Raw genomic sequence first — 54,460 nt, forward strand, 5'->3', positions numbered from 1 at the left:
CTCTTCACGGCCGTATTCCGGCCTGCCGGAGCTGACCTATCCCCTCCATGACAAGGACATCCTGGTCACCGCCTGCGGCCGCATCTGCATGATGAGGAAGAAGATCAACGTCTCGACCGTGCTCGCCGGTCAGAGGCTCGGAATAAAGGAGGTCGACGACGGCATTTGGCTCGTAAGCTTCATGCACTATGATCTGGGATATATCGACCTGGAACAGAGAACCTTGCAGACCATCGACAACCCGTTCGGCACGAGGTTGTCACCCATGTCTTAGGTACATTCTGTTACCCATGTCTCCGGGTCGTACCGTGAGATATTGGCGATCCCGACAGGATTCGAACCTGTGACCATCGGCTTAGAAGGCCGGTGCTCTATCCAGCTGAGCTACGGGACCGCTGGCCGGCCGCATGACCGGCGGATTGTGCCGGCAGGGCCGGTATGGGATCAATGCGTCCAGGGCGTCCTGCGGTCATAGCGGAAATTCTCCGCATAGGAAATCTGGCGGCGCTTGATTTCCTTCGGCTCCTCGACGCGGAAAGCCAGGCCTTCCTTCTCGGCATAGGCGACCGCCTCTTCTCTTGTGTCGAAGGTCAGCCTGATCTGGCTTCGCATGTCGCCGGACGTGGTGTAGCCCATCAGCGGATCGATCTTCTTGCGCTGCTCCGGATCGAATTCCAGCACCCAATGGCCGGTCTTGGCCTTGCCGGACTGCATCGCGGTTTTGGCTGGGCTGAAAATGCGGGCTGACATGACCACCTCATTGCTGGTTGCAAGCGCACGACCCCGACACCAGATTACTGTTCTCTGGCCATGCACTAGCCCGTCATTACTGCGCAATGCCGCCGGCAGCAAGGCCGATGGCTTTTTACGCTTGCTTTGGTGGGCTGAAATCACTAGGCAACAGACCGTTCGGAGTGTAGCGCAGCCTGGTAGCGCATCTGGTTTGGGACCAGAGGGTCGGGAGTTCGAATCTCTCCACTCCGACCATTCCTCACAGCGAATCTCATCGGCAGCGCAAGCGGATCACGCTCGAGCGGACGGACAGCACGAGCCTGCGCTGCCCGTCCGATACCCAAGCCGTCAGCCCTGGATGAAGGCCAGCAGATCCGGATTGATGATCTCCGGATGGGTGGTGCACATGCCGTGCGGCAGGCCCTTGTAGACCTTGAGCGTGCCATGCTTCACCAGCTTGATCGCAAGCAGCGCGGAATCGGCGATCGGCACGATCTGGTCGTCGTCGCCGTGCATAATGAGCACGGGCACGTCGAGCTTCCTTAGATCGTCGGTGAAGTCGGTCTCGGAAAAGGCCTTGATGCAGTCGTAATGGGCCTTGGCCCCACCCATCATGCCCTGGCGCCACCAATTGTCGACGGCGCCTTGCGAGACCTTGGCGCCCTCGCGGTTGAAGCCATAAAACGGGCCGGCCGGCACATCCCTGTAGAACTGGGCGCGGTTAGCGGCCAGGGCGGCGCGAAAGCCGTCGAAGACTTCGATCGGCAAGCCGCCGGGGTTGCTGTCGGTCTTGACCATAATCGGCGGCACGGCGCCGATCAGCACCGCCTTGGCAACACGGCCGCCGCCGCCATAAAGCGCGACGTAACGCGCCACCTCGCCGCCACCGGTCGAGTGGCCGATGTGGATCGCATCCCTGAGATCGAGATGCGCCGCCAGCGCCGCCACATCGGCGGCGTAGGTGTCCATCTCATTGCCGGTCGCGGTCTGCGACGAGCGGCCGTGGCCGCGGCGGTCATGTGCGATGACGCGGTAGCCCTTTTCGAGGAAGAACAGCATCTGGTTGTCCCAGTCGTCTGAGCTCAGCGGCCAGCCGTGATGGAACACGATCGGCTGGCCCTTGCCCCAATCCTTGTAGAAAATCTCGGTGCCGTCATGGGTGGTGAATGTGCTCATCGTCCTACTCCTTGATGGAAAAGTTGGGGGTAACAGGGAAGCTTTTAGCCCCCTCAGCTGGAAAAATTATAACAGTGCGGTCAGGGTGAGCATTGGCAAAACGGACATTCAACGTGGCAAAACTGACAAATGACGGCTGCGCGTGATCTGATCGAAATCGGCCTCGTCTTGTATCCCGGCGTGCAGGAAGCAGCCGTGCTCGGCCTGACCGATCTTTTCATGCTGGCAAACCGGCTGGCTGTCGAGCGGTCGCCGGACGCGGCGAGGCTTCGCGTCAGTCATTGGCAATTGGAGGACGCGGGCCACACCGTAGTCCGCAGCTTCGACAGCGAGCCCGGCGCCGACAATGAACCAGCCATGGTTATCCTCCCGCCGACGTTGGGGGATCCGATCGCTCGGGAAGCAGCCGCGCCCTATGCCGGCTGGCTCAGGGATCGCCACACGGCAGGCGCGACGCTCGGTTCGGTCTGCGCCGGCGCCTTCGTGCTTGCCGAGACCGGCTTGTTGTCCGGTCGCGCCGCGACGACGCACTGGGCTTATCGCGACGCGCTGGCGCTACGCTTCCCAGACATCCTGCTCGACGCCGACAGACTGGTCATCGACGATGGCGATATCATTACCGCCGGCGGCTACATGGCCTGGACCGATCTCGGCCTGAAGCTGGTGGACAGGGTGCTCGGGTCAGCCGTCATGATGGACACGGCGCGTTTCATGCTGGTCGATCCACCGGGCCGCCAGCAACGTTTTTACAGCCCGTTTGCGCCGCGATTGACCCATGACGACGAAGCGATCCTCAAGGTGCAGCACTGGCTGCAGGCGAACGGCGCGCGCGACGTGACGCTTGGCGCCATGGCCGAGCATGCGGGGCTGGAGGAGCGGACCTTTCTGCGACGCTTCCGCAACGCCACTGGCCTGAGGCCGACCGAATATTGTCAGCACCTGCGGGTCGGCAAGGCGCGCGAGATGCTGGAAACCACGATGCGATCGATCGACCAGATCGCCTGGGAGGTCGGCTATGACGATCCCGGCTCCTTCCGCAAGGTATTCGCCAGGATAACCGGGCTGGTGCCCGGCGATTATCGCCGGCGCTTTGGCGTGGAACGAGCCGCGATTGCAGGAGGTGAAAGTTGAGACCTGGCCGCCGCAATGGCGCTACCAGATGCATCTGACGGCAAGCTCGCCGGGCGAGAACCCCAACCACTCCATCCCGACGAGCCTACTACCTGATTTGATACGCAATCAGGACCGGGATTAGCCGGCAAGCTCTTTCTTGCAAGACAGATGCCAGCCTTTTTTCCCAAAATGGGACGGCGGCTGAACTGGAATCCTCTAAATCTCGAACTCGCCCTGCCCTTCATCCATGGCGCTGACGGTCTCGGCTGCTAGGGCGCGGGTGATCGGCGTCTTGCGCTCGAGCGCGGTGCGGTCGAGCCGTTCGACCACCCGCATTGCGGTGGCCAGCGAGCGTTCGATGCGGCGCACCAAATATTGCACGACATGCGGCTCGACCTCGACCTGGCGATCGGCGAACAGCTTTGTGATGACGCCGGCCAGCAAGAGGTCGTCGGGCTCGTGGATCTCGACGGTAGCCGCCGCCTTCAGCCGCGATGCCAGGTCGGGCAGCCGGACGCCCCAGGCAGAGGGAAAGCGGCGCGCCGTCAACAGTAAGGTCGAGCCGGCGCCGCGCACCGCATTGATCAGGTGGAACAGACCGTGCTCGTCGACCGGGCCGGCATCGACATCGTCGATCAGGGCCGGATGCGCACCAAGATTTTCGATGCGCTCGCCGATGCGGCCGGCCTCCACTTTGACCGCGTCGGCGCGGGTCTGCCAGATCGAGGCCAGATGGGTTTTTCCGGAGCCGGCCGGCCCGGCCAGCACGACAACCGGCGACGGCCAGTCCGGCCAGCGGTCGACAAGCGCCGCCGCCTGGCTGTTGGTGCTGGAAACGACGAGCTCGTCGCGCGAATAGCCGGTGCCGTGGCCTAGATCGAGCGGCAATTGGCGCGGCGGATCGATCTTGTCCGGCATCTGGCTCAACCGCGCGCGCCCCCGCGGCGGCGCACCTGCAGCGGCGGCACCGGCTCGTCGGCATGGCCCTTGTAGAGCGGCGATTCGAGATAGCGCGCGATGGCGAAGCGCACCAGAACGGCAACGGCGGCGGAAGCCGGAACGGCGATCAGCAGGCCGACGAAGCCGAACAGCGCGCCGAAGGCAAACAGCGCGAACATCAGCCACACCGGATGCAGACCGACGCTTTTGCCGACCAACCGCGGCTGCAGGATATTGCCCTCGATGAACTGGCCGACGAAGAACACGCCGGCCACCGCCGCGATCATGGTCCAGTCCGGCCAGAACTGGACGAAGGCGACGCCGACGGCCAGCACCAGGCCGGTCAGCGAGCCGACATAGGGGATGAACGAGATCAGCCCGGCAAACAGGCCGATGAGGATGCCGAAATTCAGGCCCGTCAACGTCAGGCCGGTGGCATACATGGCGCCCAGCACCAGGCACAGCGTGCCCTGTCCGCGCACGAAGCCGGCGGTTGCCGTGTTGATATCCCTGGCGATCGCCCTGACGGTCTTGACATAGTCGCGCGGCACCCAGCTGTCGACGATTGCCACCATGCGGTCCCAGTCGAGCAGCATGTAGAAGGCGACGACCGGCGTCACCACGAACAGGCTGACGACCGAGACCAGCGCAACGCCGGAGCTCCAGATCGAGGTGAAGACGGTGGTCAGGAGGCCGAAGCCGGAGGTCAGCAGCGAGTTCAAGCCTTCACGCAGGCCATTGGCGTCGACGCCGAATTTCTCTTCCAGCCATTTCGGGTCGAAGCTGGTGATCAGGCTCTGCAGCCGGGTCAGGTAGTCCGGCAGCTTGCTGGCGAAATCAGCCATCTGCGAGGCGAGCACCGGAACCAGGATGACGACGGCCAGCACCAGGACGACGATAAAAGCGACGAGGATGACCACCGTCGCCATCAGCCTGGACAGGCCGAGACGCTCCAGCCGGTCGGCGACAGGGTCGAGGAAATAGGCGAGCACCATGCCGGCAACGAAGGGCAGAAGGATGCCGCTGAAGACGTAAAGGAAGACGGCGAGGATGATGGCGCTGACCAGCCAGAAGCGGATCTGCCGGCGAAACGACGCCGATGCCGCAGCCTCCGCTGCCGCGGCTTCGGCCTCGGCGTCGATGGACCGTTCGTCAGGTGCCCGATGTTCAGGTGCCGGGTGTGGAGCCTTCGCCATAGCCGCTCATATGCCTCAGCCAAGCCACGAGATAGGCCGCGGCCGAAGCCACGGTCAAGACCCCGGACAGCAATATGAGGGCCGGCCTCAGCGGATCGAGACGGATGTCAAAGGCGAGTTCGCCCAACACCACTGCCGCCAGCACGATCTGGATCGCGGTGTTGGCCTTCGACACCAGGAGCGGCTTCATCTCAACCGGATGCGCCATGACGGTGGATAAAAGCACGGCGCAGACGATCAGTGCGTCGCGCGATACCATGGTAACGACCAGCCACAGCGGCAGTTCGCCACTGAAGCCCAGGACCACGAAAACCGAAACCAGCAGCAGCTTGTCGGCCATCGGATCGAGATAGGCGCCGAGCCTGGAAAACTGATTGAAGTGGCGGGCGATGAAGCCGTCGACGCCGTCGGAAATGCCGGCAATGAGGAAGCCGGCAAACGCCCAGTCCCAGCGTTCCTGCAGCATGGCCAGCACCACTGCCGGCACCAGCACGAAGCGCATGATCGTGATCATGTTGGGGATGGTCAAACGCATATCCCGTCGCTCTTGTTTGTCGATACATGATGGAGATGGAGGGTTACGGCAAGTGAGAAGCGACACAGAAGCTGCCAATCACCCCTCGAGGGCGCCAGCAATGAAATAGGTCAAGACAGATGTCGATTTCGGGGAGGCTCATTCGTCTCACGATGGGAAGCCGAAGAATTCGCCCAGACCTTCCTGGACCGCGAGCAAGGAAACGGACGCGATGACAATCACTATCACAGCTTTTGAACGATCGCCCGATGGCGGCAAGGGACTGGCGCGCGATACGCGCGTTCGCTGGGCGCTCGAAGAAGTGGGGCAGCCGTATGAGGTTCGTCTTGTTTCCTTTGCAGAAATGAAGGCGCCTGGCCATCTGGCCATCCATCCCTTCGGCCAGATCCCCACCTATGAGGAAGGTTCTCTCTCGCTGTTCGAAACCGGCTCGATCGTCTTTCACCTTGCTGAGCAGCATACGGGATTGCTGCCGAAGGATCGCAATGCCCGCGCGCGTGCGATCACGTGGATGTTTGCCGCACTTAACACCGTCGAGCCGCCGATCCTCGAATTAACGACGGCAAGAATATTCGAACGTGACAAGCCTTGGAGCGAGGAGCGCTTGCCGTTGGTAAAGGACCGTGTTCGGGCTCGGCTGGACAAACTCTCGGCCCACTTAGGCGTCGCCGACTGGCTCGATGATACGTTCAGCGCGGGCGATTTATTGATGGTGTCAGTGCTGCTGCGACTAAGAATGTCCGGCATTTTGGACGAATATCAAAACTTGGCTGCCTATGTAGCGCGCGGGGAAGCACGGCCGGCTTATATCCGGGCTTTCACCGCGCAATTTGCGATCAACGCCCCATCAACCAGCATTACCTCATAAAGCTGAGCCGACAGCAGGGCTTTCTCATTGATCTGGAACCCGGTTGGGGGTTTGACCTGGATGCGCAATGGTGCCGATCGGCAGGTCGGCGGGACAGCGCCCCCTCTGGCCTGCCGGCCATCTCCCCCTCAAGTGGGGAGATCGGCAGTTTCAGCGCCGTTATCCTTGCGGACCGAAACCGTTCATGCGAAGAGCCCGAGAAAGCAGGGAAAGAGTATGAGCAAGCGCAAGAACGGGCTCACCTATGCCGAAGCGGGCGTCGACATCGACGCCGGCAATCTCATGGTCGAGAAGATCAAGCCGCTGGTGCGCGCCACCCGCCGGCCGGGCGCCGATAGCGAGATCGGCGGCTTCGGCGGCCTGTTCGATCTCAAGGCAGCCGGCTTTACCGATCCGGTGCTGGTCGCCGCCAATGACGGCGTCGGCACCAAGCTGAAGATTGCCATCGATGCCGGCAAGCATGACACGATCGGTATCGACCTCGTCGCCATGTGCGTCAACGACATCGTCGTGCAGGGCGCCGAACCGCTGTTCTTCCTCGACTATTTTGCCACCGGCAAGCTCGATCCCGACCAGGGCGCTGCGATCGTCGGCGGCATTGCCGCCGGCTGCCGGCAGGCCGGTTGCGCGCTGATCGGTGGCGAGACGGCGGAAATGCCCGGCATGTATCACGACAAGGACTACGACCTTGCCGGCTTTGCAGTCGGTGCCGGCGAACGCGGCCAGTTGCTGCCGACCGACGACATCGTCGAGGGCGACGTGCTGCTCGGCCTTGCCTCGTCGGGCCTGCATTCGAACGGCTTCTCGCTGGTCCGCCGCATCGTCGCCGTAAGCGGCCTTGGCTGGGGCGATCCGGCGCCGTTCAATGACGAGGCGACGCTGGCCGAGGCGCTGCTCGAGCCGACGCGCATCTACGTCAAGTCGATCCTCAAGGCGATCCGCAACACGCATGGCATCAAGGCGCTGGCCCATATCACCGGCGGCGGCTTTCCCGAAAACATCCCGCGCGTTCTGCCCAAGGATTTTTCGGCCGAGCTCGATCTCGGCGCCATCGAGGTGCCGCCGGTGTTTTCGTGGCTGGCCAAGACCGGCGGGGTCGCGCCGGAAGAGATGATGCGCACCTTCAATTGCGGCATCGGCATGATCCTGGTCGTCGCCTCCGGCCAGGCGGCGCAGGTCGCCGCCGTTCTGCAGGAGGCCGGCGAGACGGTGACGCCGATCGGCCAGATCGTGCCGCGCCGCGATGCCGGCGTCATCTATCGGGGCTCGATCGGCCTATGACCAGAAAACGCACCGTAGTGCTTATTTCGGGGCGCGGCTCCAACATGACGGCGCTGATCGCGGCGGCGAGCAACCCGGCCTATCCGGCCGAAATCGTCGGCGTCATCTCCGATCGCGCCAATGCCGCCGGCCTCGGCATCGCCGCGGCGCGCGGCATCGCCACCAGGGTGATTTCGCGCTCGGACCATGCCGGCAAGGAAGCGCATGACGGGGCGATCGACGCGGCCCTTGTCTCTTTTGGCGCCGAGATCGTCGCGCTGGCCGGCTATATGCGCATTCTCGGCGCGCGTTTCGTCGAGAAGTGGCAGGGCCGCATGGTCAATATCCACCCTGCCCTGCTGCCTGCCTTCAAGGGGCTGGATACACATGCGCGGGCGCTCCGCGCAGGCATGCGCATCCATGGCTGCACAGTGCATTTCGTCACGCTCGACATGGATGATGGGCCGATCATCGCCCAGGCCGCGGTGCCGGTGATGGTCGGCGACAATGAGGATACGCTGGCCGCGCGCGTGCTCAAGGCCGAGCACCAACTCTATCCGCTGGCGCTAGGGCTGGTCGCCGAAGGCAAGGCGCGGATGGAAGGCGGCCGCACGGTGTTTTCGCGCTTCGCCGACGATGCCGACAACGCCGCGTCGGTGGTGATCGCGCCCGACCCGCTGCGCGAGGAGACCGACCTCGAGCACCTGGCGCGGATCACCCCGTAAGAGTCAGCGTGACGCTTTCCCCGTAACTTGGGGGAGATGGTCAAGAGCGTCCGCGTCGTGCATGGCGCACGCGACGTTTCGGCCTTATTTTGAATCAATGAAGCAACTGCTACTCCTCCGCCACGCCAAGTCGAGTTGGGACGATCCCGACCTCATCGACTTCGACCGGCCGCTGTCCGCGCGCGGGCTGAAGGCAGCGCCGCTGGTCGGACGCGAACTGGCCCGGCGCGGCTGGCTGCCGGAGCTGGCGCTGGTATCGCCGGCGCTGCGCACCCGCGACACGTGGCGGCTGCTCTCGGCGGAATTGCCGGCGAAGGTGCAGGTCAAATTTGCCCAGGCGCTCTACGAGGCAGCGGCGGCGGACATCCTCGCCAAGGTGCGGCAAGTAAAGGCGGGAACCGGAACGCTGCTGCTGCTCGGCCACAATCCCGGGTTGGATGAGTTCGCGCGCGGTCTTGCCGGGGCTGGATCGGATGAAGCGGCGCTGAAAAAACTGGCGGATAAATTCCCGACCGCGGCCCTGGCTCGGTTTGACGTCGATGGCGATTGGGCCGGTCTCACCTTCGGCGGCGCCCGGCTGACGCACTGCATCTGGCCGAAGGATCTTCGCTAGGGATTGCCTGGCAGGCCGGGGGATCGCCGACCTTCGGCCAAACCCGCTTCGCACCAAACAAGAGCGGCGGGCCAAGCCCGCCGCTCTTTGTGCTCCGGGGCCGTGATAATCAGCGGCCCCAGATGCCTTGGCCGGATTTAGGCGCCACCGACTCGGAAGTCGTCTTGGCACCAGCATGCTCGGAAGTAACCGGCTTGCGGATCGAGCCGGTAAACGTGTTGTCGACGTTGGCAGCAGGAGCGGCCGGCTGGTTGACGTTGTCCGAGCCATAGTGGTCGCTGCCGGCAAAAGCAGTGCCGGTGGCAACAAGGATGGCGGCGACGGTAAGAGCGATCTTGGTCATTTCGGGTACTCCGGTAGTCTTTGTTCTGTCCGTCAAGTGGCGTGCCTTGGGAGGAATTCGCGTCGCTCGGACCACCCCGAGATGGGTCGGCAGGCCTGTCGTTTCCAATCACGAAAATTTTGTACGGGTGCGCCAAATTGGCCGCTTGAAATTCGACATGCGGCTCCTTTCGCCACACGGTTCTTCTTTATTGTCAATTGGTTACGCGGTCATTGGTGATTTTCTTGGCGAACATTCTGGGAGCCGGCGTTCACCCTTTCCTGTACGCTCCGTCAACAGAACCGAACCGTTCGGTTCGAGTTCTTTACGTTTGACTGATCAGCGCTTCAGAGCCTCAATCGACATGTCTACCGACGGGTCAGTGCGCGCCATGAAAATCACGCCGCCAGCTCAGCGCCAGCGGCGTCATGCTTGGGCCGCGCGCTGGCCAGAAGCACGACGGGGCAATTGCAGGCGGCCAAAACAGCGCCTGCGGTTTCGCCGAAGAACAGGTCCCCACCCGGACGTTGGGTGACGCCCATCACGACGATGGCCGCGCCTTTGGCCGCCTCCCGGGTAATCGCCTTGTCGGGTGTGACGCGGGTATGGAACGCTGTGTCGATATGTAGGCCGTAGCGGCCCGCCAAATCGGCGATGTCTTTCAGCACGGCCTCTTCGCGGCTATGCGACACCGATGTCGACGTGCGGCCCTTGGCCGCCTTTTGCGAAACATAGAGAACCTTGATCCGTGCCCGGTTTGGACGGGCCAGCGCCAACGCCAAGTCGGCGGCGCGACGCGCCACCTGGGTACCGTTGACGGGGACGAGAATGCTGGTTCCGGCCTTCAGCGTCGGCATCTTTTCGCCAGCATTGCCGCCGTTCAGGACCAGGCAAAGCGGGCCGTCAAATCCTGCGGCAATGTCGTTGAGGGCCGGCGCGAAGGCGCCATCGGCGGTCAGCACATTGTCAAGGCCGACCAGCAACAGACCGTATCCCTTGCGGGCCTCTTCGGCGATCGTCTCACCTGTGGCCTCCAATTCGGTGCGGGCCGTCAGGTGGACTTTGTCGACAAGCGTATCTTCGATCCGTTTCACCGCCTGAGCGCTTTTTTTTGCGCCCTTCTTGATTTCCTGCAGGGCGCGCTCCTGTCCCTTGCTGTCGGTCGGCCTGTCAACTCGGCCGTCTTTCGGCTGAAGCAAGGTGGTGGGCAGGCGAAGCAAGGTGGTGGGCATGCCGCTGCCTCCACCGATCAGTCCGGCGAGATAGGCAGTGAACTTGCCGATCCTGCTGTCATCGACCAGCACCAGCAGCCGCTCCAGCCTGGAAATGAAGCCGTATTCGTCCAACGCCTCGCGCTCGACACGCTGCTGCTCGTCATGCCCAACCGGCAGCCGGCCGAGCGCCCAGCGCAGCATCGGCGGCATGGCCAAGGTGGTGATCACGGCCATGGTGACGATCATGGTGAAGAGGTTGTGCGACAGGATGTTCATCGACAGGCCGATGCTGGCGACGATCACCTCGGTCGAGCCGCGCGCGTTCATTGCACTGCCGACGGCGATTGCTTCCTTGAACGACATGGTGGCGAGCTTGGCGCCGATGAATGCGCCGCCAAACTTGCCGATGCTGGCGATGACCACAAGTGCGCCCGTCAGCATGGCAAGCGTCGGGTCGGCGAGCACTGTGAGATCGGCGGAAAGCCCCGCCATGCCGAAGAAGATCGGCATGAACAGCGCGGTGATGACGCCGCGCAGCTGGCCTTCGATATGGCTGGAGAGGATAGGCGATTCCCCGACAAGGATGCCGGCGACGAACGCCCCCAGCACCGTATGGACGCCTATCATGTTGGTGATCAGCGCCATGACGCCCATGATGATAAGGATCATGGTGATCACCGCAAACTCGCTGCGGAATTGATCGTTGGTCCAGCGGATCAAGGTGAAGACAAGACGGCGGCCAATGGTGAAGGAGAACACCATGAACAGTGCCACGGCGGCGATGGTGGTCACCAGCGGTACGAGCTGCAGCCTGCCATTGGTGGCGATGCCGAAGGTTACGGCGATGACCAGCCAGCCGATCGTGTCCTCGATGATCGCCGAGGAAATAATCACCTGTCCGAGGTTGCGACGCATGAAGTTCATCTCGCGCACCACCATGGCGACGATCTTGACCGACGAGATCGACAGCGCGGTGCCCAGGAACAGCCCGGCAACGGTGCGTTGCGTCGGGTTGGGCAGCAATGCGTCCGGCAGGAACTGCGCCAGCGCGAAACCGCAGATGAAGGGCACCACGACGCCGGTAGCCGAAATGGAAAAACAGGCCGCGCCAACCCGGCGTACCAGCCGCAGGTCCGTCTCCATGCCGGTCAGCAAAAGCAGCATCAGGATGCCGAGCTGCGAGACGGCGTCGATCATGCCCTTTTGCGCGGGATCGGTGGGAAAGATCAGGTGCTGGGCCGACGGCCATAGCCAGCCGAACAGCGAAGGACCGAGCAGGATGCCGCCGATCAGTTGGCCCATGATTGCCGGCTGGCCATAGCGCTGCAACACTTCGCCCAGGCCGCGCCCGACAAGCAGCAGAAGCACGATCTCGGCGACGAAAGCGCCTTCGCCCGAACCACCCATGCCGGAGGCCTTGGTCCCGGCAACAAGCGTCTCCGCTGCCCCGGCCGCGCCTGCGGGGACGAAAGCGCAAACCAGCAGCGCCAGGCTGGAACGTGTCGGAGCCTGCCAACCCATGAAACCCCCATCGCCCAAATGCACGTGTCCAACAACGCGCGACAGGGCGTTGCGTTGCTAGACGTGAACGTCACCGAACGAGAGTTCGCCGTCGTCGCTCTCCGTCAGAAAGGCTGTCACCAGCAGGCCCGCATAGAGGAGGGCGACCAGCACGACGATGGCGCCACCAGGAACTGGACCCAGCGCAGCACTGGCGACGGCCTCACGCATCGACCCGACGAAGCCGATGCGGACGCCTTCGGTCAGAAGACTGGGGGTCGACAGTTTGAGGATCCAGGCCAGCAGCAGAATCAGCAGCATGTAGATGTAATTGCGACGCAGGCGGCGCGCCAAAGCCACGCGTTGCGAAATCAAGAATTTCGGGGCGCGCAGGCTCTCGCCGACGATCAACAGCCAATCGGACGCGAAGTCCGGCTGCGGCGAGAATATCTGCGCGAAATAGTGCCGTTCGAACTGGCGCACGCGAGCCCGATAGAAGTCGAAGAAGCGATATCGGCGGGCCTCTATCCACAGCAGCAGCAGGACAAGCAGCATGGCAAACAGCAGCACGCCATGGTGAGCGCTGGCTGTCGAAAGCGAAACGGAGAGCATCGCCGCGACGACGGTTATCGCCCAGTTGCTCGTCCGGTCCAGGCGGTCGCGCCACCCAGCCATGCGCGCAATCTCGGCGCGATGAAAGTGGGACATCGTGGTTACGAGTTCGCCGGACGACAGTGTCCTTCCGATGGGATCCGGCGCCGGCAACACTTCCGCCATGACAATGCCTCCACCCGCCACGCGAAAACGGCCGGATGGAGATATCGTTCCGACGCTCAACCCGCCGGGCGCAGCCAGACCTTGTTGTCGTGGAAGGCGGCGCCGCCATAGGGCGCCGGCGCATCGGCGCCGGTGAGCACGTTGATGCCCTCGCCGCGCTCATGGGCGCTGTTCGGCCAGATGCCTTCGGCGACGACCACGCCACGCTTGATGCCGTCGAACAGTTTTGCGTGCAGCACCACTTCGCCACGCTGGTTGCCGACTTCGACACGGCCGCCGTCGGCGACGCCGTGTGCCGCCGCATCATCGGGATGCAGGAGCAACTCCGGCCGGCGCTCTTTCGCCTGCGACACCGGCGTTTCGGCAAAGGTCGAATTGAGGAAATTGCGCGCCGGCGAGGTCGTCAGCCGGAACGGATGCGCCTCGTCGGCGACCTCGATCAGGTCGACATGATCGGGAAATTCCGGCAACTGCTCCACAGGCCCGAACAGGCCCATGCTTTTCGGCGGCCGGTTGGGCGCCGCCTGCCCCGTCCAGTCGGCGCGAAAATGGAATTTCTTGTCGGCATGGCCGAAGCCGTCCAGGAAATGCGCGGCCGCGAAATCCGGCTGCAGGTCGAGCCATTTTTCGTCCTTGAGGCTCGAAAAGCTGCCCAGCCCGCGCTTGCCCAGAATGATATCGATATGCTGCTGCTCGGTCATGCCGAAGCCTGGGCGATCGGCGACACCGAGCCTTTTGCCAAGCTCCTCGATGACGAAATGGTTGGTGCGCGGGCCTTCCGGCGGGTCGATCAGCTTCGGCCCGAGCGTGATGTGCTGGTTGCCGCCACCCTTGTAGACGTCGTCATGCTCGAGAAACATCGTCGCCGGCAGCACGACATCGGCGAGCTTTGCCGTGTCGGTCATGAACTGCTCGTGCACGCAGGAAAACAGATCGTCGCGCAAAAAACCCTGCTTCACCAGCCGCTGCTCGGGCGCGACATTCACCGGATTGGTGTTCTGGATCAGCAGCGCCGTCACCGGCGGACCGCCATAGAGCGCATCCCTGGCGCCGGTCAGCACCGGGCCGATGCGCGAATGGTCGAGATGGCGGATCGAGGGATCGCGCATCTTGGTGCCTTCCAGCAGCTCCTGGTTGAGCTTGAAGATACCGGAATTGGAATGGAAGGCGCCGCCGCCCTCATACTGCCAGCAGCCGGTGACCGCCGCGATCGAGGCCGCGGCATGCATGTTGACCGAACCGTTGCGCTGCCGCGAAAAACCGTAGCCGAGGCGGAAATAGGTCTTCTTCGTCGTGCCGACGAGACGGGCGAAGGCTTCGATCTCGGCGACCGAAAGCCCGGTGATGTCAGCGGCCCATTGCGGCGTCCTTGTCTGAAGATGCGCTTCCAGACCGTGCGGATCGTCGGTGTATTTTTCCAGATAGGCGCGGTCGGCCATGCCGTCACGAAACAGCACGTGCATCACCGCGCAGGCCAGCGCGCCGTCGGTGCCGGGCTTCAGCACCAGGCCGAGATCGGCCTGCTTCATCGTTGCATTTTCGTAGACGTCGATGACGACGATCTTGGCTGCGCGTTCCTTGCGCGCCTTGATGGCGTGGGTCATGACGTTGACCTGCGTGACCACGGCGTTGGTGCCCCAGATCACCACGCAGTCGGATTTGCCCATCTCGCGCGGGTCGGGACCGCGCAGCGCGCCGGCGCCCATCATCCAGCCGGTCCAGGCCAGATTGGTGCAGATCGAACCGAAGAAGCCGGAATATTTTTTCGCATGGCGCAGCCGTTCGATGCCGTCGCGCTGCACCAGCCCCATCGTGCCGGCATAGTAGTACGGCCAGACCGTCTCCGACCCGTACTTCGCCTCGGCGGCAATGAACTTCTCGGCGACAAGGTCGAGCGCTGCCTCCCAGCTCGCGTCCTTCCAGGCGCCGTCGCCCTTGGCGCCGGCCCGCACCAGCGGCTTCAGCAGGCGGTCGGGATGATGGACGCGATCGGCGTAACGGGCGACCTTGGCGCAGATGACGCCGGCCGTATAGCTGTTGGCCTTGGCGCCATGGACGCGGCCGATGCGCCTGGCGTCGAGCAGCTCGACCTCGAGCGCGCAGGTCGACGGGCAATCATGGGGACAGGCCGAGTGGCCGATTTTGAGCTTGGCGTGCTGATTCATGGGCGCAAACTAGCCGGTTGTGATAGTGGCGTGTAGGGCCAGTTACACGCCATCAATGCGCTTGAGCAAGGCGTTGTAGGCGCCGCATTTCGGGCAATGTATGTGGCGCTCGACATGCGATGATCCGGCTCCGGCGTCGATGACCAGCAGATTGCCGTCTCCACACTCAGGGCATTTTACGACAACTTCGGAATTGACGGCCAAAACCTTGGCAGCTTCGATCCATGCCGACATTCTCCTACTCCGCCGTGCCTTCCTCATACTCCGCCGACATCGACAGCCATTTTTCCTCATGGCCGGCCAGCTGTTGCGCGAGTTGTGAGCGCTCCTTGGCCAGCCTTGTCGCGGTCGAGGGGTCCTTTTCGTAGACGGCCGGGTTGGCGAGTTCATCCTCGATCAGGTCGATGCGCTTGCGGAGGCGGTCCATCAGCGCTTCGGTGGCGCGGATTTCCTTGGCCAGCGGCTCGAAGGCGGCGCGGCGCGCGGCTGCATCGCGGCGGCGGTCGGCCTTCGACGCTTTGTCCGCCTCGCGCTTGCCGCGGCGGTCGCCGGAGACGCCGGTGACCAGCGTCTTGTAATCCTCGAGATCGCCGTCATACGGATTGACCGCGCCGTCCTTGACCAGCCACAGCCGGTCGGCGGTCGCTTCGAGCAGATGGCGGTCGTGCGAGATCAGTATGACGGCGCCGGGAAAATCGTTCAGCGCATGGATCAGCGATTCACGGCTGTCGATGTCGAGATGGTTGGTCGGTTCGTCGAGGATGAAAAGGTTCGGCCCCTCGAAGGCCGACAGGCCCATCAGGAGCCGCGCCTTTTCGCCGCCGGACAGATCCTTGGCGGCGGTGTTCATCTTTTCGGTGGTCAGGCCGAACTGGGCGACGCGGCCGCGCACCTTGGATTCCGGCGCATCCGGCATCAGCCGGCGGACATGCTCATAGGCGTTTTCGTCGGGCCTGAGATCGTCGAGCTGGTGCTGGGCGAAGATTGCCACCTTCAGCCCGGGCGCCACCGTCATGCTGCCGGTCTCCGGCTTCAGCCGGCCAGCCAAAAGCTTGGCGAAGGTCGACTTGCCGTTGCCGTTGGCGCCGAGCAGCGCGATGCGATCGTCGGCATCGATGCGCAGCGTCATCTTCTTCAGGATCGGCTCGCCCTCGGTGTAGCCGACGTTGACGTTGTTGAGCGCAATGATCGGCGAAGCCACCGTCTTCACCGGCTCCGGAAAAGAGAACGGCCGCACCGTGTCGTTCACGATCGCGGCGATTGGCTTCATCTTCTCCAGCGCCTTGATGCGCGACTGCGCCTGCCTCGCCTTCGATGCCTTGGCGCGGAAGCGCTCGACGAAGGATTCCATGTGCTTGCGCGCGGCTTCCTGCTTGACGCGGCCCTTCTCCTGCAATTCGCGCTGCTCGGTGTATTGGCGCTCGAACTGGTCGTAGCCGCCGCGCCAGAAGCTCAGCTTCTTCTGGTCGAGATGGACGATCGAATTGACGGCGCGGTTGAGCAGGTCGCGATCGTGCGAAATCAGCAGCACGGTATGCGGGTATTTCGACACGTAATTTTCCAGCCAGAGCGTGCCTTCGAGGTCGAGATAATTGGTGGGCTCGTCGAGCAGCAGCAGATCGGGCTCGGCAAACAGCACCGCGGCCAGCGCTACGCGCATGCGCCAGCCGCCGGAGAAGGACGAGGCCGGGCGCCGCTGCGCGGCATCGTCGAAGCCGAGGCCGGCGAGAATAGTGGCCGCGCGTGACTCGGCCGAGTGCGCATCGATATCGGCCAGCCGCATGTGGATGTCGGCGATGCGGTGCGGGTCGGTCGCCGTCTTTTCCTCTTCGAGCAGGGCACTCCGTTCGAGGTCGGCCTTGAGCACGATCTCGATCAGCGGCTCCTCGGTGCCCGGCGCTTCCTGCGCGACCTGGCCGATGCGCGTGTTTTTGGGCAGGCTGACCGAGCCGGTCTCGGAGGCGAGGTCGCCGGTGATCGCCTTGAACAGGGTCGTCTTGCCGGTGCCGTTGCGGCCGACAAGGCCAGCCTTGCTGCCGGCCGGCAAGGTCAGTGAGGCATGGTCGAGAAGCAGGCGTCCGGCCATGCGGAGCGAAAGGTCGTTGATGATCAGCATGGCCGGGCTTTTGCACGGGACAACCATGCTTCGCAAGGCCTTGAGCCCCGGTTCCCCGCAAAGGTGCGAAAACCGGCAAGCAGGTGACGTCGACCCCGCGCACCACAACGTCCCGCAAAACGCAAAAAGAACCCGCTATCCTGAGGGGGGACAAGGAGAGCGGGCTCTTTCGTGAACGGCGGCCTTGGGAGCGTCCGATCGACATCCAAACACGCAGCAGCTTGGTTTGTTCCATGGGAAGAACGAACTATGTGATGAACAAACGCTGCTGTGGCCCGCAGGTTTGTCCACAGGGGCGTGCCGTCTGTACGCTATCGACCATGACGCTGCGGAAAGACTCGGCTATCCTTGGATGTGCGGCGGGCCTGATCTCCGCCTGGCCGGCGCCATCAGCTTCCTCCCAAGCGGCGCCGGCCACCTTCCTTGACCGGCGCCGACGCCATCTGAGGCGGTCATTGTTTCGGCGGCGTGCCGGGCTGATCGCCGCCGGTCGTCGATTTCGGCACCGGATTCTTGTCGACCTGCGGGTTCTGATCGACCGTGTCGCCAGGGGCCTTGGTCGGCTGGATATTGTTGTCGCAACCCGCAACAGTCAGAGCTGCCATAAGCAGCAGGATTGAGCGCTTTTTCATCGCAGTCTCCTCTCGCCCGACAACGAGGCGTCGGCGATTTGGTTGCGCGGCCGGTGTCGTTCCCGCATTCGCCAAGGGGCCTGGGAACAAAATGCCGCGTCTCCGGTTGCTGCACAATCAATGGAGGAAGGCATGATCCGTCTGCTCATCGCCGGGGCAATCGTCTATGTCGCCTATCGCGTCGCCAGGAAAGTGATCGATGAGGTGCCCGACGATTTCGATCCGCTGCTGCTGCCGCCGCCGCAGGACGATCGCGAGGCGCTGCGGCGGCAATCGGCAAGGATGGGCGTCGAGCCCGAGCGTTAGTCGACAGGCCTGCCCGCAAGGCTTCTTCGCTCACGGGCCCTATTCCGGCTCCGCAAACCGTTGCGAACAAAGCAGAAACGATGCTTGATGGGCGATGAACCTCGCCGCCCGTGATTCGTCCTTCCAGCCGGCCTATCTGGCGAAGCTCAACGCCGAGCAGCGGCTTGCCGTCGAACATGGCGACGGCAAGATCGCCGGACCGTTGCTGGTGATTGCCGGCGCCGGCTCCGGCAAGACCAACACGCTGGCGCACCGGGTCGCGCATCTGATCGTCAGGGGTGCCGACCCGCGCCGCATTCTTTTGATGACATTTTCGCGCCGTGCTGCGGCGGAAATGGCCAAGCGGGTCGAGCGCATCGCCGGCGAGGTGCTGGGGCGCGATGCCTCGGTGATCACCGATGCGCTGAGCTGGGCTGGCACGTTCCACGGCATCGGCGCCAGGCTGCTGCGCGATTATGCGCTGGAGATCGGTCTCGATCCGGCCTTCACCATCCACGATCGCGAGGATTCCGCCGACCTGATGAACCTCGTCCGCCACGAGCTTGGGTTTTCGAAGACCGAAGCCCGCTTCCCGACCAAGGGCACCTGCCTGGCGATCTATTCGCGCGCCGTCAACGCACAGGCGCCGCTCGGCGAGGTGCTGGGTTCGGTGTTCCCGTGGTGCGCCGGCTGGGCCGAACAGCTGAAGCAATTGTTCGCCCGATATGTCGAGGCCAAGCAGGCGCAGAACGTGCTCGATTACGATGACCTGCTGCTCTACTGGGCGCAGATGGCCGGCGAGCCGGAAATCGCCGCGCATCTGGGTGCACGTTTCGACCATGTGCTGGTCGATGAATACCAGGACACCAACCGGCTGCAGGCCTCGATCCTGACGGCCCTCAAGCCCGACGGATCGGGGCTGACGGTGGTCGGCGACGACGCGCAGTCGATCTATTCGTTCCGCGCCGCGGAAGTGCGCAATATCCTGGATTTTCCGAAGCAGTTCGCGCAGCCGGCCGAGGTCGTCATGCTGGAGCGCAACTACCGCTCGACCGAGACGATCCTGGCGGCGGCCAATGCGGTGATCGGCGAAGCGTCGGAGCGTTTCACCAAAAATCTCTGGACCGAGCGCAAATCTGCGGAAAAGCCGAAGCTGGTGAGTGTGCGCGACGAGACCGAGCAGGCGAGCTATGTCTGCCAGGCGATACTCACCGAACGCGAGGCCGGCACCGTTCTCAAAGCACAGGCGGTGCTGTTTCGCGCCTCGCACCATAGCGGCCCGCTGGAGATCGAGCTGACGCGCCGCAACATCCCCTTCGTCAAGTTCGGCGGGCTGAAATTCCTCGATGCCGCCCACGTCAAGGATATGCTGGCCGTGCTGCGCTTTGCCGAAAACCCGCGCGACCGCGTCGCCGGCTTTCGCGTGCTGCAACTTCTGCCGGGCATCGGCCCTTCGGCCGCCAATGCGATCGTCGAGACCATGGCAAATTCGCTCGACGAGACGATGGGGCTTGCCCGCTATCGGCCGCCGCAGCGTGCCGCCGACGACTGGCCGGGCTTTGTCGCGCTCTATAGCGGCCTGCGTGCCGGCGCGCAAAAATGGCCGGCCGACATCGAACAGGTCAGGCTCTGGTACGAGCCGCATCTGGAACGTATCCACGAGGATGCAACGATGCGCCGGGCCGATCTCCTGCAGCTCGAGCAGATCGCTTCCGGCTATGCGTCGCGCGAGCGCTTCCTCACCGAGCTGACACTCGATCCGCCGGACGCGACCAGCGACGAGGCCGGCCCGCCGCACCGCGACGAGGATTATCTGATCCTGTCGACGATCCATTCGGCCAAGGGCCAGGAGTGGAAGAACGTCTTCGTGCTCAACACCGTCGACGGCTGCATCCCGATCGATCTCGGCGTCGGCAGCAAGGAGGACGTCGACGAGGAGCGGCGGCTGCTCTACGTGGCGATGACGCGGGCCAAGGACAGCCTGCACCTGGTCATGCCGCATCGCTTTTTCGTCCACGGCCAGGCGGCGCGCGGCGACCGCCACGTCTATGCCTCGCGCACGCGCTTCATCCCGCGCTCGATCCTCGGCGCCTTCGAGCAGGTGGCATGGGCCAGCGTCCAGGCCAGAGACGATCCGCGCCGCCAGCCGCAGGTGCGTGTCGACCTCGGCGCCCGCATGCGCGGCATGTGGAAATAGGCACCCGCCTCGACGCCGGCGCTGCTCGCCCGGCGACCGCTCCCAGAGCCGGCGAAAAAACAATCCCGGCAACATGGAACCTCGCGCCGTGATCCGCGTTTCTGCCCGACCCCCAGACCGGAGAACGGCGTCCGCCGTGACCTCCGCCCATTCGAGAGGCCAGAATGCACGACAGGACGTTTTCGACCCCGGTCGCCCTAACTGTTGGCGCCGGCTACAAGCGTACGATCGCTTCGTTCTCCGAGATGCACGAATTCCTGACCGAGTTCCCGCCTTCGCGCCGCCGGCTGAGCTATGGCGCCGCGGTAAAGGCCTGCGAGGCGGCACGTGCCGGCGAGATCTCGGCCGAAGCGGCACGCGACGCCCTGATCACCTTTGCCGTAACGGCAGGCATCCTCTGGCCGGCCGCCCAGCCGGCGGTCTCGGTCAAGCCGGTCGCCCGGGGCCTCGGCGGCTACGCCGCCTGACCGAAACGACCATCAATGGACCGTCATCGGGCCGCCGCCCGGCGGGTCGCCCGCTGCTGCGGGTTCGAAACTGACCTGATCGCGGCCGTTCGATTTGGCCTCGTAAAGGTGCTTGTCCGCCACCACGAACATCTCGGCATAGGTGGTCGGCCCGCTGAAGGCGACGCCGCCGATGCTGACCGAGAGAGGACAGGGCCGGCCGTCAGGCGAGAACTCCGCCTCACGGACGCGTCGGCGAATTGTCTCCGCCACCAGCCAGGACTGCGAAGGATCTGCGCCGGGAAGGAAAACCGCAAATTCCTCGCCGCCGATCCGGCCGACGATATCGGCGCCGCGTAGCTGGCCCTGGATTGTCTTGGCGATCAGCTTGAGCGCCTGGTCTCCGCAGTCGTGGCCGAGGCGGTCGTTGACGGATTTGAAATGGTCGGCATCGACGATAAGCAAGGCGCCGGCATTAACGACAGAATGGCTGCGGGCCTGTTCGAGATAGGCCTCGACGAGCATGGAAAACGCACCCCGGTTGAACACCGCCGTCAGGCTGTCGGTCGCCGCGACGACGGCCAGTGCCTTTTGCGCGATCGCCAGCTGGCGCATTTTCCACATCAGGAAAAAGAAGAACGAGCTGGCCAGGATAAGCGGCAGCAGCAGGTCGGTCAGCTGCGCCCGCCACAGCGCTTCCGGCGACAAATATGGGAAATTGAAGGAATCGACGAGGAATGCGGCTGCAATGCAGACCGCCGTGCCCGCAACGGTAACCGCCACGACCCTGCCCCAGCTCGTCGGGGACACATCGATCTGCATGCTTTTGCTCCTGCTTCAGCCGGCTACCTTGAAGCAACAGCACAAACGAAGTCCTAAGACTTTGCTTTCAATTCGATCGCAGTCGAAGCGAACCAGCCGTCGAGATGGCGGCCAGATAAGAAGATCGGTCCTAAATCAGCTGCCTTCTGATGCTCATCCGGGTCACCGCAGTCACAAGAATGGCGCCGATCATGAAATAGATGGTCGCGACAATGTCGCCCTGGTGGAAATAATAACCGGAGTTGAGAAGCGCCAGGACCACGGCGAAGAACGCCACAAGGCGCAAGGGTTCATTGGGCATGCGTGCCAATTCTCGCTGTTGCTGCTGAATGCTGCTGAAGCGGCCGCCCTCACGACCATGCGCTCCATAAAATGTTTTGGCGCTTTTTGCAATCTCGGCAGATCGTCCGCTATCGACCATCCGCTTCACCAGCCGCCCCAGGTTCAGGCGAATGCCCTGCCCTCCTCGCTGCGCTGGAACATCGTCAGGTCCAGTCCGAGGCTTGGCTTGCCCAGAACGGTCAGGATCGCATGCGCCTGGCCGCGGTGGTGGGTCTGGTGGTTGAAGAAGTGGTCGAGCGCCGGCGCCAACCGCTGCGAGACGGTGCGCATATCCGAGACGGTCACGTAGGAGAAGCGGCCCGACAGCGCCTTGTCGCTCAAGCCGGCAACCCAGTCGATGATCCGTTTGTCCTCGGCCTCGCGCGCCAGCCGCAAGCCTGGCAAGGCGCGGTGCAGGATCGTGTCGAGCCTTGCCGGCGCGTCGCCCTCGCCGGTGAAGCGTTTCATCCAGATACGGTCGGCTGCCAGGAGGTGGTTGAGCGTTCCCATCATCGAGCCGAAGAAGACGCCGACATTGCGGTCGAACTCTTCCTCGTCGAGATCGGCGGCGGCATCGTAGATGCGGCCGTTGGCCCATTGATTGTAGGCCGCAAACATCCTGAAATGCTGTTTCATTCTTCTCTCGACCTGCGGGACCCTGTTTCGCGCGGGTCTGTTTCGGCCATAGTTAGACTGCAAGGACGCTGCCGCCAATGACCATTCTGCTCTACGACCTTGTTGGACGCGACGCCGCCCGCCCATTCAGCCCACATTGCTGGAAGGCGGTGATGGCGCTGGCCCACAAAGGGCTCGACATCACCAGCGTGCCGACCCGTTTCCTCGAAGTGCCGAAGGTGGAAGGCGGTGTCTCGAAGCTCGTTCCGGTGATCCGCGACGGCGAGACGGTGGTCGCCGATTCCTTCGCCATCGCGCTCTATCTCGAGGAGGCCTATCCCGAGCGGCCGACATTGTTTTCCGGCGACGGCGGTAAGGCGACGGCGCGCTTCATCGAACGCTGGTCGCAGCTGACCATCCATCCCTACGTCACCACCGCGGCGCTACTGGACCTGCATGCCATGCAGGACGAGGCGAATGCCGCCTATTTCCGGCAGAACCGCGAACAGCGCTTCGGCAAGCGCTTGGAGGCGGTTTACGCCACCCGCGACGCCGGGCTCGCCGGCTTCCGCGCCTCGCTGGAGCCGCTCCGCTCGATGCTCGGCTATCAGCCCTTCATTGGCGGCCCGTCGCCGCTATTTGCCGATTACATCGTTTTCGGCGCGCTGCAATGGGCGCGTATCGCCACGCCCTACCGGCTGCTCGACGACAGCGATGTCGTGGCTCAATGGTTCGAACGATGCCTCGATCTGCATGGCGGCCTCGGCCGCACGGTCGCGCCGGCAGCGATCGCACCTCTCGCAAGTTGAGCTCGGCAGCTTCATCGGCAACGCCACATTTTGTTCTTGCTTTGTGCCGGCAGCTATGCTACTAATTTGGGTATGGTGCTGATTCGTACCGACGACCCGCCCGGCTTGCCGAGGCGGGTTTTGTTTGCCGATCAAGGTTCAACGGCGTAAATGACGGCAACGTCGCCCGGCCTCTAAAGCGCGTCGCGTTTGGCCTGCCTCATGTGACGCGCTTTAGGTTCTTGTTTTGATGCATGTCGTTACCGCAAAACCGCTGCACACCTTTGCGCGACATGCACTTGTTTTGACGCATGTCGTTGCCGCAAAACCGCTGCACACTTTTGCGCGACATGGATTAGAATTCCCGCCCGGCGAAATGCGACAACGCGGGTAGACGACGTGTCGCTTGAGGCGCCGCATCACTGCCCGGATCGAAGCAAACAAGACGAAAATCCGGCGAACCGGGCAACCACAACAAAGGCAGCGCGCCATGACCGCAAACCCAGAGTTCCCGGCCGACTTTCGCGCCGGGCTCGCCAAGCTCTTCCTGTGGCGGCGCGACGTCAGGCGGTTCAAGCCGACGCCGCTCCCGGAAGGGGCGCTGGAGCGGCTGCTCGAGCTTGCCAGCGCCGCGCCGTCCGTCGGGCTGAGCCAACCTTGGCGCTTCGTCATCGTCGAGAGCGAAACATGCCGCGCCGCCGTCAGGGCATGCTTCGAGCGCTGCAACGCGGAGGCACTCGCAAATTTTTGCGGTGAACGCGCCGCGCTCTATGGGCGCCTGAAACTTGCCGGCCTGAACGAGGCGCCCTGCCAGCTTGCGGTTTTCGCCGACCGCGCAACCGAGCAAGGGCATGGGCTTGGCCGCCAGACCATGCCAGCCACCATAGACTATTCCGCTGTCATGGCGGTCCACACGATGTGGCTGGCGGCGCGCGCCGAGGGAATAGGCATGGGCTGGGTCTCGATCCTAGATCCGGCCGAGATGGCGACGATCCTGGACGTGCCGCCGGAGTGGACACTGATCGGTTACTTCTGCATCGGCTACCCCAGCGAGAACCACAGCGTGCCGGAACTGGAACGGGAAGGCTGGGAAACGCGGCGGCCGTCTATCGTGACAAGGCGGTAGTGGAATGGCAGCGCTGCCATCCTCCTTGCGGGGAAGAATGACTCCTCCCCAGCAGGGCTGTGGATATCATGGATGGTTCGCCGATCGTCAGCATGCCAGCAAGACACCATGGCAAAGCCGGTCGTGAAGGCCTTGACCTGAGGAAGTGCATAGAATGTTTCGCTACGACATGCAGGCCGAGATCTGGGTCTATCCGGGCAAGGGCGGCTGGCATTTCGTGACCCTGCCGCCGGAGCTTGGAGCCCGGATCAAGGCGGCGATGGTTGGGATGGCAAGGCCCCTGGGGCTCCCTTGGCGTGGAGGCCGTCATCGGCCAGACCAGATGGCGGACATCGCTGTTTCCCGACAAGAAATCCGGCAGCCTGCTCTTGCCGATCAAGACCGCGGTGCGGGTCCGCGAAGGCCTCGGGGCTGGCGACACGGCCAACCTGACGATCGAGATGCAGTTATGACGACGTCGGGTCAGGCTGACGACGACGCGCTATAGGGCGGCCAGTCGATCGGACCCAAGTGGGTACCGGTTGTCGGAAAATCCGATCTCAACAAAAAGATGAGCGGCGGCATGGTTCGACTTGAAAGTCCGCCGCCCCACCGCAGAAATGCGCGCTGCGCCGGCCTCCCCTTGGCAAGGCGGCGGGCGGCTTGTATAGAGCCCGCCACCCTCAATTCCACTCTCCATCACAAGGACGACCCCATGGCGCTCGAACGCACCTTTTCCATGATCAAGCCGGACGCGACCCGTCGCAATCTCACCGGCGCTATCACCAAGATACTGGAAGATGCCGGCCTGCGCGTCGTGGCTTCGCGCCGGGTGTGGATGAGCCGCCGCGAGGCGGAAGGTTTCTATGCCGTGCACAAGGAACGTCCGTTCTTCGGCGAGCTGGTCGAATCCATGTCGTCGGGCCCGACAGTCGTGCAGGTACTGGAAGGCGAGAACGCCATTGCCAAGAACCGCGAAGTGATGGGCGCCACCAATCCGGCAAGCGCCGCCGAAGGCACTATCCGCAAGCTGCACGCACTGTCGATCGGCGAGAACTCCGTGCACGGTTCCGATGCGCCGGAAACCGCCGCGCAAGAGATCAAATACTGGTTCTCGGATACCGAGATCGTCGGCTAAGCCGGCATTCCGAACCCCATCAAAAGGCCGGCGCAACGCCGGCCTTTTTCGCTAAAGCGCGTCGCGTTCGATCGGTCTCATGCGATGCACTTCAGGTTCTTGTTTTGATGCATGCCGGTATCGCAAAACCGCTGCACGCTGCTGCGCGATATGCAGTAGCGGACATTTTCAGCTTCAGGCTCCTCGACGGGTCACCGGTGCGTTAAGCTCGGAGGGCGGATCAAACGCCGTCCCGACAATGAGGATTTTGGGGAGCCGACAAGGCCATGACCAGCGCCATTCCCGGCTTCTTCCAGGGCACCGAAATGCCAACCAGCGGCTGGTGGGAAGCGCTGTGGCCCGAGCCCGCCAGCGTCCTGGCGGCAGTAGGCATGAAGCCCGGCACGGACGTGGTCGATCTCTGCTGCGGCGACGGCTGGTTCACGCTGCCAATCGCCAGGGTCGCCCGTCATGTAATCGCTATCGACATCGATGCCGATCTGCTCGAAGTCGCAAGGCGGCGGTTGGCCGAAGGCGGCGCGGGCAATTGCGAGTTTGTGGCGGGCGACGCCTATGAGCTTGCCGGGCTGGTGCCTCAGACCGTCGACTTCGTTTTCATGGCCAACGCTTTCCATGGCGTTCCGGACCGGCCGCGCCTTGCCCGCGCCGTGCGGACGACGCTTGACCCTGCCGGTCGTTTTGCCATCGTCAACTGGCACCAGTATCCGCGCGAGCAAACCACGCTCTTGGGCGAGCCGCGCGGGCCAAAGACCGAGCTGAGGCTGTCACCCAAACAGACCATCGCGGCGGTGGAAGCGAGCGGGTTCAAGCTTGCCGAATTGGTTGATGTGCCGCCCTATCACTATGGCGCGGTATTCAAACAAGCGACAAATTGAGAATGCCGGGCGTATGCGACTTTGTCGCTAGGATGTGTGTCGCCCGCCGCCCCCTAGCGGCGGGTTCTGTCAGTCTATTTCGCCTGGCGTTCCTTCACGTTCGCATGTTCATTCGCCGCCTCCGTGTCGGTGGACGGGGTCTTGGTCTCTTCACCTGAAAACGGGCTGCCCTGCCCCGGTGCGAGATCGCCGCTATGGCCGGCCTTGTTGGTCTGGAACGGTTGGCTGTCCGCTTTGAGACCGTGGTCAAGAGCATTGACAAGATGGTCGTCCGCCTTGGCAAGGCCGGTAAAGGCAAGGAGCGATGCACCGGTGGCGGCAAGGATAAGCGTGTGCGTTTTCATGTCTGGACTCCTTTGAGTTAAGGCCAGAACGAGCCGCAGCCATTCTGGCGGCTTCAACGAAGGGACAAATGTCCCTTTTGCCTTACCCGCCATTTTATGTGGAACTAACGCGCCCTCTGCCCGGCCTCTTCCCGCTGAAACACATCGTGATCGACATGCGGCTGCCGCGCGGGCCAATCGGCGCGGACTAAGCGCTAGCTCGCGGCATTGAAGCGCAGGATGTCGCGGCCATCTCTGTCGGCGATGACAAGCTTGCCGGCGTCGACGTGGTAGGATGCTGCTTTGGCCAGCGCCTCGAACAGCGCCTTTTCCTCGGCCATGACCTGAGGCGCGCAGGCCTTAAAGGTCGAGCCGATGTCGCTGATAGCGATCGTCGAGCCGTTTATCCTGGCGGTGGCGAAATAGACGTTGCAAGGGCCGCTGCCGCCGGCCTTGCCGGCTTCGCTGATGCGGAATGTCGCCCGCGGCTCGGCAATCACGCCGACGCCGTCGATATATTCGACCAGCCAGCTTTGGCCGAACACGGAAGGTGCCGCCGGCTCGTCGCCCGGCGCCGCCATTTTCAGCATGATGGTCTGTGGCGCGTCGCTGAGCGGGTCGACCTGATGGCGCGTATCGGTGACGAATAGCAGCCGGTCATCGACGGTGATGCGCGCCTGCAGCGCGTAGGTCATATCAGGCCGGATCACCCGCGGGTCGAAGCTGATCTCGAACTTGATCGGCACCTGGCCGGCCGGCACCACCTTGCGCTCGCCGATGATTGCTGCCGGCGCGTCGGCCAGCGACACGTCGGCAAGCTGCACGGAAAGCACGGCATTGGGCGGCAGCGCGATGCGCTCGCGATACATCACCTCGCCCTTGAGGGTCTTTTCGGCAGCCACGGAACGATCCGGAACGGCAAGTATGCCAACGGCCAGCGGCACCAGTCCGAAGATGAAGAACTCGGCGATCCTGTCCAGCATGATCCTGCTCCCCTTCGGCAAAGGGTTTCGCAGGATTGCGGTCAATGAATGGCCGGCGGCGTATTGGCATGGCTGTCCCAGGAATTTGTTTGGACGGCGGGGCGCTTCCAGCGGCCCGCCGCCTTGTCGTCGGGCTTCTTGGCCGCTCCGCAAACTCTGTTCAGTCCACGCTCGGCGACTGTCTCGGAAAAGCCCATGCCGCAGGATGAGCTCCAGTCGGGCGATCTCGGCCGCCGGTTTGACTATGCGGCGGCATTCACCGCCGGTTTGCTCGATCCTGACCGTGCCCCGCCTGACTCTGTCTCGGGGCCGAACGGGAAGGCTGCGATCAAGCGATATGCCGTCTACCGCAACAACGTCACGGTCAGCCTGATCGATGCGCTGGCCGCCAGCTTTCCAGCGACGCTGCGCATCACCGGCCCGGATTTCTTTCGCGCGATGGCGCGCTTTCACATCCGCGAAACGCCACCCACCTCGCCGCTTCTATTCGAATATGGCCGCGACTTTCCCGATTTCATCGAGCGCTACGAACACGCGCAGTCGATGCCGTGGCTGGCCGACGTGGCGCGCATCGAGCGGGCCTGGCTCGATGCCTATCATGCCGCCGACGCGGAGGCGCTGTCGGCTGAGGCACTGGCGTCGATCCCTCGCGAGAGGCTTGCCGACACCGTGCTGCGGCCGCATCCGGCGACGCGGATCGCGCGCTCCCGGTTCCCGGCAGTCACAGTCTTCGCGGCAAACCGGAACGACGCTCCTGTTGGGCCGATCCGGGCAACGGGCGCTGAAGATGCGCTGGTCACGCGGCCCGGCCTCGAGGTCTTCGTCCGCCACCTACCGCCCGGCGGCGCAGTATTTATCTCGCATCTGGTCGCGGGCGAGTCGCTCGGTGCAGCGGCCGCGGCAGCGTTTGCGGAGAGTGCCGAATTCGAGCTTTCCGCCAACATTGCCGGTGTGCTGGAAGCGGGAGCCTTCACGACGGCACATCAGGAAAGGTGAGCACGATGAGCCATAGGCAGAACGCGAGCACCGAACCGCGAGGGTTCGCCGCTCTCGTCGAAAGGCTGAATGCCGCCCTGCGCACGATCGCGACGCCATCGCTGACGCAGCTTGTCCTGCGCTGCGCGCTCGCTGTCCCGTTCTGGCGGTCCGGCGTCAACATGGGACGGTTTTCTACAGTTGAACGATGTCGCAGTGCTGCTTTTCAGCTCGGAACTCAAATTGCATCTGCCGGGCGGTCCTTATGATTTTCCGGCACCCGCGCTGGTGGCGTTCGCTTCAGGGTCAGCGGAGATCGTGTTGCCAGTTCTCCTTGTTTTCGGCCTGGCGACGCGACTGGCGGCGTTCGGGTTGCTGCTGATGACGCTGGTCATCGAGCTCACCGTGCCGGACGGCTCGCCGCTGCACATTACCTGGGCGGCGATGGCGCTTGGCATCATGGCCTGGGGACCCGGCCGGATTTCGCTCGATCATCTGATCGGCACTGACAAAGGTTGAGGGCTCGCGGAAGCCTGGTCAGTCTCGCTTCCAGCGGCTCGCCGCCTTGTCGTCGGCCTCCTTGGCGTCGACCCAGCCGCCTTCGGAACCGTCGCTATGGTGTTCCTTTTTCCAGAACGGCGCCCGTGATTTCAAATAATCCATCAGGAAATTCGCGGCCTCGAACGCCGCCTGCCGGTGGGCCGAAGCGGACACCACCAGCACGATGTTTTCGCCCGGCGCGATCTTGCCGTGGCGATGGATGACGGTGAGCCCCTGCAGCGGCCAGCGCGCGATTGCCTCGCCGGCGATGCGGGATATCTCGGCTTCCGCCATTCCGGGATAATGTTCGAGCTCGAGCGCGGAGAGCCTGCGTTGCTCATCGCGGCAGAGGCCGGAGAAGGTCACCACAGCGCCGATGTCGTTGCGACCCCTGTTCAGCCTGGCGATCTCGGCGGCGACGTCGAAATCCTCCGCCTGGATGCGCACGACAGGCACCACCGCGGACATGGTTCAGCCACCGGTCATCGGCGGGAACAGCGCGATCTCGCGCGCGCCGGCGATCTTTTCGCGGTGCTCGACATGTTCCTGGTTGATGGCGACGCGGATCACGTCAGGATATTGCAGCGCGTGCTCGTATTCCTCGCCGCGCGATTTCAGCCAGCGCAACAGGTCGGCGACCGTTTCGATGCCGGCCGGCAACTCGACGTCTTCTTCCGGTCTGCCGATCCGCTCGCGCACCCAGGCGAAATAAATGAGCTTCGTCGACATGCTACTCGTCCATGATGTGCTTGAGGCCGGCGCGGAAATAGTCGTAGCCAGTGTAGAGCGTCACCAGGGCGGCGATCCACAGCAGCACCAGCCCGGTCTGGGTGGTCAGCGGAAAGAGCTTGTCGCCGGCCGGGCCCGCAAGCAGGAAGGCGATGGCGATCATCTGGATGGTGGTCTTCCATTTGGCGAGCTGCGTCACCGGCACCGAGACCTTCAAAGCCGCCAGATATTCGCGCAGGCCCGAGACCAGGATCTCGCGGCACAGGATGATGATCGCCGCCCATAGCGACCAGCCGGCGATGCCGGCATGGCGGTCGGTGTCGGCGGCAAGCAGCAGCAGGCAAGTGGCGACCAGCAGCTTGTCGGCGATCGGGTCGAGCATCTTGCCGATGTTGGAGGTCTGCTGCCAGGCGCGCGCCAGATAGCCGTCGAAGTAATCGGTGATCGAGGCGAGCAGGAAAATGATGAGCGCCGACCAGCGGGCGAAGTCGCTCGATTTCAGATGACCCTCCAGGAAAAAGCACAGCACGACCAGCGGCACCGCCAGGATGCGGGCGTAAGTGAGCATGTTGGGCAGGTTGAACGCGCGCTGGGACATGTTTTGGGAACTCTTTCTGCCTGCTTAGTCAAATCAGAAGCGAATGTGGGGGGTCAACAGGCCAGAATCGATTAGCCAGCCGAAATATCGGCAATAAGTCTTAGCTCTCGTGAAAATGATTGTAGACCAATTTCGCCACCTGTTCGGAAATGCCGTCGACCTTGACCAAGTCTTCGACGGCGGCACGGCTGACCGCCTTGGCCGTACCGAAATGCATCAGCAGCGCGCGCTTGCGGCCCGGGCCGATGCCGCTGATCTCGTCGAGCGGGCTCTTGACCATCTCCTTCTTGCGGCGGGCGCGGTGCGAACCGATGGCGAAGCGATGGACGTCGTCGCGCAGTCGCTGGACGAAATAGAGCACCGGATCGCGAACGGGCAGCGAGAATGGGGCCCTGCCCTTTACGAAGAAGCGTTCGCGGCCGGCATCGCGGTCCTGACCCTTGGCGATGCCGATGGCGACAACGCGATCCTCGATGCCGAGATCGGCGAGGATCTTGCGCACCGCCGTCATCTGGCCCTGGCCGCCGTCGATGAGGATGACGTCGGGCCAGGCGGGGAAGCCGCCCGCGTCCTCGATATCGTCGCCCGGTTCGGTAGGGTTCGCCTCGCCCGTGCCCTCGGTTTGCGGGGCATCGCCATGTTCCTTCAACAGCCGCGAGAAGCGCCGCTGCATCACCTCGCGCATCATGCCGAAATCGTCGCCCGGCGTGATCTCGGTCGAGCGGATGTTGAACTTTCGATAATGGTTCTTCACAAACCCTTCCGGCCCGGCGACGACCATGGCGCCGACGGCGTTGGTTCCCATGATGTGCGAGTTGTCATAGACCTCGATGCGCACCGGCGGCTTTTCCAGGCCGAAGGTCTCGGCAAAGCCAGTGAGCAGCCGCGCCTGAGTTGAGGTTTCGGCCAGCCGCCGGCCGAGCGCTTCGCGCGAATTCTGCAGCGCATTGTCGGTCAGGTCCTTTTTCTCGCCGCGCTGCGGCACCGAGATCGACACCTTGCGGCCGGCCCGGGTGGAGAGCGCCTCCGCCAGCAATTCCTGGTCCTCGACGCCATGCGACAACAGGATGGTGCGCGGCGTCGGCTTGTCGTCGTAGAACTGCGCCAGGAACGATCCCAGCACCTCGCCGGCTTCGAGCGCCGGATCGGCCTTGGGAAAATAGGCGCGGTTGCCCCAGTTCTGGCCGGTGCGGAAGAAGAACACCTGGATGCAGACCTGGCCGCCCTCCTGATGGATGGCGAAGACATCGGCCTCGTCGACGGTCTGCGGATTGATGCCTTGATGGCTCTGCACATGCGACAGCGCCGCCAGCCGGTCGCGATAGATGGCGGCGCGTTCGAAATCGAGGTTCTCCGAAGCCTGCTGCATGGCGGCGGAGATCTCCGTCTTCACCTTCTGGCTGCGGCCGGAAAGGAAATCCTTCGCCTCGGCGACAAGCCTTGCATAATCGCCATGCGAGATTTCGCCGGTGCATGGGCCGGCGCAGCGCTTGATCTGGAACAAAAGGCAAGGCCGGGTGCGGTTCTCATAGAAGGAGTCGGTGCAGCTCCTGAGCAGGAAGGCGCGCTGCAGCGAGTTGATGGTACGGCCGACGGCGCCGGCCGAGGCGAAGGGGCCGAAATAGTCTCCCTTGCGTGAGCGCGCGCCGCGATGCTTGTAGATACCGGGCGAGACATGATCGCCGGTCAACAGGATATAGGGGAACGACTTGTCGTCGCGCATCAGCACGTTGAAGCGTGGCCGCAAGCGCTTGATGAGGTTGGCTTCAAGCAGCAGCGCTTCGATCTCGGTGCGGGTGACGACGAACTCCATCGTCGACGTCTCGCGCACCATGCGGCCGATGCGGCTGGTGTGGAACCGGCCTTGCGCGTAGCTGGTGACCCGCTTCTTGAGGCTGCGTGCCTTGCCGACATAGAGCACGTCGCCGGCGGCATTCATCATCCGGTAGACGCCGGGCGCATTGGGCAGCCGCTTGACCAGCGTCTGGATCACCTCGGCGCCGACCATGCCGTCGGCGTCGCCGGCATGCGGGGTCCAGTCGATGGCGGTGAAGGTGACGTCCGGACCGCCGGCCGCAGGCTCGACGACCTCTTCGGCCGCCTCGTCCTCGAGGTCGATTTCGGGCGGCAGGTCGTCGGCGCCACCGCGCGTTTTTTGTTTCTGGTCCATGGGGCTCATTCCGCCATGCCTGTCACATCGGGCGTCTGCCATGCAAGGTGCTGGCCGCCGTCGAGCGCAATCATCTGGCCGGTGACCGAGCGTGCCGCCCACAGATAACGGATGGTGGCACCGAATTCCGGCAATTCCGGGCCGCGTTTCAGGATCAGCCCGGCAATCTGGGCATCGAAATCGCTGTCGTGCTGGCGCGTGTTCTTCAAGGTCGGGCCAGGACCAATAGCGTTGACGCGGATGCGGGGACCCAGCGCCTGCGCCATCATCTCGGTCGACGCCCACAATGTCGACTTCGACAGCGCATAGGAAAAATAACGCGGCGTCGGGCGCCAGACGCGCTGGTCGATCATGTTGACGATCAGCCCCTCACTGTTCTGCGGCAAGGCCCGGGCGAAAGTCTGCGCCAACAGCGCCGGCGCCTTGACATGCACGGCGAAATGGCGATCCCAGGCCGGCCAGTCGAAATCCTCAACACTGTCGTGCTCGAACAGCGAGGCGTTGTTGACCAGCAGCGACACCGGCCCGAGCGCCGCCGCCGCGCGGCCGACAAGGTTGCCGACGGCATCCATGTCGGTCAGGTCGGCAGCAACCACGGCGGCCCGGCCATGTCGACCAAAATGACCACCGTTGATTTCGGCCGCGAGCGCCTCCGCCTCGGCCAGCGAGCGATTGCAGTGAATGGCGACGGCAAAACCATGCCCGGCAAGATCTTCGACGATCGCCCTGCCGATCCGCCTCGCCCCGCCCGTCACCAGTGCCGTCGCGGCGACCTTGCTCATCTGTCAATCCTTAATCCGATGCCGATTCCGACCTGCCGGGATAGCGCCGGCAAATTATGGCCCGCCAAGCGTTAAATCCCATTTCCACCTGGGGCAAGATTGTGGCAAAGTGGCCGGTGGGCGTTCTGGTTCGACCGGAATTCGGGCCAGCCCGTCCGCAATATAGGGCGCTGGAGCCCTTATACCAAGCCGTGTGCAGTGCAGCACGGCGAACCTGCTGACATTCGCTGTTGCGAAGATGCAACGTCAAGGTTCTGCCTCATTCGTGCCAGGGAATGACCCAAGTTCAGGTTCGCTTCAGCCGCATTTCGACACGACATTTGCAACCGTTGAACGCCGGATCCGTTTCATCCCCCGGACGGGTTGAGGGCGCTCATGAAAAACAAGCCTGTGTCCTGTGGCTTAAGGAGTAAAGAACAATGCAAGCCAATCTTAAATTTGCGCGACCGCTGGCGGTGGCGTTTGGGCTGTTCGCCCTCGGCGGAACTGCCTATGCCGCGGACGTGGTTCAGGAAGAGCCGCCGGCACCTGCCCCGATTGCAGAACTTCCGGTCGCATCCTGGGCCGGTCCCTATGCCGGTGTGAGCGTCGGCTACGGCTTCGCCGGCCATGCCAAAGCCAAAGACATTGGCGTCGACGTCGACACCAAGGGTTTTGTCGGCGGCGTCTTCGGCGGCTATAATTGGCAGCAGGAGAACTTCGTCTACGGTGCCGAAGCCGATATCGGCTACAACGGCGTCAAGGGCGACGATGCCGGCATCGAGGCCAAGGGTGGCTTCGAGGGCTCGCTGCGTGCCCGCCTCGGCTATGCCGTCAGCCCGGACATCCTGCTCTACGGCACCGCCGGTGGCGCGCTGAAGAACCAGAAGATTGAAGCTGCCGGCGTAAGCGACACCAACACGCAGTTCGGCTGGACAGCCGGCGTCGGTACCGACATCAAGATCACCGACAATGTGTTCGGCCGTGTCGAGTATCGTTACACGGACTTCGGCAGGAAGGACTTCGACGGTATCGGCAAAGTTAAGTCGACCGACAATCGCGTCACTTTCGGCGTCGGTATGAAGTTCTAAGTCGTCCAAGCCACGACACGAAAAAGCCGGGCCTCGCGCCCGGCTTTTTTTGTGGCACCGGTTGGGCCGCCCGCCCTCAGGCCGGGATGGCCGGCTTCAGTTCCGGGAATTTCTCGTCGAAGCGCGCCGCCCAGCGCGTCAGCCGGCCGCGGCCCTTTTCCCATTTTCCGGCGAAGCGCAGCGAGAGATAGCCAAGGCAGGCGCGCAATGCGATTTGGCCTAAGGTGATTTTCTTCGGCAGCTTCGGCGGGTTGGCGTTGAGCAGATCGAGCGCGGCCGAAATCTTCGTCCACTGGCGCTCGAGCCAAGGCTGGTAGACCATCTCTTCCGGCCGCGTGCGCCGCTCATAGACCATCGACAGCGCACAGTCGCAGATACCGTCGGCCAATGCCTCCAGCACCTCCGCCTCAAGGCGCCTGTCGGGATTGCGCGGAAACAATGCGTTCTTCGACATCCGGTTGAGATGCTGCGTGATGGCGCGGCTGTCGTGGACCGAGCGGCCGTCATCGAGCACCAGCACCGGGATCTTGCCGAGCGGATTGGCGCCGATCAGTTCGGCCGGCCTTTCCTCGGTCTTTATCGGCACGAGATCGACCGCGATGCCAGCATAAAGTGCTGCCATGCGCACCTTGGAACTGTAGGGGGAAGTAGACGCGTAGAGCAGTCTGGGCATTGTCGATTCCTGTTTGCCGGCTACAGCTCCATATGCCCCGTTGGACGCGCAAAAGGACGCGGTAGCATTGTGACTTCGCGCATGACCCTCACCGAAAATCGATTCCGACAGGGGCTCGTGCGTGGGCACTGTTGACCGGTCATGCAGGGTTCATCAACGGCCAGAGGCGGAAAACCGCGCCGCCAGCGTACAACCATTGTCTCGACGTCAATCGCGATGCGATAAGCCGCAGTGCGGCGGCAGACGCGAGCGGGTCGGACAATCCAAATCCGATTGGCTACCAACTCGGCCTTGCACCGAAGGTTAGCCTTTGGCAGCCACGAAAATCCCACCGGACTTCGCCGCATGGCGAAGCCCTGGGAGCTGCGAAAAGACGTCTTCCTCCCGCCTCTTTCTCGTTCTGCCCGACCGTCAACCAAGAAGCGAGGCGCCTGTCCGGCATCCCGCCCTGACTGTCTTGAGTATTGTCCCCGACGGTAGCAGGGCGGCGACTACTTCTTGGCCTTCGCCTTTGCGGGCGCTGCTTTCGGCTTGGCCGCGGGCGCTGCTTTCTTCACTGCCGCAGAAGATTTCGCAGCGGCGGCCTTTGCCGGTGCTGCCTTCTTCGCAGCTGGCTTCGCGGCGGCCTTTGCAGCCGGCTTCTTGGCCGGTGCCGCCTTCTTTGCGGGTGCAGCCTTGGCCGGTGCTGCCTTTGCCTTAGCAGGTGCTGCTTTCTTCACGGCCGGTTTTGCCGCGGCCTTGGCGGCCGGCTTTTTGGCCGGCGCTGCTTTTGCCTTAGGCGCGGCGGCCTTCGCTTTGGCAGCGGGTACCGCTTTCTTCACAGCAGTTGCGGCCTTTGCCGCGGCTGCTTTTGCTGGTGCTTTCTTTGCCGGTGCCTTGGATGCCGGCGCCTTGGATGACTGCTTAGCCATATCATGCCCCTTCCGTTGTGCCGACGGCCGTTATTGACCCGGCGCGTATTGCATATCTGACTCGCGGCTTGCTAGCCAGCGAAGCATTAGAATGATTTTTGCAGCTTAAGTTTCGGTTACGGCGAGCGCACGACCATTTTACCCTCGCAAAAACCGGCTGCGAATCTTTGTCTCCCGCAGTGAAGTTCTGCGACAGAAATTCTGGCCGCTCTATCTCGACCGGTCTTCTCGTCAAGCTCAGGACCTTTTCGACCAGCTTTGCGCTTCAACGTCCGGCGCGCAGCGCGAACATTGTCCAGAACGAAGGCGGTCGCCCGCCTCGTCTTGTTTGAAAAGATAAACTACAGGTAAGTAGGAAGCAACGCGACGAGCACGCCGCTGCACTATCTTGCACGGCGCGATGAAAGTAAGCAGACAGCTCACATTTCTGAAGGACAGGATATCGTTCGATAGATCCGGTCGAGCCGACCGCGTGATCGAAAGCGCTTGGCCGTTCAGGCGCCGGGCGGCTCACGGCTCATCTGCAGCCGGCGCGAAGGCTCGGCCCTGTGGAGATGGACGGCGAAGGTATCCCATGGCGGCATGACGGAAATCTGTGCCAGGATGCGCCCCGCTTCACCGCGATGATAGCCGCCGTGCAGTACGACGTGGGTCAGCATTTCCTGTCGCGACATCAATACCTTATCCCCGTCGGTGAACACGAAGGCGAGGGGCTCGGACAGCTGCCGCGACGAAACGGTTTCGAGATAATCGGGATACCAGCGATCGGTCGCTGCGACCGCGGCGCGAAGTTCGTCGAACGCCGGCGTGTCCTCAGTGGTGGCGGCGGAGTAGCCATGGCTTGCGTCAACCAGGTGCGCCGAGAATATCCGCGACACCACATGGCTGTGATCGACGAGCCGTATCACGGCCTGCCGTTCCTTGCCGTGAACATGCGGGTCGAGACTCGCGAGCTTTTCCAGCAGTTCGTCATGGCCCAGGCCTGATAGGCAAACAGGCCGCGAACCAGAGCGAGCGCACTCATGGTCGGTGTCCTTTTCCGGAAATGCGAGTATGTTGTTTATATTTTCAGGAGAATGAGAGGGCGTGTCTACTCGCATTGCAAAACCGCATACGCGCATGCGCAAGCAGCCGCGCCAGGCGCGTTCCAGGGCAACCGTCGAGGCGATCATCGAGGCAGCGGCTCATGTTCTGAGCGGGCTGGGCTGGGCCGGCTTCACCACCAACAAAGTGGCCGAGACAGCAGGTGTAAGCATCGGCACGCTCTACCAGTATTTTCCCGACAAGCTCTCCCTGCTCGCAGCCGTCCGGCGCCGTCACTTCGATCATGTGCTGTCGGTCATTCGCGATTCGGCGGAAGACCAAAAGCCGCTCAGGACATTCGCGCAGGAGCTGGTGCGCGGCATGATCGCGGCACACAGCATTCACCCGACACTACACCAGGTGCTGCTCGACGAGGCGCCTGGCGATCGTGGCTCCAGGGCCGCCCATGCTTCGTTCCAGGCACAATACCTCAATCACTATGCGACTGCTGTCGCCAGTTATCGCAAGCCAAGGAAAGGCGCCGACATGGAGACCGTGGCGCGGGTGCTGTCGTCAGCGATCGAAGGTGTGATCCACAACGCGGCACGCCGGAACATGCTCGCCGCGCCGGAGCTGCAAAAGCAACTCGTCGAACTGATCTGCGCCTACCTGTCGGGAGCGGGCCGTACCGGTCGATAGCGCATGGCACGGCGGAAGTCGGGATTTCTGTGTGTCGTTCAAACCCGGCTTGTGAGGTGCGGCAAGGACGATGCCAACAATGCCGCACCTGATGCGGCCAAGAGTGTGAGGACGATCTTTCGAAAAGTCGCCTCGCTAACGCCGATGTAGAGTCTCGCGCCAAGGAGTGTCGGTATCAACATCGCCGGCGCGACGACGGCAAACATCGGCAGCATTTCGAGCTTGATCTTTCCGGCCGCAAGATAGGCGGCCATCGTCATGGAGAGGGTCACAAGGTTGAAATTCTGGATGACAATACGCTGCCTGTCCTTTTCCCATTGGCGCAGCACGCACCACAGCGTTGGAACCGGGCCGGTGAAGCCGCCAAGTCCACCCATGATGCCACCGACCAGACCTATTGCACCGTCTGCAACAAGACCCCCGACCGTGATGGGAGGGAGGCGACGCGCAAAGAGCATCAAGGGACACCAAACGACCAGCAGCGCGCCGAAGACCAGCTTGAACAACTGCACATCCAGCAAGGGCAGGATGGCGACACCGACCGGAATCCCTATGGTCCCGCCGATCAGGAAGGGCAGCAGAAGCCTGAGGTCGAAACCCCGGCGGACGGTGACGGCAGCGATGATCTGACCGGTGAGCGCCCCAAAGACCGCCATGGCAGCAGCCAGTTGGGGTTCCACGGTCCAAACCCAAATCGACATGGCAACCAGGCTGAAAGCGAACCCGGAAAGCCCCTGGACGAAGCCAGCAACGACCGCGCCGAGAGCAACAGTATAAACAAGCAAATCCATGTGGTGCTGTTTCCCCGCAAACTCGTGACAGCAGATCGCGCTTCCCGCGAATGCTGCGCCGCATGGAAACGGTGACGGTCGATCAGGTGGCCGGTGCTAAAAAGTCGGAATCAGCGAGTGCGCGATCAGCGCAGGACGCGGCAGCGGCCGTTGTAGACCATCCAGCGGTCGAAGCCCGACACGCAGAATTCAACATTGTCGCCGATCGAGGCAAAACCCTGGCCTTCCTCGATCAAGTACCAGATGGTGCGGGCGCGACCGTCGGAGAGGCTGACGGTCGCGCCGCAATAACGGCGACCGATCGGCCAGATGTCGTCGGCCGGCAGATAGCGATGCTGGTGGATGCGCTGGAAGTCGACGATCTGCACATCCGGCAGATGCGGCACGTGATGCACCTGATAGGAGAAGCGGTCGGTGATTTTGTTCAGCACCCAGGCCTCGCCGCACACGCCGCTGTCCTCGTCAGTATAGATTGCAAGGTCGGCGGCCTGCACCGCCGGAGTAACGCCAAGAGGCGCAGCCAGCGGCGTGCAAACGGCGAGCAGTACGGCAAGGGCGGATTGGGCGAAGCGAGTCATGGCAGCCTCTCAAGGTCGACTGCGCGCACTGTGCGGATTCGCTGACGCGCGGTCAAGCGGTTGTAGCGACTATGGTTGTGGTGACGCGGTTGCACTGAGGGAACGGCAAGGACCGCATCTCAAACTACTCTCCCGCCAGCCAGTCCAGCGTCCAATGCGATGGCTGCTCGACAGCAACCAGCCGGTGCAGCGCCGGCAGCAGCGTCCGCAACTCGCCCTCCAGGGTGAAGGGCGGATTGACCACCACCATGCCGCAGCCATCGAGGCTCGGCTCGACGGAGGCCGGCCTGATCTCAAAACCGATGTCGAGCAGCCTGGGAACGCCCGTCTGCTTCAGCGCCCTGCGGAAGGCGGCGACCGCCTTGCGGTCCTTGAGCGGATACCAGAGCGCGTAAATCCCTCCTGGCCAGCGCCGATGGGCTCTTTGCAGCCCGTCGACCAAGCGACCGAACTCGCCCTCTTCCTCGAAAGGCGGATCGATGAGGACGAGGCCGCGCTTCTCCTTTGGCGGCAGATGCGCGCCGAGCGCCAGCCAGCCGTCGAGCTCGATCACCCGGGTCTGGAAGTCGCCGTCGAACAGCGACTTCAGCCTGGCGGCATCCTTGGCATGCAGCTCGACCGCCGACAGCCGGTCCTGCTTGCGCATCAGGTGCCGAGCGATCAGCGGCGAACCCGGGTATTTTTTCACGTCGCCGTCCGGATTAAGCGAGCGGACGGCTTCAAGATACGGCGCCAGCAGTGCTGCCGCCGGCGCATCGAGGGCCGCATCGACCAGCCGGCCGATGCCGCCTTGCCATTCGCCGGTCTTTTGCGCTTCGGTCGAGGACAGATCGTAACGGCCGATCCCGGCATGGGTGTCGATGACCCGAAACGCCTTGTCCTTCTGCTTCAGATATTCGATCAGCCGACTGAGCACGACATGCTTGACGACGTCGGCGAAGTTTCCGGCATGGTAGGCGTGGCGATAGTTCAATTGGAGCCCCTGCCCCAGCGAGGCGCTGGCGGCTGCGAATTCGGATTTTCCGGCCGACGGCCGCCGAAACGGAATGCCAGCACCAGCCCGGCCAGGCCGGCCGCCATCAGGGAAAAACCGACCGGGCGCGCCCGGCGGTCGACCTCGCCGGCAGCCGAGCGCAGGACGAGGTCGACGGCCCGCATCGGAATGCCCTCGGCGTCGCCCGGACCAACGGTAAAAATATAGGGGCCGGCGGTAACGGTCGGGATCAGGCCGGCCTCGTCGCGAAAGATCCTGTCCGGCAGTTGCGGACTGACCTGCCGAGGATTGTCGGAATGGTTGAACTGCAGCGTCGAGGCGAGCACCGTCCTGCCGGCGGTGGCGGCAGTGAGGGTCAACACGGTGCGCTGCTGCGAGACGATACGCTCGGCTCTTGCCGTAAGGTCGACCAGCACGCGTAGCGGCCCGTCGCGTGCGCTAAGGGCCACCGTCACTGGCTTGAACCGGCCCTGGTCGTAAACCCTCCAGGTGCCGATCTCACGGCCGGAGAAATTGGTCATCGCCCAGGGATAGACGACGCCGATGCCGGTACCGATGAGCAGTATCAGGGCGAACAGAGAGCGCATGAGGTCAAGACCCGGTATTCGGCGCGCTGGTGTCGTCGCGGGCGCGTTCCATTTCGTCCAGGAGCATATCAAGGCCGAGATCAAACGTCCGGTCAAATTCGGCGGTGCCGAAATAACGCCCGGCCGCAGCTACTTTTGGAAAATCCTGCGCCAGTTGCTCATCGCTGACCGTGGTCACGGCCGAAGGCCCCTTCGCATAGCCGGCAGTCTCGTCGAGGATGGCACCCATCAGATAATAGCCGGTGGTACGGAACAGCCGCGCACCAAGTTCCGGTCCGAAGCCGCCGGCCTCGAACAGGCCGAGGATGCCGTTCAGCCACGCAAGGCAGGTCGGCGAGTTCATCCGGTAGGTAACGAAGAAGCTGGCGAAAGCCGGGTGCTCACGCGCGACGCGGCGGAAATCCTGCACGGCGATGCGCAACCTTTGTCGCCAAGGTAGGTCCGTGTCGGGCATTTCGAGGGAGCCGATCAGCCGGTCCACCAAGGCTTCGAAGAGATGCGCCACCGAAGGAAAGTGGTGATAGATGCTCATCGCCTCGCAGCCGAGTGCAGTCGCCAGCTTGCGCATCGAAAAACCGGCGAGGCCCTCGCTCTCGATCACCTTCAAAGCGGCAGCCTCGATCATCTCGCGAGACAGTCTGCCGCGCGGTCGCTTTTTTTTGATCGATGTGTCCATGGTGCCGCTTGACAACTTACACTGTAAGGTTCATTTTCGACATTACCTTACACCGTAAGGTCTACAAACGCCAGAGGAGAACGTCATGTCTGTCTATCGTACTCTTTCATCAACGCATTCTTCCATCCGCCGTGCCTGCCTGCTCGCCGCCGCCTGTGTGCTGACGCTGGCTGCAACTCCTTCTTATGCCGATGAGTATGACGCAACCGTCAAGGACATCCAGTCGACCATGGGCGGGGTGCCCGGTTTCGTAAAGCAGTTCCCGAAAGCCGGTCTGCCCGGTGCATGGGCCGAGGTCAAGGCTATCCAGCTCAGCGACAAGACGGCGCTGCCGCCGAAGGTCAAGTCACTGATCTCGCTGGCGGTGGCGGCGCAAATCCCGTGCAACTACTGCATCTGGTCGGACACGCAGGACGCCAAGCGGGCCGGCGCTACCGACGAGGAGATCCAGGAGGCGGTCGCCGTTTCAGCGCTGACCCGCCACTGGAGCACCATCTTCAACGGCATGCAGGTCGATTTCGATACATTCAAGAAGGAGATGGGCGGGCAGTAATGCCTTTCGTTGTTAGAGCGGGATGCATTCAGACTGAATTAGCCATCCCGCTCCGACTGTTTGTGTGATCCGCCAGCACCTCATTGATGACCCGCCACGATTTTTCCGCCTCGCGCTGGTTGCCGTCATGTCCCGAAGCGACGATCAGCGCCTTCCACAACGCCCAGCCCCGAGCGCGCGCCCAGCTGTGCTCGTCAAGCGCAATGGCGTCGCGGAACGCTTGGCGGCTCTCGCCGTAAAATTCCGTCCACGCGATCACCAGATCACAGGCAGGATCGCCGATAGCCGAACTACCGAAATCGACCACCGCGCACAGCTTGCCATCTTCGACGAGCAGATTGCCCGAGGCGACGTCGCCATGGACCCAGACCGGCGGCCCTTTCCATCCCGAGGCAAGGGCCGTCGCCCACACGGCCTCGGCTGCGGCCTTGTCGATGCGGCCACCGAGCGCCGAGAGCGCGGCTCGGGTCTCGGCGTCGTAGACCGAAAGCCGGCCGCCGCGGTGGAAATTATGCTGCCCTGCCGGTGGCCCATCGGCAGCGTCGATCCGGTAGAGCGCCACCAAAAAGCCGGCCAGCGAACGGGCGAGCTCAGTAAGATCGGCAATCAGTCCACCAGCCGCCGGTCTGCCGCCAAGCCAGCGATAGACGGACCAAGGCCATGGATAGCCTTCCCCGGGCGCGCCTTTGGCCAGCGGCACGGGTATGGGCAGAGGCAGGTGAGGCGCCAGGCGGGGCAGCCAGCGATGCTCCTTCTCGACCTGGGCGACGTAGGCGGCGGCGCTCGGCAGCCGCACCGACATGTGATCGCCCAGTCGGAACGTGCGGTTGTCCCAGCCGCCAGGCTCGACCGGCTCTACCGGCAGGTCCGCCCATTTGGGGAACTGCGCGGCAATCAGCCGGCGAACAAGTGCGGCATCTATCGGCATGCCTGGTGTTCGTTCATCGGGCGGCATCGGGCTTGCTCAGGTCTTTTGAATAGCCGGCAGTCCATCTTTTTGGCGTCGCATTCTTGCGGCGCCAGTGATTCCACTAGGCGGCAAATTCCCTAAGCCTTGCGTTCCCAGCGCCGGTCGGGCGTTTGCTGCCAGTAGGTCACGGTGTGGCCCGCCTCCTTCATTGTCTTCCAGTGCGTGCGTGCCGCCTCTAGCTGGGCTGCATCGTGACCGTCGAACAGGAACACGGCGCGCTGGTAGCCGCCAAGCTCCGGCGGCACCGCCCCATCGACCAGGAAGCGTATCTGCGCCTGGTTCGGATTGTCAGGGCTGACGGTCAGAAGCACCGGCTGCTCGGCGGGACGGGCTTCGCGGTCCGTTGCGTGGGCCAGGAATGAATCGTCCCGGAAAGTCCACAGATGCTGGTCCAGCGCGTCGCGCCGTTCCTCGGTGCCGGTCTGCACCACGGCGCGCCAGCCGCGATCGATACTGCGCTCCAGGAGGCCGGGCAGCGCATCCTCCAGCGTCGATTCGGTCAGGTGATAAAATAGAATCTCGGCCATGCGTTCAGTCTACATTTTCGGAATCCCGCCCCAGCCGCTCATTGCTCGTAATGATCGCGCAGCAGCCGGTCGAGCAGCCTGACGCCGAAGCCGGAAGCCCATGACTGGTTGATCTCGTTGGAGGGCGCGCCCATAGCGGTGCCGGCAATGTCGAGATGCGCCCAGGGCGTGTCCTTGACGAAACGCTGCAGGAACTGCGCGGCGATGATGGCGCCGCCGTGGCGGCCGCCGATGTTCTTCATGTCGGCATTCTTGGAATCGATCAGCTTGTCGTATTCGGCACCGAGCGGCATGCGCCACACCCGCTCCTGCGTCGCCTGTCCGGCCGCCGTCAGCCGGTCCGCCAACTCGTCATTGTTGGAAAACAGGCCGGCATAATGCTGGCCGAGCGCGACCATGATGGCGCCGGTCAGCGTCGCCAGATTGATCATGAATTTCGGCTGGAAGCGGTCGTTGCAATACCACAGCGCATCGGCCAGCACCAGGCGGCCCTCGGCGTCGGTATTGAGCACTTCGATGGTCTGGCCCGACATCGAGGTGACGATGTCGCCCGGTCGCTGAGCGTGGCCGTCGACGGCGTTTTCGACCAGCCCGACAATGCCGACGACATTGACCTTCGCCTTGCGCGCGGCTAGCGCGTGCATCAGCCCGGTGACGGCAGCAGCGCCGCCCATATCCCCCTTCATGTCCTCCATGCCCGAGGCCGGCTTGATCGAATTGCCGCCGGTGTCGAAGGTGACGCCCTTGCCGACGAAGGCGACCGGGCTTTCCTTGGCCTTGCCGCCGTCCCACCGCATGACCGCGATGCGGGCGCCACGCGGCGAGCCCTGTGCTACGCCCAGCAGCGAACCCATGCCGAGCTTCTTCATCTCCTTCTCGGCCAGGATCTCGACCGTGACGCCGAGCGCCTCCAGTTCGGCGATGCGGGTGGCGAATTCCACCGGTCCCAGAACATTGGCCGGTTCATTGACCAAATCGCGCGCCAGCAAGACACCGTCGATCACCGCCGCTTCATCGGCGAAGGCCTTCTTTGCAGCTGCCGGATCGGCGGTGTGAATAGTCACCTTGACCGGCTTTTTTGGCTCGCGCTTGTCGTCACCATTGTTCTTTTTGGTCTTGTACTTGTCGAAGGAATAGCTGCGCAGCAGGATGCCTGCTGCAAGCTGAACGGCTTGCCTGCCGCTGATGGCGGCACCGGGAAGATCGAGCACGACGGCCACTTCGGTTGCCTTGCGAAAGGACGCGGCAATCGTGCCACCGAGCTTCAGCCAACCATAATCATCGAGATTGGAGCCCTTGCCGGCACCGATCGCTACCAGCCGATCGAGCGATGTCCCTTCCGGTGCGAGCACTTCGACCAGACTGGCGAATTTGCCGGTGAAGTCGGCGACCGGAAAAGCCCGCTCGAGGGTCTTTGCCGGATCACAAGCCCTGGCGGCATCGCTGAGGTCGCCCTCGTCGGCCGCCAGAACGAAAACGCTGCCCTTTTTGGGCGCGGCGAATTTGGCGAAGGCGATCGAGGGTCTCGAATTCATGATGTCCTGCTTTCGGGAAGTGCGTTGGATTATCGCGAGAGGCGTTCGATGGTCGGACCGAAAGGTGCCGTGTTGTTGCGTCAGTGAGCGGCGGGTTGAAACAGCTCGATGACATTGCCCGATGGGTCTTCGAGCAGGGTCTGGGAACCGCCGACGCCCGTTATGATATCGTTGCGAAAGACAAGTCCAGCACTCTTGAGGCGCGCAACCTCTTCTTTCAGGTCCGGCACCACCAACAGGATGCGGTTCCAGCCTCCCGGCACCGGCTGCCGGCCATCCGGCATAGATCGTGCGCCCGAACTGCCAGGTCCGCTCAGAAGGAGCCGTAACGCGCCGCGCGTGACGGAAGCAAAAGCCGGTCGCGCGTCCTGTTCGACGGTAAAGCCCAGTTGTCCACAGTAGAAATCGATCGAGGTGGCGACATCATCGACCATGTAGCGAATGCTGACTGGCGTCATGATCATTGACCTTTCGGTTCGGGCACGCTCCAACAAGGCGTGTCTATTGCGGGCGGAACAATCGGCATAGTCCTGCTCACTATCGCTGCTTGACAATCCGCGCGGCTATCGCCCTGGCCTGAATGCGGGCATTGGCGAAACAACCGCGAATGCTCGGCCGCATGCCGGTAAACCACAGGCCGGGCAATTTCGGATCGGCATCGCCGCCGTTGAAAAGCGGAACGCCCTTGCCGTCGAGAACGCCGAGCTTGCCAACCATCTGCCCCAGACCGGTGCGATAGCCGGTCGCTGCAATGACGATATCGGGCGTGATCAACCTGCCGTCATTCAACACGACGCCGTCCTGGGTAAATTCCCGCAATGATGGCACCACCACGATCGTGCCTGCCTTGATGGCGCGAACCGCGCCGTCGTCGGCTGCGATCGCGGTGTAGTCGGCGCTCAGACGGCTCGCACCGCCTGTGGGCGCCGGCGGAAGCCCAAATTTCGTCAGGTCGCCGAAAACCAGGCGCTGGGTTGTCGCCATCACCGCATCGGCCAGCCGCACCGGCAAGCTCGCCATTAACGGTGAAAGCCTGTGGACGGCGACCTTGCCGATGCGTTTCGGCAGCAGAGAGGGGCCGTTGCGGGCCGACAGCCAGATGCTTTGGGCGTCTGCATTCGCCAGATGATTGAGTGCGTCGAAACCCGAATTGCCGGCACCGACCACCAGCACCCTTTTGCCGGCGTAGTCCTTCGCATCGCCAAAATCGGCCGAATGGATAATCCGGCCTGCAAAATCCTTCATGCCTTTCCACGCGGGAATAAACGGCTGCCGGTCGCGCCCGGTGGCGACGACGACATGGCGCGCCAGACGACGTCCGGCGTTCGTCCGCACGGTCCAGTGATCGCCGTCGAACGTGACCTCTTCAACGGCAACGCCGAACGCGACCGGCAGACCATGCGTCTGGCTGAAATCATTCAGATGGCGAATGACGGCCGATTTATGCGGAAAAGCCGGGGTGCCTGCGGGATAGCCGACACCGGGGAGCGTCGAGAGATCGCGATGGGTATTGAGGTGCAGCCGCTGGTGGCGCCGATGCCAGGGTTCGGCAAGCCGGCTCTCCTTTTCCAGGACGAGCGTCGGTACGCCGGCCTTCATCAAGGCGTGGGCGGCGGCAAGGCCGGCCGCGCCGGCGCCGACCACGATCGCGCCGTCAAAGACGGTTTCTCGACCGGTTTGACTGCGCAATTTTTCCGCTTCCATGCTGGGGCTCAACAGATCCTGACCCGTCTTATCACGCCGCGGCGGTGGCGACCGGCGCGACATTTGGTCGTTTTGCCGCATTTGACAAGACTTTGGCCGAAATCGCTCCCATATGCGATATCGAACCACCCACGATTCGTCGCGGCACGGCCCCGCTTCCCGCCGCAACCTGTTGTTAACCAACAATGTTCGCCCTTTCTTATCCATTGCCGCCGACACTCCGGCCCAGCGGAACGTACGATACGGGACAGAACCCGGATCGAACCGCCAAACTGAGCCAGTTGTGCAGCCGGCGCCGGACGACTACCTTGTTCCAAGGCATGATGCCGTTCGAAATCGCCGAGAAAAGCCTTCATGAAGGTCGTTGAACGTTACATCATGCGCCGTGCCTTCGCGGTATTCGCGCTGGCGCTCGTCTGGACGCTGGCGATCGTCTGGACGACTCAGGTCCTCGCCCGCATCGACCTTGTCACCGATAGCGGTCAGTCGGCCCTCACCTTCTTCGAAGTCGCAGCGCTGATCATCCCGACGATCGTTCCGATCGTCGTACCGTTCGCCCTGGTGGTCGCGGTCGCCCAGATCCTCAGCGTGATGAATTCGGATTCGGAGCTCGCCGTCATCAATGCCGCCGGCGCTTCACGCTGGACAATCGTCAGGCCGATCATGCTTCTGGCACTCGCAGCCAGCGTTTTTTCGTTCGCGGTCGACAATGGCGTCGACCCCTACGCGCGCCAGAAGAACCGCGAGCTGATAGCATCTTCGCGTGCCGATCTGTTGTCGTTGATCATCCAGGAAGGCACCTTCCGCAAGATCGATGACGGCCTGTTCCTGCAGGTTGGCGAACGGCTTCCCGACAATCGCCTCGGCGGCATCTTCGTCGCCGATTCGCGCGAAGAAGGCGTCAATCTCGTCTATTATGCCAAGTCCGGCAGCATCATCGAACGCGGCGACGAGAAGGTGTTGATGATGAATGACGGGGTGATCCATCGCAAAACCATGACCGGCGACCTCTCGGTGATCCGGTTCACCTCCTATGCCTTCGATTTGTCCGCTTTCATGTCGGCATCATCCGACATCCTGCTTTTGCCGAAGGACCGGACGACCCAGTATCTGCTCAATCCCAGTCCGAACGACAAGATGTACCAGCAAAAGCCGAACAGGTACCTGGCCGAGCTCGACCAGCGTTTTTCAGAGTGGTCCTATTCGCTCGTCTTCGCGCTGATCGCGCTCGCCGTCGCCGGAGATGCACGCTCGCATCGTGAGGCGCGTGTGCACCCGTTGATTACGGCAATCGCGATCGCGCTGTTCGTGCGCTGGCTCGGGTTCTTTGCCGCCGGCAAGGCCGACAAGGTGCCGCAATATGCCTATATGGTCTACGGCGTCCCGATCGTGGCATCGGCGATCGCCATCTGGTTCATTGTTTCCAACCGGACCATGGAACTGCCGGTTGCCTGGGCCGATTGGGTGACCAATCTTGCCGGCCGCTTCAGTGAGGGCTGGAGCGCCATCAAGCTCCGTTTTGCCGGGCGCGGCGCTTCCGGACAGGGAGCCGGCTGATGGGCTGGACTCTGGGTCGATACTTCTTCTTTCGCTATGTGACGATCACCATTTGGTTCTTCATCGGCCTTCTGGCGCTGGTGTTTCTGATCGATTTCACCGAGCTTTCCGGCCGCACGACCGGCGTGCCAGGCTTCACTTACGGAACTGCATTCGCCATTTCCGGGCTCAGGATGCCGATGATCATGCTGCAGACGGTGCCGTTCGTCGGCCTGTTCTCGGCGATGGCAACCCTGGTGTCGCTGAATCGCAAATATGAATTGGTCATCGCCCGTTCCGCCGGGGTTTCGGCATGGCAGTTCCTGCTGCCATGCTGCATCGGGGCGCTGCTGTTTGGTGCCTTGTCGGTTGGCGTCATCAATCCGATAGCCGCGCACGCCTATTCCTGGTCCGAGCAGATCGAGACCCAGCTCCGTTCGGGCAAGTCGAATACGGTCTCGGCCGATGCCGCACCCTGGATCAGGCAGAAAACCAGTTCCGGCGATACCATCATCGGAGCGCGCGCCATTCTCAATCAAGGCCTGGAGATGGCCGACGCGGTCTTCTTCAGCTTCAGTCCGCAAGGCGATATCATCGAGCGCAAGGATGCGGCGCGCGCCTTTTTGCGGGACGGCTACTGGGAATTGCAGGACGTCAAGGTGTTCCGGGACGGCACCATCCAGTCGTTGCCCAGCGATCGGCTGCCGACCAATCTCAAGCCGGAATTCGTGCAAGAGCGGTTGGCGCGCCCCGAGACCATTCCCTTCTACGATCTGCCCGGCAAGATCGAAGTGGCCCGCTCCTTCGGCCTCAAGGCAAATGCCTTCGCCATGCAGTTCGATTCCCTCGTGGCGCTGCCTTTCCTGCTTGTCGCGATGACGCTGATTGCGGCAACGGTATCAATGCGATTTGCGAGGATGGGGCAGTCGGCAACGATGATTCTGGGTGGCATCGTGGCCGGCTTTCTGCTTTATGTCGTTTCGGTGCTGGTCAAGGCATTCGGCGTAGCGGGATTCGTACCCACTGCCGTAGCGGCTTGGGTCCCGGTTGTCGTGGCTATGTTCTTCGGGGTGACATTCCTGCTATACAAGGAAGACGGCTAGTGAGGGAGGCGGTTTTGCGCAGCCATAGGCACGCCGGTTTGGCACGCCTCTCTGCGGCGAGCGCCTTGGCATGCCTGCTTGCCAGCGTCGCCCCGATTGCTTCGGCTTTTGCCCAAGACGTCAGTGAGCTGGCAACGAAGGTTCCGAGCGGCACGCAGATGCTGCTGGCGGCCGATACGCTGGTCTACGACAACGACAAGCAGACGGTGACGGCCGTCGGCGGCGTCCAGATCGACTATGGCGGCAACCGTCTCGTCGCCCAGCGGGTCGAATACAACCGCAACACCAAACGCCTCGTCGCCAGCGGCAATGTCGAACTCGTCAATAGCGACGGCACCAAAATCTATTCGCAGCATGCCGACATCACCGACGATTTCGCCGACGGGTTCGTCAACGCGCTGCGGGTCGAGACCATAGACAAGGCCTACTTCGCCGCCGAAAGCGCGGAACGCCTGGGCGGCGTGCTGACGACGTTCCACAATGGCGTCTATACCGCGTGCGAGCCGTGCGAGGACAAGCCCGACAAAGCGCCGACCTGGCGTATCAAGGCTAGGAAGATCATCTGGAACGGCGAAAAGAAGACGGTTCGCTTCGAAAACTCGAACTTCGAGTTCTTCGGCTTTCCGCTGGCCTATCTGCCGGCTTTCGAGATCGCCGACCCAACGGTCAAGCGCAAGAGCGGCTTCCTGATTCCCGGCGTCGCCTACAAGAGCGACCTCGGCGTGGGTGTTAAAGTCCCCTATTATTTCGCGCTCTCGCCGACCTACGATCTCACTGTCACCGGCAGCGGCTATACCAAGCAAGGTTTCCTCGGTGAGGCCGAGTGGAGGCAGCGCTTCAACAATGGTCAGTACAGCCTGAAGATTGCAGGCATCCGGCAGGAGAATCCCGACGCCTTCATCGACGACAATGGCCACAACGTCAATTCGGGTACCGAAGGCGACCCGAACAGGTTCCGCGGCATGATGGGCACCCAGGGCCAGTTCGCTATCAACCCGCGCTGGGACTTCGGTTGGGACATCCTGCTGCAGAGCGACAAGAATTTCGCGCGCACTTACGACATCGATGGCTTCAACGACAGCGTGCACCGCTCCGAGGTGTATCTGACGGGACTCAACGATCGCAATTACTTCGATGTGCGCGCCATGCACTTCGACGTTCAGGAAGACACTCTCGCCAGCGATCCGACCGCACGCGCCGCCAAGCAGCCCTGGGTGCTGCCCTCGCTCGACTACGCCTATATCCCCGACATGCCGGTGGCCGGCGGGCAGCTCTCGTTCGACGTCAACGCGCGGGTCATAGACCGCGACAGGCTCGATACGGCTCTTGCAGATTCGGGCGTCCCTTCGTCCGTCAACAACGTTCGTGGCATCGACGGTCAATCTGGCCGTCTTACCGCGGAAGCCGAATGGAAGCGCACCATCACCACCGATGGCGGGCTGCTGCTGACGCCGCTCCTGGCGCTGCGCGGCGACGCCGGCTATGTCAATGCCTCCTCCGCCTCGCTCGACGCCATCAACCAGATGGCGACCAATCTCGGCGTTGAGGACGATATGCGTTCATCGCTTGCCCGCTTCATGGCGACCGCCGGCCTTGAGATGCGCTGGCCGGTGCTGTTCTCGATGACCAGTTCCAGCCATGTCTTCGAGCCGATGGCGCAAGTATTCGTGCGTCCGAACGAGCAATATGTCGGCGGGCTGGCGGTTCCCAACGAGGACGCCCAGAGCTTCGTCTTCGACGCCACGACGCTGTTTGAACGCGACAAATTCTCGGGCTATGACCGCATGGAAGGCGGCACACGCGCCAATGTCGGGCTCCGCTATTCCGGTGCATATGACAATGGCTGGGGCACCAATGCAGTGTTCGGCCAATCCTACCAGCTCGGCGGCCAGAACTCGTTCGGCACGCCGGATCTGGTCAACGTCGGTGCCTATTCGGGTCTTGAAACGGCAACCTCCGACTATGTCGGCCTTGTCGGCTTCAACAGCCCCAGCGGATTTTCCGGCTCGGTCAGCGGCCGTTTCGACGAGCAAAGCTTCGAGATCCGCCGCGCTGAGGTAAAGGCCGCCTTTTCAGGCCTGCCGGTATCGCTGAGCGCCAAATACGCCTTCATCCAGGCGCAGCCGCTCTATGGCTTCTCCACGGATCGCCATGAGGTCACGCTCGGCGCCTCGACGCATCTTGCCGAGAACTGGCGCGTCTTTGGCACCGGCACATATGATCTTGAGCAGAGCGTGCTGGTCAAGGACGGCGTCGGCTTTGCCTATAGTGATTCGTGCTTTACCTATTTGATGACGTTTTCGGAAAGACGTGACCTTAACACCAGGGAAGTGTCGCAGAACGTCGGCTTCAACCTGTCGTTCCGCACGCTCGGCGATTTCGGCTCGTCGCAACGCTCCATCGACACCATCCAATAACGGCAGTCGGCAACGGGGTGGCTGGCGGACGACATTGTTTCGCCGCATAGAGCAGGCACGGATTTCGGCGACCTGAACTGGGATGGGGTCGAATCGGGATGGAACTGGGATGCTTTCGATGAGGAAATACCTCTTTTCGGCAGGGTTCGCGCTGCTGGTGGCGTTCTCGACCGCCGCAGTGACGCCGCCGGCTTTCGCCACCGAGATCAAATACGTCGTCAACAACGTACCGATCACCACAGGCGACATCCAGCATCGGGCCGCTTTCCTGCGCCTGCAGCGCAGAAAGGGCGATGCCGGCCAGGAAATGATAGATCAGACGCTGCGCTCGGCCGAGGCCCGGCGCCTAGGCATCCGCATCAGCGATGCGCAGGTCGATGCCGCCTATCAGCGTTTCGCCACGAACAACAAGATGCAGCTCAAGCAGCTTGACGGTGTGATGGCGCAATCAGGCGTCACCAAGGAGCACTTCAAGGAATTCATCCGAGCGCAGATGGCCTGGAACCAGGCGCTGTCCGCGCGCTACCGCTCCGCCGACGGGGGCGGCGCCATAAGCGAGCAGGACGTCGTCAAGCGCATGCTCGAAAAAGGCGGCAGCAAGCCGAGCGCCACCGAATACATGCTGCAGCAGGTCATCTTCGTCGTGCCGGCAGCCGAGCGCAGCGCGACGCTGGCCAAGCGCAAGCGCGAAGCCGACGCCATGCGCGCCCGCTTCAACGGCTGCAACACCACGCGCGAATTTGCCAAGGGCCTGATCGACGTCACCGTTCGCGACCTCGGCCGGGTGCTGGCGCCGCAACTGCCGCCGGACTGGGCCGAGCAGATCAAGGCCACCAAGGTCGGCGGCGCCACCGCGACGCGCGAGACCGACCGCGGCGTCGAATTCGTCGGCATCTGCTCGTCGCGCGAAGTGTCGGACGACAAAGTCGCGCAGATGGTGTTCCAGAGCGAGGGCTCGAGCGACAAGAACGCCGACGAGCTCTCAAAGAAATACGTCGAGGAGTTGCGGAAGAAAGCCCGCATCATCGAGCGCTGAAGTCGGCATCGCCGTGCCTGACACAGAGCTTCCGCTGGCGTTGAGCGTCGGCGATCCGTCCGGTGTGGGGCCGGACATCGCCATCGCCGCTTGGCAGGCCCGCGACAGCGCCGGCGTTCCGTTTTTTTATCTCCTTGCCGATCCGGCGCTGATTGCCGCGCGGGCGCACGGGCTCGGCACCGATATCGCGATTGCCGAGACGACGCCGGCGCTAGCGCCTAGTGTGTTTTCGCGCGCGCTGCCGGTGGTGGCGCTTTCCGCCCGTTTCGTCGACAGTCCCGGCCGCCCGGATCCAGCCAACGCCGCCGGAATCATCGAGGCGATCGACCGCGCCGTTGCCGACTGCCTGGCCGGCCGCGCTGCCGCGGTCGTCACCTGCCCGATTGCCAAGAAGCCGCTCTACGATGCCGGCTTTCGCTTTCCCGGCCACACCGAATATCTGGCGCATCTGGCATCACTTCACACCGGCACCGAAGTGACGCCGGTGATGCTGCTTGCCGGTCCGGACCTGCGCACCGTGCCGGTCACCATTCACATCGCACTGGCCGAGGTGCCGAAGGCGCTGACGACCGACCTGATCGTCGCCACCGGCCGCATTACCGCCGCCGACCTTGCAAACCGCTTCGGAATTGCCAAGCCGCGGCTCGCCATCGCCGGCCTCAACCCTCATGCCGGCGAAGGCGGCGCGATAGGCACCGAAGACGAGCGGATCGTGCGCCCGGCGATCGACAGGCTGAGGCAGGAAGGAATAGAAGCCTTCGGGCCATTGCCGGCCGACACCCTGTTTCACGCTCGCGCCCGCGCCGGCTATGACGTGGTGCTCTGCATGTATCATGACCAGGCGCTGATCCCCGCCAAGGCGCTGGCGTTTGACGAGGCAGTCAACGTCACGCTCGGCCTGCCCTTCATCCGCACCTCGCCCGACCACGGCACCGCCTTCGACATCGCCGGCAAGGGCATTGCCCGTGCCGACAGCCTGATTGCGGCGCTGAAACTCGCTCGCCTGCTTGCCGATACCGGGAAAAGGCCGTAGGCCACTGGGCCCAATGAGCCCAATTCGATGGCCTTAACCCGACGAGCCCAGCCCGATGAGCCCAGCCCGATGAGCCCAACCCGATGAGCATAGACGGCCTGCCGGCACTGCGCGAGGTGATCGAGCGCTATGGGCTGCAGGCGAAAAAGGCACTCGGCCAGAATTTTCTGCTCGACCTTAACCTGACAAGCAAGATTGCGCGGACCGCCGGCGACCTGAGCGACGTTACGGTTATCGAGGTCGGTCCCGGTCCGGGCGGGCTGACTCGGGCCCTGCTCCTCAACGGCGCCCGGCGGGTCGTCGCGATCGAGCGCGATGAGCGCTGCCTGGCGGCCCTGGCCGAGATCGCGAACCACTATCCGGGTCGGCTCGAGATCGTGGCCGGCGATGCGCTGAAAACTGATTTTGCAGCGCTTGCCAAAGGAAGCGGCGGGTCGATGAAAATCGTTGCCAACCTGCCTTATAATAT

At 63.1% G+C, this 54,460-nt stretch carries 58 protein-coding genes, 2 tRNA genes and 2 pseudogenes (1 of these 62 cut by a window edge); 26 read left to right on the forward strand and 36 right to left on the reverse strand.

What is annotated here, in order from left to right:
- Window positions 1-274, forward strand: a pseudogene (locus NKJ12_RS23115) (IS481 family transposase); the annotation flags it as partial.
- 43 nt (window positions 275-317) lie between these two features.
- Here NKJ12_RS23115 and NKJ12_RS23120 read toward each other — a convergent pair.
- Together NKJ12_RS23120 and NKJ12_RS23125 are read right to left on the reverse strand one after the other, a co-directional pair.
- A tRNA-Arg gene (locus NKJ12_RS23120) sits at window positions 318-394 on the reverse strand.
- 50 nt (window positions 395-444) lie between these two features.
- Window positions 445-750, reverse strand: coding sequence for an ETC complex I subunit (locus NKJ12_RS23125; protein ID WP_352479279.1), 306 nt, complete (start codon window positions 748-750; stop codon window positions 445-447).
- A gap of 160 nt (window positions 751-910) precedes the next feature.
- Between NKJ12_RS23125 and NKJ12_RS23130 the strand changes: the two genes are divergently transcribed.
- Window positions 911-987 (forward strand) — tRNA-Pro (locus tag NKJ12_RS23130).
- A 93-nt stretch (window positions 988-1,080) separates the two neighbouring features.
- Here NKJ12_RS23130 and NKJ12_RS23135 read toward each other — a convergent pair.
- Entirely contained in the window at window positions 1,081-1,908 is an 828-nt protein-coding gene (locus NKJ12_RS23135) for an alpha/beta fold hydrolase (protein WP_352479278.1), read from the reverse strand.
- A 129-nt stretch (window positions 1,909-2,037) separates the two neighbouring features.
- On the opposite strand from NKJ12_RS23135, the gene NKJ12_RS23140 reads away from it, so the two are divergent.
- Window positions 2,038-3,039, forward strand: a complete 1,002-nt coding sequence (locus tag NKJ12_RS23140) for a GlxA family transcriptional regulator (RefSeq protein ID WP_352705300.1) — start codon at window positions 2,038-2,040, stop codon at window positions 3,037-3,039.
- Between the two features lie 198 nt (window positions 3,040-3,237).
- Here NKJ12_RS23140 and hdaA read toward each other — a convergent pair whose 3' ends face one another.
- From hdaA to NKJ12_RS23155, 3 genes are read right to left on the reverse strand one after another with little or no spacing between them, the layout of a single operon-like run.
- Window positions 3,238-3,939, reverse strand: a complete 702-nt coding sequence (hdaA, locus tag NKJ12_RS23145; RefSeq protein WP_352705431.1) for a DnaA regulatory inactivator HdaA — start codon at window positions 3,937-3,939, stop codon at window positions 3,238-3,240.
- A gap of 5 nt (window positions 3,940-3,944) precedes the next feature.
- Window positions 3,945-5,156, reverse strand: coding sequence for an AI-2E family transporter (locus tag NKJ12_RS23150; RefSeq protein ID WP_254820263.1), 1,212 nt, complete (start codon window positions 5,154-5,156; stop codon window positions 3,945-3,947).
- A complete protein-coding gene (locus tag NKJ12_RS23155) occupies window positions 5,128-5,685 on the reverse strand; it encodes a CDP-alcohol phosphatidyltransferase family protein (protein ID WP_023677645.1) in 558 nt (185 codons plus the stop codon). The genes NKJ12_RS23150 and NKJ12_RS23155 overlap by 29 nt, the downstream gene beginning before the upstream one ends.
- Window positions 5,686-5,902: 217 nt before the next feature.
- On the opposite strand from NKJ12_RS23155, the gene NKJ12_RS23160 reads away from it, so the two are divergent.
- The 4 genes from NKJ12_RS23160 to NKJ12_RS23175 all read left to right on the forward strand — a co-directional run bounded on the left by NKJ12_RS23160 (window position 5,903) and on the right by NKJ12_RS23175 (window position 9,157).
- Window positions 5,903-6,559 (forward strand): glutathione S-transferase family protein, encoded by a 657-nt coding sequence (locus NKJ12_RS23160; protein WP_254820264.1) that lies wholly within the window; start codon window positions 5,903-5,905, stop codon window positions 6,557-6,559.
- Window positions 6,560-6,775: 216 nt separating this feature from the next.
- Window positions 6,776-7,840: a phosphoribosylformylglycinamidine cyclo-ligase gene (gene purM / locus NKJ12_RS23165; protein ID WP_352705302.1), complete on the forward strand. Its 1,065-nt coding sequence runs from the start codon at window positions 6,776-6,778 to the stop codon at window positions 7,838-7,840.
- The gene (gene purN, locus NKJ12_RS23170) at window positions 7,837-8,544 is read left to right on the forward strand and encodes a phosphoribosylglycinamide formyltransferase (protein WP_352705304.1); all 708 of its coding nucleotides are present in this window, start codon (window positions 7,837-7,839) and stop codon (window positions 8,542-8,544) included. The genes purM and purN overlap by 4 nt, the downstream gene beginning before the upstream one ends.
- A gap of 97 nt (window positions 8,545-8,641) precedes the next feature.
- The gene (locus tag NKJ12_RS23175; RefSeq protein ID WP_352705305.1) at window positions 8,642-9,157 is read left to right on the forward strand and encodes a SixA phosphatase family protein; all 516 of its coding nucleotides are present in this window, start codon (window positions 8,642-8,644) and stop codon (window positions 9,155-9,157) included.
- A 109-nt stretch (window positions 9,158-9,266) separates the two neighbouring features.
- Here NKJ12_RS23175 and NKJ12_RS23180 read toward each other — a convergent pair whose 3' ends face one another.
- The 7 genes from NKJ12_RS23180 to NKJ12_RS23210 all read right to left on the reverse strand — a co-directional run bounded on the left by NKJ12_RS23180 (window position 9,267) and on the right by NKJ12_RS23210 (window position 17,883).
- Entirely contained in the window at window positions 9,267-9,500 is a 234-nt protein-coding gene (locus NKJ12_RS23180) for a DUF680 domain-containing protein (protein WP_352705307.1), read from the reverse strand.
- Window positions 9,501-9,877: 377 nt separating this feature from the next.
- Entirely contained in the window at window positions 9,878-12,100 is a 2,223-nt protein-coding gene (locus NKJ12_RS23185; RefSeq protein ID WP_502905725.1) for a cation:proton antiporter domain-containing protein, read from the reverse strand.
- A 171-nt stretch (window positions 12,101-12,271) separates the two neighbouring features.
- The gene (locus tag NKJ12_RS23190; protein ID WP_352507895.1) at window positions 12,272-12,970 is read right to left on the reverse strand and encodes a DUF2270 domain-containing protein; all 699 of its coding nucleotides are present in this window, start codon (window positions 12,968-12,970) and stop codon (window positions 12,272-12,274) included.
- 56 nt (window positions 12,971-13,026) lie between these two features.
- Entirely contained in the window at window positions 13,027-15,135 is a 2,109-nt protein-coding gene (locus tag NKJ12_RS23195; protein WP_352705311.1) for a molybdopterin-containing oxidoreductase family protein, read from the reverse strand.
- Between the two features lie 42 nt (window positions 15,136-15,177).
- Window positions 15,178-15,369 (reverse strand): hypothetical protein, encoded by a 192-nt coding sequence (locus tag NKJ12_RS23200; RefSeq protein ID WP_352705313.1) that lies wholly within the window; start codon window positions 15,367-15,369, stop codon window positions 15,178-15,180.
- Window positions 15,370-15,373: 4 nt separating this feature from the next.
- Window positions 15,374-17,251, reverse strand: a complete 1,878-nt coding sequence (locus NKJ12_RS23205; protein ID WP_352705315.1) for an ABC-F family ATP-binding cassette domain-containing protein — start codon at window positions 17,249-17,251, stop codon at window positions 15,374-15,376.
- A 452-nt stretch (window positions 17,252-17,703) separates the two neighbouring features.
- Complete coding sequence (locus NKJ12_RS23210; protein WP_023677659.1) at window positions 17,704-17,883, reverse strand: hypothetical protein; 180 nt, start codon at window positions 17,881-17,883, stop codon at window positions 17,704-17,706.
- Window positions 17,884-18,015: 132 nt separating this feature from the next.
- Here NKJ12_RS23210 and NKJ12_RS23215 point away from each other — a divergent pair, with 132 nt between their 5' ends.
- From NKJ12_RS23215 to NKJ12_RS23225, 3 genes are all read left to right on the forward strand, one after another.
- Complete coding sequence (locus NKJ12_RS23215; RefSeq protein ID WP_352507899.1) at window positions 18,016-18,189, forward strand: hypothetical protein; 174 nt, start codon at window positions 18,016-18,018, stop codon at window positions 18,187-18,189.
- Between the two features lie 94 nt (window positions 18,190-18,283).
- Window positions 18,284-20,365 carry an ATP-dependent helicase gene (locus NKJ12_RS23220; protein ID WP_352705317.1) on the forward strand — a complete coding sequence of 694 codons (2,082 nt, stop codon included), beginning with the start codon at window positions 18,284-18,286 and terminating at the stop codon, window positions 20,363-20,365.
- Between the two features lie 164 nt (window positions 20,366-20,529).
- Window positions 20,530-20,832, forward strand: coding sequence for a DUF982 domain-containing protein (locus NKJ12_RS23225; protein ID WP_352452964.1), 303 nt, complete (start codon window positions 20,530-20,532; stop codon window positions 20,830-20,832).
- A gap of 12 nt (window positions 20,833-20,844) precedes the next feature.
- Here NKJ12_RS23225 and NKJ12_RS23230 read toward each other — a convergent pair whose 3' ends face one another.
- The 3 genes from NKJ12_RS23230 to NKJ12_RS23240 all read right to left on the reverse strand — a co-directional run bounded on the left by NKJ12_RS23230 (window position 20,845) and on the right by NKJ12_RS23240 (window position 22,590).
- Window positions 20,845-21,633, reverse strand: coding sequence for a GGDEF domain-containing protein (locus NKJ12_RS23230; protein ID WP_352705319.1), 789 nt, complete (start codon window positions 21,631-21,633; stop codon window positions 20,845-20,847).
- Between the two features lie 130 nt (window positions 21,634-21,763).
- Window positions 21,764-22,063 carry a hypothetical protein gene (locus tag NKJ12_RS23235; protein ID WP_352507902.1) on the reverse strand — a complete coding sequence of 100 codons (300 nt, stop codon included), beginning with the start codon at window positions 22,061-22,063 and terminating at the stop codon, window positions 21,764-21,766.
- 14 nt (window positions 22,064-22,077) lie between these two features.
- Window positions 22,078-22,590, reverse strand: coding sequence for a DinB family protein (locus NKJ12_RS23240; RefSeq protein WP_352705321.1), 513 nt, complete (start codon window positions 22,588-22,590; stop codon window positions 22,078-22,080).
- A 77-nt stretch (window positions 22,591-22,667) separates the two neighbouring features.
- Here NKJ12_RS23240 and NKJ12_RS23245 point away from each other — a divergent pair, with 77 nt between their 5' ends.
- The 5 genes from NKJ12_RS23245 (at window position 22,668) to NKJ12_RS23265 (ending at window position 26,475) form a co-directional block, all read left to right on the forward strand.
- The gene (locus NKJ12_RS23245) at window positions 22,668-23,378 is read left to right on the forward strand and encodes a glutathione S-transferase family protein (protein WP_352689599.1); all 711 of its coding nucleotides are present in this window, start codon (window positions 22,668-22,670) and stop codon (window positions 23,376-23,378) included.
- Window positions 23,379-23,847: 469 nt separating this feature from the next.
- Window positions 23,848-24,483, forward strand: a complete 636-nt coding sequence (bluB, locus tag NKJ12_RS23250; RefSeq protein WP_352507903.1) for a 5,6-dimethylbenzimidazole synthase — start codon at window positions 23,848-23,850, stop codon at window positions 24,481-24,483.
- 263 nt (window positions 24,484-24,746) lie between these two features.
- Window positions 24,747-24,935: a DUF1905 domain-containing protein gene (locus NKJ12_RS23255; protein ID WP_352507904.1), complete on the forward strand. Its 189-nt coding sequence runs from the start codon at window positions 24,747-24,749 to the stop codon at window positions 24,933-24,935.
- Window positions 24,936-25,177: 242 nt separating this feature from the next.
- The gene (gene ndk, locus NKJ12_RS23260) at window positions 25,178-25,600 is read left to right on the forward strand and encodes a nucleoside-diphosphate kinase (RefSeq protein ID WP_023677669.1); all 423 of its coding nucleotides are present in this window, start codon (window positions 25,178-25,180) and stop codon (window positions 25,598-25,600) included.
- A gap of 266 nt (window positions 25,601-25,866) precedes the next feature.
- On the forward strand, window positions 25,867-26,475 hold the full coding sequence (locus tag NKJ12_RS23265) for a class I SAM-dependent methyltransferase (RefSeq protein WP_352689598.1): 609 nt from the start codon (window positions 25,867-25,869) through the stop codon (window positions 26,473-26,475).
- A 74-nt stretch (window positions 26,476-26,549) separates the two neighbouring features.
- Here the strand turns inward: NKJ12_RS23265 and NKJ12_RS23270 are convergent, their stop codons facing one another.
- Both NKJ12_RS23270 and NKJ12_RS23275 read right to left on the reverse strand, forming a co-directional pair.
- The gene (locus tag NKJ12_RS23270) at window positions 26,550-26,819 is read right to left on the reverse strand and encodes a hypothetical protein (protein WP_254820285.1); all 270 of its coding nucleotides are present in this window, start codon (window positions 26,817-26,819) and stop codon (window positions 26,550-26,552) included.
- Between the two features lie 194 nt (window positions 26,820-27,013).
- Window positions 27,014-27,781, reverse strand: coding sequence for a YbaY family lipoprotein (locus NKJ12_RS23275; RefSeq protein ID WP_352705323.1), 768 nt, complete (start codon window positions 27,779-27,781; stop codon window positions 27,014-27,016).
- A 195-nt stretch (window positions 27,782-27,976) separates the two neighbouring features.
- On the opposite strand from NKJ12_RS23275, the gene NKJ12_RS23280 reads away from it, so the two are divergent.
- Together NKJ12_RS23280 and NKJ12_RS23285 are read left to right on the forward strand one after the other, a co-directional pair.
- Window positions 27,977-28,777, forward strand: coding sequence for an HvfC/BufC family peptide modification chaperone (locus tag NKJ12_RS23280; protein WP_352507907.1), 801 nt, complete (start codon window positions 27,977-27,979; stop codon window positions 28,775-28,777).
- A gap of 5 nt (window positions 28,778-28,782) precedes the next feature.
- Window positions 28,783-29,275, forward strand: a pseudogene (locus tag NKJ12_RS23285) (DoxX family protein).
- An 18-nt stretch (window positions 29,276-29,293) separates the two neighbouring features.
- Here the strand turns inward: NKJ12_RS23285 and NKJ12_RS23290 are convergent.
- The 5 genes from NKJ12_RS23290 to NKJ12_RS23310 all read right to left on the reverse strand — a co-directional run bounded on the left by NKJ12_RS23290 (window position 29,294) and on the right by NKJ12_RS23310 (window position 33,575).
- Entirely contained in the window at window positions 29,294-29,764 is a 471-nt protein-coding gene (locus tag NKJ12_RS23290; RefSeq protein ID WP_352507909.1) for a molybdenum cofactor biosynthesis protein MoaE, read from the reverse strand.
- 3 nt (window positions 29,765-29,767) lie between these two features.
- Window positions 29,768-30,025 carry a molybdopterin converting factor subunit 1 gene (gene moaD / locus NKJ12_RS23295; protein ID WP_352507910.1) on the reverse strand — a complete coding sequence of 86 codons (258 nt, stop codon included), beginning with the start codon at window positions 30,023-30,025 and terminating at the stop codon, window positions 29,768-29,770.
- 1 nt (window position 30,026) lies between these two features.
- Window positions 30,027-30,623 carry a CDP-diacylglycerol--glycerol-3-phosphate 3-phosphatidyltransferase gene (gene pgsA / locus NKJ12_RS23300; RefSeq protein WP_254820290.1) on the reverse strand — a complete coding sequence of 199 codons (597 nt, stop codon included), beginning with the start codon at window positions 30,621-30,623 and terminating at the stop codon, window positions 30,027-30,029.
- Between the two features lie 100 nt (window positions 30,624-30,723).
- Complete coding sequence (gene uvrC / locus NKJ12_RS23305; protein WP_352705325.1) at window positions 30,724-32,802, reverse strand: excinuclease ABC subunit UvrC; 2,079 nt, start codon at window positions 32,800-32,802, stop codon at window positions 30,724-30,726.
- On the reverse strand, window positions 32,799-33,575 hold the full coding sequence (locus tag NKJ12_RS23310; protein ID WP_352507912.1) for an SDR family oxidoreductase: 777 nt from the start codon (window positions 33,573-33,575) through the stop codon (window positions 32,799-32,801). The genes uvrC and NKJ12_RS23310 overlap by 4 nt, the downstream gene beginning before the upstream one ends.
- 419 nt (window positions 33,576-33,994) lie before the next feature.
- Here NKJ12_RS23310 and NKJ12_RS23315 point away from each other — a divergent pair, with 419 nt between their 5' ends.
- On the forward strand, window positions 33,995-34,645 hold the full coding sequence (locus NKJ12_RS23315) for an outer membrane protein (RefSeq protein ID WP_254820293.1): 651 nt from the start codon (window positions 33,995-33,997) through the stop codon (window positions 34,643-34,645).
- 76 nt (window positions 34,646-34,721) lie between these two features.
- Here the strand turns inward: NKJ12_RS23315 and NKJ12_RS23320 are convergent, their stop codons facing one another.
- The 3 genes from NKJ12_RS23320 to NKJ12_RS23330 form a co-directional block, all read right to left on the reverse strand.
- The gene (locus NKJ12_RS23320; protein ID WP_352479252.1) at window positions 34,722-35,318 is read right to left on the reverse strand and encodes a glutathione S-transferase family protein; all 597 of its coding nucleotides are present in this window, start codon (window positions 35,316-35,318) and stop codon (window positions 34,722-34,724) included.
- A gap of 491 nt (window positions 35,319-35,809) precedes the next feature.
- Entirely contained in the window at window positions 35,810-36,229 is a 420-nt protein-coding gene (locus NKJ12_RS23325; RefSeq protein WP_352705327.1) for a hypothetical protein, read from the reverse strand.
- Between the two features lie 494 nt (window positions 36,230-36,723).
- Complete coding sequence (locus tag NKJ12_RS23330) at window positions 36,724-37,137, reverse strand: DinB family protein (protein WP_352689594.1); 414 nt, start codon at window positions 37,135-37,137, stop codon at window positions 36,724-36,726.
- 178 nt (window positions 37,138-37,315) lie between these two features.
- Here NKJ12_RS23330 and NKJ12_RS23335 point away from each other — a divergent pair, with 178 nt between their 5' ends.
- Window positions 37,316-37,951, forward strand: a complete 636-nt coding sequence (locus tag NKJ12_RS23335; RefSeq protein WP_352705329.1) for a TetR/AcrR family transcriptional regulator — start codon at window positions 37,316-37,318, stop codon at window positions 37,949-37,951.
- A 38-nt stretch (window positions 37,952-37,989) separates the two neighbouring features.
- Here the strand turns inward: NKJ12_RS23335 and NKJ12_RS23340 are convergent, their stop codons facing one another.
- The 5 genes from NKJ12_RS23340 to NKJ12_RS23360 all read right to left on the reverse strand — a co-directional run bounded on the left by NKJ12_RS23340 (window position 37,990) and on the right by NKJ12_RS23360 (window position 41,577).
- Entirely contained in the window at window positions 37,990-38,742 is a 753-nt protein-coding gene (locus NKJ12_RS23340; RefSeq protein WP_352705331.1) for a sulfite exporter TauE/SafE family protein, read from the reverse strand.
- A 125-nt stretch (window positions 38,743-38,867) separates the two neighbouring features.
- On the reverse strand, window positions 38,868-39,320 hold the full coding sequence (locus NKJ12_RS23345; protein ID WP_352705333.1) for a hypothetical protein: 453 nt from the start codon (window positions 39,318-39,320) through the stop codon (window positions 38,868-38,870).
- 124 nt (window positions 39,321-39,444) lie between these two features.
- Complete coding sequence (locus NKJ12_RS23350; RefSeq protein ID WP_352705335.1) at window positions 39,445-40,293, reverse strand: 23S rRNA (adenine(2030)-N(6))-methyltransferase RlmJ; 849 nt, start codon at window positions 40,291-40,293, stop codon at window positions 39,445-39,447.
- Window positions 40,290-40,901 (reverse strand): hypothetical protein, encoded by a 612-nt coding sequence (locus tag NKJ12_RS23355; protein ID WP_352507919.1) that lies wholly within the window; start codon window positions 40,899-40,901, stop codon window positions 40,290-40,292. The genes NKJ12_RS23350 and NKJ12_RS23355 overlap by 4 nt, the downstream gene beginning before the upstream one ends.
- 4 nt (window positions 40,902-40,905) lie before the next feature.
- Entirely contained in the window at window positions 40,906-41,577 is a 672-nt protein-coding gene (locus NKJ12_RS23360; protein WP_352705337.1) for a TetR/AcrR family transcriptional regulator, read from the reverse strand.
- An 85-nt stretch (window positions 41,578-41,662) separates the two neighbouring features.
- Here NKJ12_RS23360 and NKJ12_RS23365 point away from each other — a divergent pair, with 85 nt between their 5' ends.
- On the forward strand, window positions 41,663-42,130 hold the full coding sequence (locus NKJ12_RS23365) for a carboxymuconolactone decarboxylase family protein (protein WP_254820302.1): 468 nt from the start codon (window positions 41,663-41,665) through the stop codon (window positions 42,128-42,130).
- Between the two features lie 28 nt (window positions 42,131-42,158).
- On the opposite strand, the gene NKJ12_RS23370 is transcribed toward NKJ12_RS23365, so the two are convergent.
- The 5 genes from NKJ12_RS23370 to NKJ12_RS23390 all read right to left on the reverse strand — a co-directional run bounded on the left by NKJ12_RS23370 (window position 42,159) and on the right by NKJ12_RS23390 (window position 46,866).
- The gene (locus NKJ12_RS23370) at window positions 42,159-43,058 is read right to left on the reverse strand and encodes an aminoglycoside phosphotransferase family protein (RefSeq protein ID WP_352507921.1); all 900 of its coding nucleotides are present in this window, start codon (window positions 43,056-43,058) and stop codon (window positions 42,159-42,161) included.
- Between the two features lie 119 nt (window positions 43,059-43,177).
- Complete coding sequence (locus tag NKJ12_RS23375) at window positions 43,178-43,627, reverse strand: DNA polymerase III subunit chi (protein WP_352705339.1); 450 nt, start codon at window positions 43,625-43,627, stop codon at window positions 43,178-43,180.
- Between the two features lie 38 nt (window positions 43,628-43,665).
- Window positions 43,666-45,162, reverse strand: a complete 1,497-nt coding sequence (locus tag NKJ12_RS23380) for a leucyl aminopeptidase (protein WP_352705341.1) — start codon at window positions 45,160-45,162, stop codon at window positions 43,666-43,668.
- Window positions 45,163-45,242: 80 nt separating this feature from the next.
- Window positions 45,243-45,626 (reverse strand): VOC family protein, encoded by a 384-nt coding sequence (locus NKJ12_RS23385; RefSeq protein WP_352705343.1) that lies wholly within the window; start codon window positions 45,624-45,626, stop codon window positions 45,243-45,245.
- Window positions 45,627-45,699: 73 nt separating this feature from the next.
- Window positions 45,700-46,866 carry a flavin-containing monooxygenase gene (locus NKJ12_RS23390; protein WP_352705345.1) on the reverse strand — a complete coding sequence of 389 codons (1,167 nt, stop codon included), beginning with the start codon at window positions 46,864-46,866 and terminating at the stop codon, window positions 45,700-45,702.
- Window positions 46,867-47,220: 354 nt separating this feature from the next.
- Between NKJ12_RS23390 and lptF the strand changes: the two genes are divergently transcribed.
- The 6 genes from lptF to rsmA form a co-directional block, all read left to right on the forward strand.
- Window positions 47,221-48,423, forward strand: coding sequence for an LPS export ABC transporter permease LptF (gene lptF, locus NKJ12_RS23395; protein ID WP_254820306.1), 1,203 nt, complete (start codon window positions 47,221-47,223; stop codon window positions 48,421-48,423).
- The gene (gene lptG / locus NKJ12_RS23400) at window positions 48,420-49,505 is read left to right on the forward strand and encodes an LPS export ABC transporter permease LptG (protein ID WP_352705433.1); all 1,086 of its coding nucleotides are present in this window, start codon (window positions 48,420-48,422) and stop codon (window positions 49,503-49,505) included. The genes lptF and lptG overlap by 4 nt, the downstream gene beginning before the upstream one ends.
- Window positions 49,505-51,922: an LPS-assembly protein LptD gene (locus tag NKJ12_RS23405; protein WP_352705347.1), complete on the forward strand. Its 2,418-nt coding sequence runs from the start codon at window positions 49,505-49,507 to the stop codon at window positions 51,920-51,922. Before lptG ends, NKJ12_RS23405 begins: the two co-directional genes overlap by 1 nt.
- Before the next feature lie 109 nt (window positions 51,923-52,031).
- Window positions 52,032-52,958, forward strand: a complete 927-nt coding sequence (locus NKJ12_RS23410) for a peptidylprolyl isomerase (protein WP_352705349.1) — start codon at window positions 52,032-52,034, stop codon at window positions 52,956-52,958.
- Window positions 52,959-52,971: 13 nt separating this feature from the next.
- Window positions 52,972-53,991, forward strand: a complete 1,020-nt coding sequence (pdxA, locus tag NKJ12_RS23415) for a 4-hydroxythreonine-4-phosphate dehydrogenase PdxA (RefSeq protein WP_352689588.1) — start codon at window positions 52,972-52,974, stop codon at window positions 53,989-53,991.
- An 83-nt stretch (window positions 53,992-54,074) separates the two neighbouring features.
- Window positions 54,075-54,460, forward strand: the start of a protein-coding gene (rsmA, locus tag NKJ12_RS23420; RefSeq protein WP_352705350.1) for a 16S rRNA (adenine(1518)-N(6)/adenine(1519)-N(6))-dimethyltransferase RsmA. 445 nt of this gene lie beyond the right edge of the window; only the first 386 of its 831 coding nucleotides appear in the window; the start codon lies at window positions 54,075-54,077; the stop codon falls past the right edge of the window.

It is taken from the genome of Mesorhizobium sp. M0195, assembly GCF_040322115.1.
GTDB lineage: Bacteria > Pseudomonadota > Alphaproteobacteria > Rhizobiales > Rhizobiaceae > Mesorhizobium.

Coding starts and splice junctions, on each gene's coding strand:
- NKJ12_RS23125 (WP_352479279.1), bottom strand. CDS start 750: ATGTCAGCCCGCATTTTCAGCCCAGCCAAAACCGCGATGCAGTCCGGC.
- NKJ12_RS23135 (WP_352479278.1), bottom strand. CDS start 1,908: ATGAGCACATTCACCACCCATGACGGCACCGAGATTTTCTACAAGGAT.
- NKJ12_RS23140 (WP_352705300.1), top strand. CDS start 2,038: ATGACGGCTGCGCGTGATCTGATCGAAATCGGCCTCGTCTTGTATCCC.
- hdaA (WP_352705431.1), bottom strand. CDS start 3,939: ATGCCGGACAAGATCGATCCGCCGCGCCAATTGCCGCTCGATCTAGGC.
- NKJ12_RS23150 (WP_254820263.1), bottom strand. CDS start 5,156: ATGGCGAAGGCTCCACACCCGGCACCTGAACATCGGGCACCTGACGAA.
- NKJ12_RS23160 (WP_254820264.1), top strand. CDS start 5,903: ATGACAATCACTATCACAGCTTTTGAACGATCGCCCGATGGCGGCAAG.
- purM (WP_352705302.1), top strand. CDS start 6,776: ATGAGCAAGCGCAAGAACGGGCTCACCTATGCCGAAGCGGGCGTCGAC.
- purN (WP_352705304.1), top strand. CDS start 7,837: ATGACCAGAAAACGCACCGTAGTGCTTATTTCGGGGCGCGGCTCCAAC.
- NKJ12_RS23175 (WP_352705305.1), top strand. CDS start 8,642: ATGAAGCAACTGCTACTCCTCCGCCACGCCAAGTCGAGTTGGGACGAT.
- NKJ12_RS23180 (WP_352705307.1), bottom strand. CDS start 9,500: ATGACCAAGATCGCTCTTACCGTCGCCGCCATCCTTGTTGCCACCGGC.
- NKJ12_RS23185 (WP_502905725.1), bottom strand. CDS start 12,100: ATGGGTGGTTCGGGCGAAGGCGCTTTCGTCGCCGAGATCGTGCTTCTG.
- NKJ12_RS23190 (WP_352507895.1), bottom strand. CDS start 12,970: ATGGCGGAAGTGTTGCCGGCGCCGGATCCCATCGGAAGGACACTGTCG.
- NKJ12_RS23195 (WP_352705311.1), bottom strand. CDS start 15,135: ATGAATCAGCACGCCAAGCTCAAAATCGGCCACTCGGCCTGTCCCCAT.
- NKJ12_RS23200 (WP_352705313.1), bottom strand. CDS start 15,369: ATGTCGGCATGGATCGAAGCTGCCAAGGTTTTGGCCGTCAATTCCGAA.
- NKJ12_RS23205 (WP_352705315.1), bottom strand. CDS start 17,251: ATGCTGATCATCAACGACCTTTCGCTCCGCATGGCCGGACGCCTGCTT.
- NKJ12_RS23210 (WP_023677659.1), bottom strand. CDS start 17,883: ATGAAAAAGCGCTCAATCCTGCTGCTTATGGCAGCTCTGACTGTTGCG.
- NKJ12_RS23215 (WP_352507899.1), top strand. CDS start 18,016: ATGATCCGTCTGCTCATCGCCGGGGCAATCGTCTATGTCGCCTATCGC.
- NKJ12_RS23220 (WP_352705317.1), top strand. CDS start 18,284: ATGAACCTCGCCGCCCGTGATTCGTCCTTCCAGCCGGCCTATCTGGCG.
- NKJ12_RS23225 (WP_352452964.1), top strand. CDS start 20,530: ATGCACGACAGGACGTTTTCGACCCCGGTCGCCCTAACTGTTGGCGCC.
- NKJ12_RS23230 (WP_352705319.1), bottom strand. CDS start 21,633: ATGCAGATCGATGTGTCCCCGACGAGCTGGGGCAGGGTCGTGGCGGTT.
- NKJ12_RS23240 (WP_352705321.1), bottom strand. CDS start 22,590: ATGAAACAGCATTTCAGGATGTTTGCGGCCTACAATCAATGGGCCAAC.
- NKJ12_RS23245 (WP_352689599.1), top strand. CDS start 22,668: ATGACCATTCTGCTCTACGACCTTGTTGGACGCGACGCCGCCCGCCCA.
- bluB (WP_352507903.1), top strand. CDS start 23,848: ATGACCGCAAACCCAGAGTTCCCGGCCGACTTTCGCGCCGGGCTCGCC.
- ndk (WP_023677669.1), top strand. CDS start 25,178: ATGGCGCTCGAACGCACCTTTTCCATGATCAAGCCGGACGCGACCCGT.
- NKJ12_RS23265 (WP_352689598.1), top strand. CDS start 25,867: ATGACCAGCGCCATTCCCGGCTTCTTCCAGGGCACCGAAATGCCAACC.
- NKJ12_RS23270 (WP_254820285.1), bottom strand. CDS start 26,819: ATGAAAACGCACACGCTTATCCTTGCCGCCACCGGTGCATCGCTCCTT.
- NKJ12_RS23275 (WP_352705323.1), bottom strand. CDS start 27,781: ATGCTGGACAGGATCGCCGAGTTCTTCATCTTCGGACTGGTGCCGCTG.
- NKJ12_RS23280 (WP_352507907.1), top strand. CDS start 27,977: ATGCCGCAGGATGAGCTCCAGTCGGGCGATCTCGGCCGCCGGTTTGAC.
- NKJ12_RS23290 (WP_352507909.1), bottom strand. CDS start 29,764: ATGTCCGCGGTGGTGCCTGTCGTGCGCATCCAGGCGGAGGATTTCGAC.
- moaD (WP_352507910.1), bottom strand. CDS start 30,025: ATGTCGACGAAGCTCATTTATTTCGCCTGGGTGCGCGAGCGGATCGGC.
- pgsA (WP_254820290.1), bottom strand. CDS start 30,623: ATGTCCCAGCGCGCGTTCAACCTGCCCAACATGCTCACTTACGCCCGC.
- uvrC (WP_352705325.1), bottom strand. CDS start 32,802: ATGAGCCCCATGGACCAGAAACAAAAAACGCGCGGTGGCGCCGACGAC.
- NKJ12_RS23310 (WP_352507912.1), bottom strand. CDS start 33,575: ATGAGCAAGGTCGCCGCGACGGCACTGGTGACGGGCGGGGCGAGGCGG.
- NKJ12_RS23315 (WP_254820293.1), top strand. CDS start 33,995: ATGCAAGCCAATCTTAAATTTGCGCGACCGCTGGCGGTGGCGTTTGGG.
- NKJ12_RS23320 (WP_352479252.1), bottom strand. CDS start 35,318: ATGCCCAGACTGCTCTACGCGTCTACTTCCCCCTACAGTTCCAAGGTG.
- NKJ12_RS23325 (WP_352705327.1), bottom strand. CDS start 36,229: ATGGCTAAGCAGTCATCCAAGGCGCCGGCATCCAAGGCACCGGCAAAG.
- NKJ12_RS23340 (WP_352705331.1), bottom strand. CDS start 38,742: ATGGATTTGCTTGTTTATACTGTTGCTCTCGGCGCGGTCGTTGCTGGC.
- NKJ12_RS23345 (WP_352705333.1), bottom strand. CDS start 39,320: ATGACTCGCTTCGCCCAATCCGCCCTTGCCGTACTGCTCGCCGTTTGC.
- NKJ12_RS23355 (WP_352507919.1), bottom strand. CDS start 40,901: ATGCGCTCTCTGTTCGCCCTGATACTGCTCATCGGTACCGGCATCGGC.
- NKJ12_RS23360 (WP_352705337.1), bottom strand. CDS start 41,577: ATGGACACATCGATCAAAAAAAAGCGACCGCGCGGCAGACTGTCTCGC.
- NKJ12_RS23365 (WP_254820302.1), top strand. CDS start 41,663: ATGTCTGTCTATCGTACTCTTTCATCAACGCATTCTTCCATCCGCCGT.
- NKJ12_RS23370 (WP_352507921.1), bottom strand. CDS start 43,058: ATGCCGATAGATGCCGCACTTGTTCGCCGGCTGATTGCCGCGCAGTTC.
- NKJ12_RS23375 (WP_352705339.1), bottom strand. CDS start 43,627: ATGGCCGAGATTCTATTTTATCACCTGACCGAATCGACGCTGGAGGAT.
- NKJ12_RS23380 (WP_352705341.1), bottom strand. CDS start 45,162: ATGAATTCGAGACCCTCGATCGCCTTCGCCAAATTCGCCGCGCCCAAA.
- NKJ12_RS23385 (WP_352705343.1), bottom strand. CDS start 45,626: ATGATCATGACGCCAGTCAGCATTCGCTACATGGTCGATGATGTCGCC.
- NKJ12_RS23390 (WP_352705345.1), bottom strand. CDS start 46,866: ATGGAAGCGGAAAAATTGCGCAGTCAAACCGGTCGAGAAACCGTCTTT.
- lptF (WP_254820306.1), top strand. CDS start 47,221: ATGAAGGTCGTTGAACGTTACATCATGCGCCGTGCCTTCGCGGTATTC.
- NKJ12_RS23410 (WP_352705349.1), top strand. CDS start 52,032: ATGCTTTCGATGAGGAAATACCTCTTTTCGGCAGGGTTCGCGCTGCTG.